General features: G+C 62.9%; 43 protein-coding genes, 1 rRNA gene, 1 pseudogene and 1 riboswitch. Of the genes and pseudogenes, 27 read left to right on the top strand and 18 right to left on the bottom strand.

Going from position 1 to position 44,637, the window contains the following annotated elements; translation table 11 throughout:
• The 3 genes and pseudogenes from VFB05_RS28550 to VFB05_RS28540 all read right to left on the bottom strand — a co-directional run.
• Nucleotides 1-588: pseudogene (locus VFB05_RS28550) on the bottom strand (peptidyl-alpha-hydroxyglycine alpha-amidating lyase family protein); the annotation flags it as partial.
• A 165-nt stretch (nucleotides 589-753) separates the two neighbouring features.
• Nucleotides 754-2,523, bottom strand: a complete 1,770-nt coding sequence (locus tag VFB05_RS28545) for an NAD(P)/FAD-dependent oxidoreductase (protein WP_325018803.1) — start codon at nucleotides 2,521-2,523, stop codon at nucleotides 754-756.
• Nucleotides 2,524-2,733: 210 nt separating this feature from the next.
• Nucleotides 2,734-3,432, bottom strand: coding sequence for a DNA-3-methyladenine glycosylase 2 family protein (locus VFB05_RS28540; protein WP_325018801.1), 699 nt, complete (start codon nucleotides 3,430-3,432; stop codon nucleotides 2,734-2,736).
• A gap of 165 nt (nucleotides 3,433-3,597) precedes the next feature.
• Between VFB05_RS28540 and gluQRS the strand changes: the two genes are divergently transcribed.
• Nucleotides 3,598-4,470, top strand: a complete 873-nt coding sequence (gene gluQRS, locus VFB05_RS28535; RefSeq protein ID WP_325018799.1) for a tRNA glutamyl-Q(34) synthetase GluQRS — start codon at nucleotides 3,598-3,600, stop codon at nucleotides 4,468-4,470.
• A gap of 95 nt (nucleotides 4,471-4,565) precedes the next feature.
• Nucleotides 4,566-5,828 carry an ATP-binding protein gene (locus VFB05_RS28530; RefSeq protein WP_325018797.1) on the top strand — a complete coding sequence of 421 codons (1,263 nt, stop codon included), beginning with the start codon at nucleotides 4,566-4,568 and terminating at the stop codon, nucleotides 5,826-5,828.
• Here the strand turns inward: VFB05_RS28530 and VFB05_RS28525 are convergent.
• Nucleotides 5,755-6,648, bottom strand: coding sequence for a YihY/virulence factor BrkB family protein (locus tag VFB05_RS28525; protein ID WP_325018795.1), 894 nt, complete (start codon nucleotides 6,646-6,648; stop codon nucleotides 5,755-5,757). The genes VFB05_RS28530 and VFB05_RS28525 overlap by 74 nt on opposite strands.
• A 106-nt stretch (nucleotides 6,649-6,754) precedes the next feature.
• Between VFB05_RS28525 and VFB05_RS28520 the strand changes: the two genes are divergently transcribed.
• The 7 genes from VFB05_RS28520 to VFB05_RS28490 all read left to right on the top strand — a co-directional run bounded on the left by VFB05_RS28520 (nucleotide 6,755) and on the right by VFB05_RS28490 (nucleotide 11,676).
• Nucleotides 6,755-6,949 carry a twin transmembrane helix small protein gene (locus tag VFB05_RS28520; protein ID WP_325018792.1) on the top strand — a complete coding sequence of 65 codons (195 nt, stop codon included), beginning with the start codon at nucleotides 6,755-6,757 and terminating at the stop codon, nucleotides 6,947-6,949.
• A 22-nt stretch (nucleotides 6,950-6,971) separates the two neighbouring features.
• Nucleotides 6,972-7,544, top strand: a complete 573-nt coding sequence (locus VFB05_RS28515; protein ID WP_325018790.1) for a cob(I)yrinic acid a,c-diamide adenosyltransferase — start codon at nucleotides 6,972-6,974, stop codon at nucleotides 7,542-7,544.
• A gap of 295 nt (nucleotides 7,545-7,839) precedes the next feature.
• Nucleotides 7,840-8,589 carry an electron transfer flavoprotein subunit beta/FixA family protein gene (locus VFB05_RS28510; protein ID WP_325018788.1) on the top strand — a complete coding sequence of 250 codons (750 nt, stop codon included), beginning with the start codon at nucleotides 7,840-7,842 and terminating at the stop codon, nucleotides 8,587-8,589.
• On the top strand, nucleotides 8,589-9,533 hold the full coding sequence (locus VFB05_RS28505; protein ID WP_325018786.1) for an electron transfer flavoprotein subunit alpha/FixB family protein: 945 nt from the start codon (nucleotides 8,589-8,591) through the stop codon (nucleotides 9,531-9,533). The genes VFB05_RS28510 and VFB05_RS28505 overlap by 1 nt, the downstream gene beginning before the upstream one ends.
• A gap of 42 nt (nucleotides 9,534-9,575) precedes the next feature.
• Nucleotides 9,576-10,457, top strand: coding sequence for a 3-hydroxybutyryl-CoA dehydrogenase (locus VFB05_RS28500; protein WP_325018784.1), 882 nt, complete (start codon nucleotides 9,576-9,578; stop codon nucleotides 10,455-10,457).
• A gap of 67 nt (nucleotides 10,458-10,524) precedes the next feature.
• Nucleotides 10,525-10,716 carry a YjfB family protein gene (locus VFB05_RS28495; RefSeq protein ID WP_325018782.1) on the top strand — a complete coding sequence of 64 codons (192 nt, stop codon included), beginning with the start codon at nucleotides 10,525-10,527 and terminating at the stop codon, nucleotides 10,714-10,716.
• Nucleotides 10,717-10,827: 111 nt separating this feature from the next.
• Nucleotides 10,828-11,676 carry a fumarylacetoacetate hydrolase family protein gene (locus VFB05_RS28490; RefSeq protein WP_325018780.1) on the top strand — a complete coding sequence of 283 codons (849 nt, stop codon included), beginning with the start codon at nucleotides 10,828-10,830 and terminating at the stop codon, nucleotides 11,674-11,676.
• A 19-nt stretch (nucleotides 11,677-11,695) separates the two neighbouring features.
• On the opposite strand, the gene tlpA is transcribed toward VFB05_RS28490, so the two are convergent.
• Nucleotides 11,696-12,376 (bottom strand): thiol:disulfide interchange protein TlpA, encoded by a 681-nt coding sequence (tlpA, locus tag VFB05_RS28485; protein WP_325018778.1) that lies wholly within the window; start codon nucleotides 12,374-12,376, stop codon nucleotides 11,696-11,698.
• Nucleotides 12,377-12,450: 74 nt separating this feature from the next.
• Here tlpA and argH point away from each other — a divergent pair, with 74 nt between their 5' ends.
• From argH to lysA, 3 genes are all read left to right on the top strand, one after another.
• Nucleotides 12,451-13,842: an argininosuccinate lyase gene (gene argH, locus VFB05_RS28480; RefSeq protein ID WP_325018776.1), complete on the top strand. Its 1,392-nt coding sequence runs from the start codon at nucleotides 12,451-12,453 to the stop codon at nucleotides 13,840-13,842.
• A 98-nt stretch (nucleotides 13,843-13,940) separates the two neighbouring features.
• Nucleotides 13,941-14,222: an LPS translocon maturation chaperone LptM gene (gene lptM, locus VFB05_RS28475; RefSeq protein WP_325018774.1), complete on the top strand. Its 282-nt coding sequence runs from the start codon at nucleotides 13,941-13,943 to the stop codon at nucleotides 14,220-14,222.
• Between the two features lie 46 nt (nucleotides 14,223-14,268).
• A complete protein-coding gene (gene lysA, locus VFB05_RS28470; RefSeq protein ID WP_325018772.1) occupies nucleotides 14,269-15,534 on the top strand; it encodes a diaminopimelate decarboxylase in 1,266 nt (421 codons plus the stop codon).
• 121 nt (nucleotides 15,535-15,655) lie between these two features.
• On the opposite strand, the gene VFB05_RS28465 is transcribed toward lysA, so the two are convergent.
• Nucleotides 15,656-16,564, bottom strand: coding sequence for an NAD(P)-dependent oxidoreductase (locus tag VFB05_RS28465; protein ID WP_325018770.1), 909 nt, complete (start codon nucleotides 16,562-16,564; stop codon nucleotides 15,656-15,658).
• 128 nt (nucleotides 16,565-16,692) lie between these two features.
• A complete protein-coding gene (locus tag VFB05_RS28460; RefSeq protein ID WP_325018768.1) occupies nucleotides 16,693-17,073 on the bottom strand; it encodes a carboxymuconolactone decarboxylase family protein in 381 nt (126 codons plus the stop codon).
• Between the two features lie 334 nt (nucleotides 17,074-17,407).
• Here VFB05_RS28460 and VFB05_RS28455 point away from each other — a divergent pair, with 334 nt between their 5' ends.
• Nucleotides 17,408-19,954 (top strand): TIGR02302 family protein, encoded by a 2,547-nt coding sequence (locus tag VFB05_RS28455; RefSeq protein WP_325018766.1) that lies wholly within the window; start codon nucleotides 17,408-17,410, stop codon nucleotides 19,952-19,954.
• Nucleotides 19,955-19,958: 4 nt separating this feature from the next.
• Here the strand turns inward: VFB05_RS28455 and VFB05_RS28450 are convergent, their stop codons facing one another.
• Both VFB05_RS28450 and VFB05_RS28445 read right to left on the bottom strand, forming a co-directional pair.
• Nucleotides 19,959-20,336 (bottom strand): response regulator, encoded by a 378-nt coding sequence (locus VFB05_RS28450; RefSeq protein WP_325018764.1) that lies wholly within the window; start codon nucleotides 20,334-20,336, stop codon nucleotides 19,959-19,961.
• 39 nt (nucleotides 20,337-20,375) lie between these two features.
• Complete coding sequence (locus VFB05_RS28445; protein ID WP_325018762.1) at nucleotides 20,376-21,230, bottom strand: MJ0042-type zinc finger domain-containing protein; 855 nt, start codon at nucleotides 21,228-21,230, stop codon at nucleotides 20,376-20,378.
• Between the two features lie 220 nt (nucleotides 21,231-21,450).
• On the opposite strand from VFB05_RS28445, the gene ftsE reads away from it, so the two are divergent.
• The 4 genes from ftsE (at nucleotide 21,451) to VFB05_RS28425 (ending at nucleotide 24,683) form a co-directional block, all read left to right on the top strand.
• Complete coding sequence (ftsE, locus tag VFB05_RS28440; protein ID WP_325018760.1) at nucleotides 21,451-22,110, top strand: cell division ATP-binding protein FtsE; 660 nt, start codon at nucleotides 21,451-21,453, stop codon at nucleotides 22,108-22,110.
• Nucleotides 22,103-23,074: an ABC transporter permease gene (locus tag VFB05_RS28435; protein ID WP_325018758.1), complete on the top strand. Its 972-nt coding sequence runs from the start codon at nucleotides 22,103-22,105 to the stop codon at nucleotides 23,072-23,074. Before ftsE ends, VFB05_RS28435 begins: the two co-directional genes overlap by 8 nt.
• 109 nt (nucleotides 23,075-23,183) lie before the next feature.
• Nucleotides 23,184-23,897, top strand: coding sequence for a YdcF family protein (locus VFB05_RS28430; protein WP_414643334.1), 714 nt, complete (start codon nucleotides 23,184-23,186; stop codon nucleotides 23,895-23,897).
• Nucleotides 23,898-23,909: 12 nt separating this feature from the next.
• Nucleotides 23,910-24,683 carry a lysophospholipid acyltransferase family protein gene (locus tag VFB05_RS28425; RefSeq protein ID WP_325018754.1) on the top strand — a complete coding sequence of 258 codons (774 nt, stop codon included), beginning with the start codon at nucleotides 23,910-23,912 and terminating at the stop codon, nucleotides 24,681-24,683.
• Nucleotides 24,684-24,749: 66 nt separating this feature from the next.
• On the opposite strand, the gene VFB05_RS28420 is transcribed toward VFB05_RS28425, so the two are convergent.
• Entirely contained in the window at nucleotides 24,750-25,328 is a 579-nt protein-coding gene (locus VFB05_RS28420; RefSeq protein WP_325018752.1) for a gamma-glutamylcyclotransferase, read from the bottom strand.
• Between the two features lie 111 nt (nucleotides 25,329-25,439).
• On the opposite strand from VFB05_RS28420, the gene VFB05_RS28415 reads away from it, so the two are divergent.
• A complete protein-coding gene (locus VFB05_RS28415) occupies nucleotides 25,440-26,639 on the top strand; it encodes a DUF2125 domain-containing protein (RefSeq protein ID WP_325018750.1) in 1,200 nt (399 codons plus the stop codon).
• Nucleotides 26,640-26,734: 95 nt separating this feature from the next.
• Here the strand turns inward: VFB05_RS28415 and VFB05_RS28410 are convergent, their stop codons facing one another.
• The 3 genes from VFB05_RS28410 to VFB05_RS28400 are packed head-to-tail and all read right to left on the bottom strand — an operon-like array spanning nucleotide 26,735 to nucleotide 29,648.
• On the bottom strand, nucleotides 26,735-27,673 hold the full coding sequence (locus tag VFB05_RS28410) for a prephenate/arogenate dehydrogenase family protein (RefSeq protein WP_325018747.1): 939 nt from the start codon (nucleotides 27,671-27,673) through the stop codon (nucleotides 26,735-26,737).
• On the bottom strand, nucleotides 27,670-28,782 hold the full coding sequence (hisC, locus tag VFB05_RS28405) for a histidinol-phosphate transaminase (protein WP_325018745.1): 1,113 nt from the start codon (nucleotides 28,780-28,782) through the stop codon (nucleotides 27,670-27,672). The genes VFB05_RS28410 and hisC overlap by 4 nt, the downstream gene beginning before the upstream one ends.
• 23 nt (nucleotides 28,783-28,805) lie before the next feature.
• Nucleotides 28,806-29,648 carry a chorismate mutase gene (locus VFB05_RS28400; RefSeq protein ID WP_325018743.1) on the bottom strand — a complete coding sequence of 281 codons (843 nt, stop codon included), beginning with the start codon at nucleotides 29,646-29,648 and terminating at the stop codon, nucleotides 28,806-28,808.
• A 137-nt stretch (nucleotides 29,649-29,785) separates the two neighbouring features.
• Nucleotides 29,786-29,865: riboswitch (SAM riboswitch) on the top strand.
• A gap of 86 nt (nucleotides 29,866-29,951) precedes the next feature.
• Between VFB05_RS28400 and metX the strand changes: the two genes are divergently transcribed.
• Nucleotides 29,952-31,154, top strand: a complete 1,203-nt coding sequence (gene metX, locus VFB05_RS28395; RefSeq protein WP_325018740.1) for a homoserine O-acetyltransferase MetX — start codon at nucleotides 29,952-29,954, stop codon at nucleotides 31,152-31,154.
• Nucleotides 31,151-31,819, top strand: a complete 669-nt coding sequence (gene metW / locus VFB05_RS28390) for a methionine biosynthesis protein MetW (RefSeq protein WP_325018738.1) — start codon at nucleotides 31,151-31,153, stop codon at nucleotides 31,817-31,819. Before metX ends, metW begins: the two co-directional genes overlap by 4 nt.
• A gap of 326 nt (nucleotides 31,820-32,145) precedes the next feature.
• Here metW and VFB05_RS28385 read toward each other — a convergent pair whose 3' ends face one another.
• Nucleotides 32,146-32,433: a hypothetical protein gene (locus VFB05_RS28385; protein WP_325018737.1), complete on the bottom strand. Its 288-nt coding sequence runs from the start codon at nucleotides 32,431-32,433 to the stop codon at nucleotides 32,146-32,148.
• A gap of 446 nt (nucleotides 32,434-32,879) precedes the next feature.
• On the opposite strand from VFB05_RS28385, the gene VFB05_RS28380 reads away from it, so the two are divergent.
• The 3 genes from VFB05_RS28380 to VFB05_RS28370 all read left to right on the top strand — a co-directional run bounded on the left by VFB05_RS28380 (nucleotide 32,880) and on the right by VFB05_RS28370 (nucleotide 34,337).
• Nucleotides 32,880-33,323 carry a CBS domain-containing protein gene (locus VFB05_RS28380; RefSeq protein WP_325018734.1) on the top strand — a complete coding sequence of 148 codons (444 nt, stop codon included), beginning with the start codon at nucleotides 32,880-32,882 and terminating at the stop codon, nucleotides 33,321-33,323.
• A gap of 533 nt (nucleotides 33,324-33,856) precedes the next feature.
• The gene (locus VFB05_RS28375) at nucleotides 33,857-34,039 is read left to right on the top strand and encodes a hypothetical protein (RefSeq protein ID WP_325018732.1); all 183 of its coding nucleotides are present in this window, start codon (nucleotides 33,857-33,859) and stop codon (nucleotides 34,037-34,039) included.
• 79 nt (nucleotides 34,040-34,118) lie between these two features.
• Nucleotides 34,119-34,337, top strand: coding sequence for a hypothetical protein (locus VFB05_RS28370; RefSeq protein WP_325018730.1), 219 nt, complete (start codon nucleotides 34,119-34,121; stop codon nucleotides 34,335-34,337).
• Nucleotides 34,338-34,467: 130 nt separating this feature from the next.
• On the opposite strand, the gene VFB05_RS28365 is transcribed toward VFB05_RS28370, so the two are convergent.
• Entirely contained in the window at nucleotides 34,468-35,220 is a 753-nt protein-coding gene (locus VFB05_RS28365; protein ID WP_325018728.1) for an SDR family oxidoreductase, read from the bottom strand.
• 17 nt (nucleotides 35,221-35,237) lie between these two features.
• Complete coding sequence (locus VFB05_RS28360; RefSeq protein ID WP_325018725.1) at nucleotides 35,238-36,104, bottom strand: alpha/beta hydrolase; 867 nt, start codon at nucleotides 36,102-36,104, stop codon at nucleotides 35,238-35,240.
• 255 nt (nucleotides 36,105-36,359) lie between these two features.
• Here VFB05_RS28360 and VFB05_RS28355 point away from each other — a divergent pair, with 255 nt between their 5' ends.
• Entirely contained in the window at nucleotides 36,360-37,004 is a 645-nt protein-coding gene (locus VFB05_RS28355; protein ID WP_325018723.1) for a TIGR02594 family protein, read from the top strand.
• Between the two features lie 176 nt (nucleotides 37,005-37,180).
• Here the strand turns inward: VFB05_RS28355 and VFB05_RS28350 are convergent, their stop codons facing one another.
• Nucleotides 37,181-37,954 (bottom strand): MOSC domain-containing protein, encoded by a 774-nt coding sequence (locus VFB05_RS28350; RefSeq protein WP_325018721.1) that lies wholly within the window; start codon nucleotides 37,952-37,954, stop codon nucleotides 37,181-37,183.
• Nucleotides 37,955-38,196: 242 nt separating this feature from the next.
• Between VFB05_RS28350 and clpB the strand changes: the two genes are divergently transcribed.
• Nucleotides 38,197-40,836 (top strand): ATP-dependent chaperone ClpB, encoded by a 2,640-nt coding sequence (clpB, locus tag VFB05_RS28345; protein ID WP_325018718.1) that lies wholly within the window; start codon nucleotides 38,197-38,199, stop codon nucleotides 40,834-40,836.
• 186 nt (nucleotides 40,837-41,022) lie between these two features.
• Nucleotides 41,023-41,430: a hypothetical protein gene (locus VFB05_RS28340; RefSeq protein ID WP_325018716.1), complete on the top strand. Its 408-nt coding sequence runs from the start codon at nucleotides 41,023-41,025 to the stop codon at nucleotides 41,428-41,430.
• Between the two features lie 18 nt (nucleotides 41,431-41,448).
• Here the strand turns inward: VFB05_RS28340 and VFB05_RS28335 are convergent, their stop codons facing one another.
• Nucleotides 41,449-43,503 carry a M23 family metallopeptidase gene (locus tag VFB05_RS28335; RefSeq protein WP_325018714.1) on the bottom strand — a complete coding sequence of 685 codons (2,055 nt, stop codon included), beginning with the start codon at nucleotides 43,501-43,503 and terminating at the stop codon, nucleotides 41,449-41,451.
• An 887-nt stretch (nucleotides 43,504-44,390) separates the two neighbouring features.
• Between VFB05_RS28335 and VFB05_RS28330 the strand changes: the two genes are divergently transcribed.
• Nucleotides 44,391-44,637 (top strand): 16S ribosomal RNA (locus VFB05_RS28330); the annotation flags it as partial.

Here is a 44,637-nt window from a genome sequence, read left to right as displayed (position 1 = left end):
GAACACCTGCACGCGGTGGTTCTCGCGGTCGGCGACATAGATCCAGCCGTCGGCGTCGGTCGAAATATTGTGGACGATGTTGAACTGGCCGGGGTCGCTGCCCGGTTCGCCCCAGCTTTTGATCAGTCGGCCGTCGGGCGTGTATTTGTGGACGCGGGCATTGCCGTAGCCATCGGAGACGTAGATGTCGCCTTTGGGCGAGAGCGCCGTGTGCGTGCAGCGATGGAACGGCTCACCGCTCATGAATGGCGCGGGCTTCTCCGGGATGCCGATGGTCAGCAGCACCTTGCCGTCGGTGGTGCATTTGCGCACGGTGTGGTCGCCGTCGTCCGTGCAATAGAGATTGTCCTGGGTGTCGATGTGTAATCCATGGGGACGGTGAAAGAGACCTTCGCCCCAGCTCCTGACGAAGTTGCCGGTGGAATCGAAGACGATCATCGGATGAGCGCCCCGATTGAAGACATAGACGCGATCCTTGCTGTCGACGGCCACGGAGGCGACATCTGACAACATCCAGCCGTCCGGCAGCTTTGCCCAGTTTTCCACGACGCGATAGCGATGTTCACCCGAGCCGAGGATGGCTGGCATAGAGTTCTCCGTTTCTTTCCCTCTCCCCCTGCGGGAGAGGGTGGATCGAATGAGCGCAGCTCATTCGAGACGGGTGAGGGGTTTCTTGTTGATCGAAGAAAGGCGCCCCCTCATCCGGCAGCCTTCGGCTGCCACCTTCTCCCGCAAGGGGAGAAGGGAAGAAAGCTAGCTCGATGCTCGCGGCAGAATGCCTTCCTCGATCGCCTTGATCTGCAGCGCGAGATATTTCGAGTTGATGCGGCATTGTGCGAGGCTGCCGGCGATGAACCAGAGGCCATCCTGGCCGGTGCGCGTATACATGTTGCGCAGCTCCTGCCCGTCGCCAAAACCCCAGATTGGACCGGCGCGCGTGGCGATCTCCTCGCCGAACAATTGCTTCACCAGAACTTCCTGCGGCTTGTAGCCGGTCGCGAGCATGATGAGGTCGGCGGCAAGCACATCGCCGTTCTTCATCCGCGCGCCTTCGGAGACGAAAGCGTCAATGTCAGCGAACTGTCGAAGCGCGATCTCGCGCCGTGCGACCAGATCCGAGCAGCCGACGTTGAAATAGTAGCCGCCGCCACGGGTAAGATATTTGAACTGCCAGCCGGTATCATCCTCGCCGTAGTCGAGCTTGAAGCCGACCGCCTTCAGCCCATCGAGCAATTCCTTGTCGAACGCCTTGGATTGCTCGGTGATCATCTGGTGCGACTTTCTCGCAAGCCGCAGCGGCATCGAGGCCGCGATCAGGTCGTTATCCTCCAGCGTGCCTTCGTTATAGGCTGCATAAGCGAGCTGCGCCGAAGGTTCGATATTGGTAATCAGCGTTGGGCTGCGCTGCACCAGCGTTACGTTTGCGCCGCTCGAATAAAGGTCCTGCGCGATGTCGTGACCGCTATTGCCGGTGCCGATCACGATGGTGCGCTTGCCCTTCCAGTTCTCGCCGTCGTCGTAGCGGCTGGAATGCAGCACCGAGCCGGCAAAATTCTTCAGCGTCGGGATGTCCGGGATGTTCGGAATGCCGCTGACGCCGGTCGCCATCACGACATGGCGCGGGTGCATCGTGCGCTTGCTGCCGTCGGAACGCCGAAGCACCACCGACCAGCGGCCGGCCGCCACGTCATAGTCGCCGCTCTCCAGGGCAGTGCCGGTCCAGAAGTTCAGCTCCATGGCGTCGACGTAAGCTTCGAACCAGTTGGCGAGCTTGTCCTTGGGGATATAGACCGGCCAGTTCGGCGGAAACGGCATGTAGGGCAGGTGATTGACCTGCACCTGGTTGTGCAGCGTCAGCGCGTGGTAGCGCTTGCGCCAGTTGTCGCCGATCCGGTTCTCGCGGTCGACGATCAGCGCGTCGATGGAGAGCTGCTTCAGGCGCGCTGCGATCGAAAGCCCGGCCTGTCCGCCGCCGACCACGAGCACGGTCGGCTCGCGATCTTCGTAGGCCAGCGATGCCTGGCGCTGGTCGAGCCAGTTGGGTCCGCGAAAATCGCGCGAATAGGATTGGCCGCGCGGCCGCGCCGAGCCGACCGCCTCCTCAAATCCCTTCAATTCCTCGAGCGCGGTGAGCAGCGTCCACGCCTTCAGGCGATGGCCCTCATCGGCATCCGGAATCAGGCGGACAATGCCGTGGCCGCGGCCGTCATTGGTCTCAAAAGAAAAGATCGCTTCGATTGCCTCGGTGCCCGCGCGCTTGACGCGGCGCGGCGCGGCGCGCGCGGGATCGATCTTGAAGTGGCGCGGCGCCGTGCGACCGGCGAGAACGGGAAGTTCGTCCAAGATCGCTTCGAGGCCGTTCAGCGTTTGCAGATTCCAGCTCAGCGCCAGCACGTCGCGCCAACAGCTGTCGGTATGGAGCAGCGGTCGAAGCACGCGGTCATCGGGATGTTCGAGCGCGCGCTCGAATTCCGTCAGCCAGTTTTCGACTGACGCTGAAATATCCTGGGTTCGATCGAGCATGCGTTGGCCTCGGCTCGGCCGTCTGTGCGGCGTTTCCTCTCGCAAAGGCTATACTGTTTGGGACCAGGTCAAAAGCGGCTTAGCCAATAAGCGACAGAATATGGCCCTGCGTAGCCGGAATACGCCCGTTCACTGTGTCGAGATAATCGAACGGCCGCGGGCCCACGGCCGCCGACTTCGGCAGTTGTGTGCGCGACCTTTGCAGCCCACCTACGATCGTTTGGCAACAGGGACATTGCTTGAAGCTGCGTTCGAGGTTTCGCCTTCCCCGATCACGCCTTCGCGTTTCTTGAGCGCGCGATAGTAGCTCCACCACAAATGCGCCGCCGCGCCACGCATCGGCCGCCAGGGTTCCGCAAGGGGAATCATCTCCTTTGGCGTCGGCCGCGTCTTCAATCCGAGTCCGATCTTCACCGCCTCCTGCACGGCGAGGTCGCCGGCGGGCCACGCATCGCCATGGCCGAGGCAGAATAAAAGATACACGTCGGCGGTCCACGGGCCGATGCCGTGCAGCGAGATCAACGTATGATGCGCGGCGTCGGCGTCCTCGTTGGCGAGCACATCGAGATTGAGGCGTTCGGCCGCGATCTCGCGCGCGAGATTCTTCAAGGTCTTGATTTTCGCCGCTGACAGGCCGAGCCGGCCCAGGCGATCGGCGCGGGCGCGGCGAACCGCGTTGTCGTCGAACGGATCGAACGCTTTCGTGAGACGGGCCCAGATCGCTGAAGCGCTGGCGGTCGAAAGCTGCTGGCCGCAGACGATGTGCGCAAGGCCGACGAAGCCCGGCTCGCGCCGCCGCAGCGCCGGCATGCCGGCAACGGCGAAGACCGGCTGAAGGCGCGGGTCAAGTTTGAGAAGCGCGTGGATTGCGTCTTCGAGATCGGCCTGGCTGTTGAGGTGGAGGGTCATTCTGTTGGTCAACTCGCACGGTTCGTCATGCGCGGGCATAGCCGTTCGAAGAACGGCGTCGCTTCAGCTTGCCTGTGCCCGCGCATCCATCTCATATCGTAAAAAGGTATCCTTTAGGGATGGATTGCCGGGTCAAGCCCGGCAATGACAACGTGCGAGAGATCAATGCCGCCACCCGTTTTCCGTTTTGCGCCGTCTCCGAACGGCTATCTGCATCTCGGTCACGCCTTTTCGGCGCTGCTGAATGCCGATCTGGCGCGCGAGTCCGGCGGCGGCTTCCTGCTGCGCATCGAGGATATCGACCCCGCGCGCTGCCGCCCCGAATTCGAAACCGCGATTGACGAAGACCTCGCCTGGCTCGGCCTGTCCTGGGAGAAGCCGGTCCGCCGCCAGTCGGAACATTTCGCGGAATACCGCGCCGCCCTTGAGGAGCTCACCGCACTCGGGCTTGTCTATCCGTCCTTCGAAAGCCGCACTGAGGTCGCCCGTCTCATCGCCGAGCGCGAGAAGGAGGCGCCATGGCCGCGCGACCCCGATGGCGCACCGCTTTATCCGGGATCGGCGCGTTTGCTTTCGGCAGAGGAGCGGCAGCGATTGTTGAAATCCGGCGCTCCTTTCGCGCTACGGCTCGATATGGCGGCCGCGTGCGCCCGTGTGGGTAAGCTCTGCTGGACCGAGCGCGGTGAAGGTCCCGCAGGCGAGGCAGGAACGATCACGGCCGATCCCGCCGCATGGGGCGACGTCATCATCGCGCGCAAGGAGACGCCGACCAGCTATCACCTCAGTGTGGTGGTCGACGATGCGCTGCAAGGCATCACCGAGGTTGTGCGCGGACAGGACCTATTCTGGGCCACCAGCGTCCACCGGCTGTTGCAGGAGCTGCTCGCCTTGCCGCAGCCCACCTTCCGGCACCATCGCCTTATTCGCGACGCGGCAGGGCAAAAGCTGTCGAAATCGACTGATGCCACCGGCCTTCGCGAATTGAGGGCCAGGGGCGTGACGGCGGCCGAGATTCGCCGCCGGATCGGTCTCGCCTGAACGCTTTACGCACATTGTTAGGGACGAATTCCGCTTCGGCGTGACTCTGTCGCCCCGGGCATGCCATGCTGAGACCAGCCAGGATTGGGGGAATCATGGCAACGAGTTCGCGCCTTCAGCGCAGTGAGCGGCGGTTGAAAAAGACCCGGCCGAAAAAGCGTAAGAGAACTGCGGCAGCCGGCAGGCCGCGCCGGGCCGTTACAAGCGCGGCCAGCAAGAAGGCCGCCCCCGGCATGGTCGAGACGGCGCTCGCTACCTTCGCGCATGAGGTTCGCACGCCGCTAACCGGCATTCTGGCCATCAGCGATCTGCTCGCGACATCCGGCCTCGACGAGCGGGAGCGGCGCTGGGTCGACACCATCAAGGCCGGCGCCGAGCACCTGGCGAGCCTTGCGACGCTATTCGTCGATGCCGCCCGCAGCGGACGCTCCGGTTTTGGCGTCCGCCAGGATTTTTTCGATCTGCGGACGCTCGCCCAAAGCATCGGCGATTCGCTGGCCGGCCGGGCGACCGCCAAGGGCCTGCAGGCGCGGATCGACATCTCCGACAAGCTGCCGAGGTTCGTCACCGGCGATCCCATTCGCCTGCGGGCGGCGCTGGAAAACCTGATCGACAACGCCACCAAGTTCACCGAACACGGCGGCGTCGCCCTGAGCGTGCGGCCGACCGGCGAGGCGAAGGGCAGGATCGCCATCGCCTTTGCTGTGTCCGACAGCGGCATCGGGCTCTCGGTGGCCGAAATCAAGCGGCTGTTCCGTCCGTTCTCGCAGGCCAATGTGAAGATCGCCGCCCGCTTCGGTGGCGCCGGGCTCGGCCTGTCGTCGGTGAAACAGCTCGCCCGCGCGATGGGCGGCGATATCGAGGTCGCGCCGCGACGCGGCGGCGGAGCGACCTTCACGCTGACGGTGATGCTGAGCCGCGCCGAGACCCCGCTGTCGTCCTCCAGCCGGGGCGCCGATCGTGCGCAGCGTCACGCGCGGGGTTTGCGCCTTCTCAGCGTCGAGGACAATCCGTTCGGCCGCGTCGTGCTCAATGCGGTCCTGACCGAGCTCGGCCATCAGGTGGAGTTCATCGGGCGCGGCGAAGATGCCGGCGAGCGCATCATGCAAGGCGGCTTTGATGCGGTCCTGATGGACATGGTGCTGCCGGGCATCGACGGCATCGAAGCGATCCGGCGGATTCGCGCGCTCGCGCCGCCGTTTGGTGGCATTGCCGTCATCGGCGTATCGGGCCGGAGCGACGACGAGGCGGCGGCGCGCGCGGCAGGCGCGGACGCCTTCCTGGTCAAGCCTGTCTCTCCGAGGGCCTTAGCGATTGCGCTGCTTGAAGTGACACGCCCCGCGGCAGCCGCGACTTGATGATCGCCGCGTTGAGCTCGCCGCCATAGACGAAGATCGCCGCGATAAAATAAAGGAACACCAACGCGATGATCACCGAAGCGAGCCCCGCATACATCGTGACATAGTTGTTGGCGAAACGCGCCAGGTATTGTCCGAACACCGTGCCCGATATCAGCGAAGCGACCATGGTAAACACGATGCCGGGCAGGATCTGCAAAAAGCCCCTGCGCCCCGCAGGAAGCCAGGCGTGCAGGACGAACAGCGCGACAACCAGCGCCAGGATGGTGACGCCATAGCGTGCGATGTTGAGGAGCTTCTCGTTGCTTTCGACGATCAGTGGAATGTGACGCCGCGCCGCCTCGACGATCAGCGGCTCGAGCACGATCAGGAAGGCCATCGCAAGCGACGTGAAAACGGCGACCAGCGTATAGCCGATCGACTCCAGCCGCAGCCAGTACCATCGCCGCGGCTCGATCACCGAATAAGCGCGGTTCAGCGCGACGCGCAGCGCTTCGACGCCGTTGGAGGCAAAGTAGACCGCGAGCACCGCGCCAATGGTCAGGATGTCGCCGCGGGTCGTGGTCAGAACGTCGTGGATTTCGCCCGACAGCGTGTCGGCGACCTGCCGCGGCCATACCTGAAGCAGAAGCCCCGCCGCCTGGTCGGCAAGCTCCTTCGAGCCGAAGAAGCCCGCCACCGACGTCAGCACGATCAGGAATGGAAACAGCGCCATCAAGGTTGACAGGGCGATGTGGCTCGCAATCGCCCAGCCGTCATCGGCCAGAAACGTGTAAAAGGCGTCGAGGCTGACGTGAAAGATGTAGCGAATGAGCCGCACCGCGGACCCCAGTGAAGTTAACCAAGCCACCTTCTGATATTATGTCTGCAAAAGCCAGTGCTGCCCGGCGATGGCGCACAGGCGGCGACGATGTTATGTAGGAAAAATGGCTTCGTTTCTTGCTGCTTTTATCGTGCCCATCGCGGTGGCCGCGGTTGCGTTGGTGCTGCTGCTCGGTCTTCTCAACATGATGCGGGGCGGTTCGCCGAACCGTTCGCAGAAATTGATGCGACTACGGGTTTTGCTTCAGTTTGTCGCTATCGTCATCATCATGATCACCGTCTGGGCGATGGGGCGATAGGCCAGCGAGGGAGATTAAAGGCATGGTCGTCCTCAACCGCATCTATACGCGAACCGGCGATGACGGCACCACCGCGCTCGGCAGCGGCGAACGCCGTCCGAAATACGATCTGCGCATCGCTGCCTACGGCACCGTTGATGAGACCAATGCCGCGATCGGCGTTGTCCGGCTGCATCTGGCCGATGCGCCGGAACTCGACGCGATGTTGGGGCTCGTTCAGAACGACTTGTTCGATCTCGGCGCCGATCTTGCCGTGCCACAGCGCGAGGGCAAGGCGGAGCGGCTGCGCGTGGTCGCGAGCCAGGTCGAACGGCTCGAGCGCGATATCGATCGCCTGAACGCCGACCTGAAGCCGTTGAACTCCTTCGTGCTGCCGGGTGGCACGCCGGCCGCCGCTTTCCTGCATCTGGCGCGCACCATTTGCCGCCGGGCGGAACGGATCATGGTGGAACTGGCGGCGCAGCCGGACGAGCCTGTCGGCGACGCGGCCATCCAGTATATGAACCGCCTGTCCGACTTCCTGTTCATTGCCAGCCGCACGGCCAATCACAATGGCGCCGGAGACGTGTTGTGGGTGCCGGGCCAAAACCGGTAATGGTAAGTGGGCGGCCCCTGGCGGCTGGCGGATGTCAAATCCACTTGCACTAGTGCCCACTTTCCGAAGTTCGTGTTACATCGCAGCAACCACGGTTTATGAACTTCGGAAAGTCATGGGCACTAGCAAACTTATGATTCTAGTGCCGCTTTTTCTATTTGACGTTCCTGGATCGCATTCGCCGCTTGTACTTTAGGAACGTCAAATAGGCGGCACTAGCGTTGACCGGGGTGGGCCGGCGCTTTAGGTTCCGCGCCCTAAGCCTGAATACTGATGTTCCAGCGAAAGAGGGTCGATGAAGGTCCTGGTGCCTGTGAAGCGAGTGGTGGATTACAACGTCAAAGTCCGCGTCAAAAGCGATGGAACCGGCGTTGAATTGGCCAACGTGAAGATGTCGATGAATCCGTTCGATGAGATCGCCGTGGAAGAGGCCCTGCGCCTGAAAGAGGCTGGCAAGGCCACCGAAGTGGTGGTGGTTTCGATCGGGCCGGCACAGGCCGCCGAGACCATCCGGACCGGGCTCGCCATGGGCGCCGACCGCGGCATCCTGGTCAAGGCCGAGGGCAATGTCGAACCGCTGGCGGTGGCCAAGATCCTGAAAGCCGTGGCCGACGAGGAGAAGCCGGGGCTTGTGATTCTCGGCAAGCAGGCGATCGACGACGACAGTAACCAGACCGGACAGATGCTCGCAGCCTTGCTCGGCTGGTCGCAGGCGACCTTCGCCTCCAAGCTCGAGGTCGACGGTTCCGATTTCAAGGTGACGCGCGAGGTCGACGGCGGCCTCCAGACCGTGAAACTCAAGGGCCCGGCCATCGTTACCACCGACCTGCGGCTGAACGAGCCGCGCTATGCGAGCCTGCCGAACATCATGAAGGCCAAGAAGAAGCCGATCGCCGACAAGAGCGCGGCGGATTACGGCGTCGACCTGACGCCGCATCTCGAAATTCTCAAGACGTCCGAACCGCCCGGCCGCAAGGGTGGCGTCAAGGTCAAGGACGTCGCCGAACTCGTGTCGAAGCTCAAGACCGAAGCGGGGGTGCTGTAATGACCACGCTTTTGATGGCCGAACACGACAACGCATCGATCAAGGATGCAACCCACAAGGCGCTCACCGCGGCGCTCGCCCTCGGCGGCGACGTGCATGTGCTGGTGGCCGGCGAGAACGCCAAGGCGGCCGCGGATGCAGCAGCGAAGCTCTCCGGCGTCAAGAAGGTCCTGCTCGCCGACAATGCGGCTTATGCGCATGACCTCGCTGAGCCGCTTGCTGCGCTGATCGTGTCGGTTGCGGGGGGCTATGACGCCTTCGTTGCGCCGGCGACCTCGCGCTTCAAGAACGTGATGCCGCGCGTTGCCGCACTGCTCGACGTGATGCAGGTCTCTGAAATCATCAAGGTGGTGTCGCCCGATACGTTCGAGCGGCCGATCTATGCCGGCAACGCCATCCAGACCGTCAAGTCGAAGGACGCCAAGAAGGTCATCACGGTGCGGACCTCGACCTTTGCCGCCACCGGCGATGGCGGCAGCGCTGCCGTGGAGACTGCGGCGGCCGCAGCCGATCCCGCTCTTTCCAGCTTCGTCGGCGAGGAAGTCGCCAAGAGCGACCGTCCTGAACTGACCTCGGCGAAGATCATCGTGTCCGGTGGCCGGGCGATGCAGAGCCGCGAGAATTTTACCAAATATATCGAGCCGCTGGCCGACAAGCTCGGTGCCGCCGTCGGTGCCTCGCGCGCCGCGGTCGATGCCGGCTATGCGCCGAACGACTGGCAGGTGGGCCAGACCGGCAAGGTCGTGGCGCCGGAGCTTTATGTCGCGATCGGCATTTCAGGCGCCATTCAGCATCTCGCCGGTATGAAGGATTCCAAGGTCATCGTGGCGATCAACAAGGACGAGGATGCGCCGATCTTCCAGGTTGCCGATTACGGCCTGGTCGCGGATTTGTATCAGGTGGTTCCCGAGCTGACCGAAGCGATCGGCAAGCTCGGAAAGTAGATGCGATAGCGGCGGGGCGCGCCGCTTGATTGAGATGTCGGGATGGCGGTCATGATAAAAAAAATTGGCGTGATCGGTTCGGGCCAGATGGGCAACGGCATCGCTCACGTCTCGGCATTGGCCGGCTTCGACGTGGTGATGAACGATCTTTCTTCCGACCGCTTGAAGTCGGGCATGGCGACGATCAACGGCAACCTGTCGCGCCAGGTTGCCAAGAAGGCCATCACTGACGACGCCCGCAAGGCGGCGCTGGACCGCATCGTCCCCTCGGAATCCATGGATAGCCTCGCCGACTGCGACCTCGTCATCGAGAGCGCGGTCGAAAAGGAAGACGTCAAGCGCAAGATCTTCCAGGAGGTCTGTACGCTTTTGAAGCCCAGCGCCATCGTCGCTTCCAACACCTCCTCGATTTCGATCACGCGGCTCGCCGCCTCGACCGACCGGCCGGAGCGCTTCATCGGCATTCATTTCATGAATCCGGTGCCGCTCATGGAACTGGTCGAATTGATCCGCGGCATTGCCACGGACGATGCGACCTTCGATACCGCCAGGGAATTCGTCACCAAGCTCGGCAAGCAGGTGGCGGTGTCCGAAGATTTTCCAGCCTTCATCGTCAATCGGATTCTGCTGCCGATGATCAACGAGGCGATCTACACCCTCTATGAGGGCGTCGGAAACGTCGAGGCGATCGATGCGGCGATGAAGCTCGGCGCCCATCATCCGATGGGACCGCTGGAACTCGCCGATTTCATCGGCCTCGATACCTGCCTGTCGATCATGCAAGTCCTTCACGAAGGCCTGGCCGACTCGAAATACCGTCCATGCCCTCTGCTCGTGAAATACGTCGAGGCCGGCTGGCTGGGGCGCAAAACCCAACGCGGCTTCTACGATTATCGCGGCGACAAGCCGGTTCCGACGCGCTGATTCGGTACGATCTCCAGTTTTTGTTAACCCTTGCCAGATAGCGTCCCCTCCGACAGGAGTGACGCGTATGGACGTTGCAAGCTTGGCTTTGAGTCTGATTTCGCTGCAGGCGGGCAATACCCAGCAGCAGATCGCAACCTCCGTCCTGAAATCGAACCTCGACGCCGAGAAAAACTCGGTTCTGACCCTCCTCGGCGGTTCGCCCTCTCTCGCCAATGTCGGCGCGGGCATCGGCGGTAACCTCAACATCTCGGCCTGACGCCTGTCCCAGCGGGCCTGATCCGCTGATTTCTCGGAGCTTGCGGCATTGCCCGCTATCGCCGCATGCGATAGCGAAAGGCCCGCCTCACGCTTTCAGCAGGGACAGCAAATGAAATTCGCAACGTTCAAGATCAACGGCGCCACCAGCTGGGGCCTCATCGAAGGCAACGACGTGGTCGATGTCGGCGCCGCCTTGCGCGGCCGGTTTGCCGATCTGAAAGCGGCCATTGCGGCTGATGCCCTCAAGGAAGCCGCCGGCGCCGCAGCCAAGGCTGCGCGGCATCCGCTCAACAGCATCACCTGGCTGCCGGTGATCCCCAACCCGGACAAGATCCTCTGCATCGGCCTCAACTACGAGACCCATCGCAAGGAGACCGGCCGCGACGAAGTCGCCAATCCCACCGTGTTCGGCCGCTTCGCCAACAGCCAGACCGGGCATCTTGCCAACATCGTCCGGCCGAAAGTGTCGACCGACCTCGACTACGAGGGCGAACTCGCGGTCGTCATCGGCAAGGCTGGCCGTTACATCTCGCGTAAGGATTCGTGGGGCCATATCGCAGGATATGCCTGTTACAACGAGGGCAGCGTGCGCGATTATCAGCGCCACACCCACCAGTTCACGCCGGGCAAGAACTTTCCGGATACTGGCGCCTTTGGCCCATGGATGGTCACCCCCGACGAGGCCGGCGAGCTCGGACCGCTCCGGCTGCAAACCCGGCTCAACGGCGAGGTGGTTCAGGATGCCCTCATCAGCCAGATGATTTTCGATATCCCGCGCCAGATCGAATACTGCTCGGCCTTCACGCGGCTCGAGCCGGGCGACGTGATCGTCACCGGCACGCCAGGCGGCGTCGGCTCCCGCCGCACCCCGCCTTTGTGGATGAAGCCGGGCGATGTGGTCGAGGTCGAGATCGACCGGATTGGCCTGTTGCGCAACACCGTCGTCGACGAGGCGTAAGGACCCCAAACGGGCTCCGTCAGGAGCCTGTTGCGGTCGCAGCCTGGATCAGCTTGACCGCGTCGTCGCTGTCCCATTCGGCGGGGCCTGCGATGGTCGCGATCTCGCAGCCCTTTGCGTCGACCAGCACCGAGGTCGGCATGCCGAGTGCCCGGCCTATCGCTTTAAGATCCTGAAAAACCTTAGCTTTTTCGTCGCTGAAATAGCCGAGATTGGTCAGCTTGGCCTCTTTCAGGAAGTTTTTCGGCTTCTCGGGATCGCGGGTGTCGATATTGATCGCCACCACCTGGAAATCCTTGCCGCCGAGCTTGCCTTGCAGGCGATCCAGCGCCGGCATTTCCCGGCGGCACGGCACGCACCAGGTCGCCCAGAGGTTCACGAGCACTGTGTGCCCCCGCCAGTCCGACAGCTTCTTCGGTTTGCCGTCGGCGTCGTCAAAGGTGAGGTCAGGCAGCTTCAGCGGCGCAGTCGCCATGGTTAGCGCGGCCACCTCGCCATGAGCGAGCGGCGCGATCCTTTGCGAGAGGTTAACCGCCGATGCACAGGCGGAATCGCCTGACGCGTTGCGCTTGAGGCCGCCAAACCCGTATACCCCGGCGAGTCCGATCAAGGCGCCGATCAAGACCGTCCCGATCACATAGGGGATACGGCGTGTGGGCGCCGGGGCAGGCGAGGGGCTTTCAGGCATATCGTTTGTCATTCTACTTCAGATACGGCTATTTGGATGCATTGTTAGGCCCGCCATCGGCGGCGAATGAATATGGTTAGATGGTCATGAGCAACAAGATGTGGGGCGGCCGGTTCACCGAGCGTCCCGACGCGATCATGGAGGAAATCAACGTCTCCATCGACGTCGACCGGCACATGTACGCCCAGGACATCGCCGCGTCCAAGGCCCATGCCGCCATGCTGGCCGCGCAAGGGATTATCACGGCAAACGATGCGAAAAATATCGCGAAGGGTCTAGACACGATTTTGTCAGAGATCGGCAAGGGATCGTTCGATTTCAAGCGCGCGCTCGAAGATATCCATATGAACGTGGAGAGCAGGCTTGCCGAGTTGATCGGGCCTGCCGCCGGGCGGCTGCATACCGCGCGTTCGCGCAATGATCAGGTGGCGACGGATTTTCGGTTGTTCGTCCGCGACACCATCGACGAGACGGATCGCGCGCTGGCTTTGTTCCAGGAGGCGCTGGCGAGCCGCGCGCTGGAGCATGCCGCGACCGTGATGCCGGGCTTCACTCATCTGCAAACCGCCCAGCCCGTCACCTTCGGGCATCATCTGCTCGCTTATGTCGAGATGGCCGCGCGCGATCGCGGCCGGTTTGCCGATGCACGCATGCGCCTCAATGAATCGCCGCTCGGCGCAGCGGCGCTCGCCGGCACATCCTTTCCGATCGATCGGGCGGCAACGGCGAAGGCGCTTGGCTTTGACCGGCCGATGGCCAACTCGCTCGATGCGGTCTCCGACCGCGACTTTGTTATCGAAACCTTGTCGGCGGCGGCGATCTGTTCGATGCACCTGTCGCGCTTTGCCGAGGAGATCGTGATCTGGACCTCACCGCTGGTGGGACTGGTGCGGCTATCGGACAAGTTCACCACCGGCTCGTCGATCATGCCGCAGAAGCGCAACCCCGACGCGGCCGAACTGGTACGTGCGAAGACCGGCCGGGTGATTGGCGCGCTGAACGCGCTTTTGATCGTGATGAAGGGCCTTCCGCTCGCCTATCAAAAGGACATGCAGGAAGACAAGCAGGGCGCGATGGAAGCGTTCGGCGCGCTGTCGCTCGCGATCCGGGCGATGACCGGCATGGTGCTCGATCTGGTGCCGGACGAAGCGCGCATGAAGGTCGCCGCCGGTGAAGGTTACGCCACGGCGACGGACCTCGCAGACTGGCTGGTGCGGACGCTGAAAATGCCATTCCGCGACGCCCATCATGTCACGGGGCGGATTGTCGCAAAGGCGGCAAGCGACGGCGTCGCCCTGCCCGAATTGCCATTGAAGGCAATGCAGGCGATCGAACCCAGGATCACGAAAGACGCGCTTTCGGTCTTGTCGGTCGACGCGTCGGTGAAAAGCCGCACGAGTTTTGGGGGCACCGCGCCGAAGAACGTGGCCGCGCAGGCCAAGTCCTGGCTCAAACGGCTGGAAAAAGAGCGAAAATAGGGCTGAGTTACAATTCTTTACCCGAAATTCAGCCGTGCAAAGTGTGGCCAGAACGGATCAATCTTTGTATGGTGCGGCCCGCATTGGGGATTTTTGACGTGACTCGTGACGACCGCCCAAACACTCGCTGGGCTCTCATCCTGTTGAGCGCTGCCGCGTTGACACTGGGCGGTTGCGGCCGCAAGGGACCGCTTGATCTGCCGCCGACCGCGTCAGGTCAGCTGCCGGCTCAGTCTGCCGCCGTGACGGATCCGAACGCACCGCCGCAGCCCGGCAATCCGAACCTGTTCGACCCGAACAATGGCTCCGGCAACCTGCCGACCGCGGGCAGGGGGCCAAAACGGCCGTTCGCTCTCGACCCGCTTTTGAACAGCAACTAAGTTTTGTACGGCGGATGTGTTCTCCGCCGCTCCGTGGAAAATCATCATGAATCACTTCGATTATCGCAACGGCGTGCTTCACGCCGAGGCGGTTAGTCTGGTGGACCTCGCCGACGCCGTCGGAACGCCGTTCTATTGCTATTCGACTGCGACGCTGGAACGCCACTATCGCGTTTTCAGTGAGGCCTTCACCGGCGAGAAGGCGCTGGTCTGCTACGCGCTGAAGGCGAACTCCAATCAGTCCGTGCTGCGCACGCTGGCAAAGCTCGGCGCCGGCGCCGACGTCGTGTCCGGCGGCGAACTCAAGCGCGCGCTTGCAGCCGGCATTCCGCCCGATCGCGTCGTGTTTTCCGGCGTCGGCAAGACCGAGGCCGAACTGCGCGCTGCGCTCGCCGCCGACATTCTCTGCCTCAATGTGGAGTCCGAGCCGGAACTGGAATTGCTGTCACGCCTCGCAACAGCGCAAGGCAAGACGGCGCGGGTTTCAATCCGCGTCAATCTGGATGTCGATTCCGGCACGCATGCGAAGATCTCGACCGGCAAGTCCGAGAACAAGTTCGGCATTCCGCTGACCCACGCGCGCGAGGTTTATGCGCGCGCGGCCAAGCTGCCGGGCATTCGCGTGACCGGTGTCGACGTGCATATCGGCAGCCAGATCACCGATCTCGTGCCGCTCGAAGCCGCATTCCGCCTGCTTGCCGACTTCGTGCAGACGCTGCGCGCCGATGGCCACACCATTTCGCATGTCGATTTCGGCGGGGGTCTTGGCATTCCCTATCATATGGACGGCGCGGTGCCGCCCTTGCCGTCAGCCTATGCCGCGATGGTCAAGCGGGTGACGCATAATCTCGGCTGCACGCTGTTGTTCGAGCCCGGCCGGATGGTGGTCGGCAATGCCGGCATTCTGGTTTCACGCGTGATCTACGTAAAGCAAGGCGAGGCGAAGAAGTTCGTCATCATCGATGCCGCGATGAACGATCTGATCCGTCCCACTCTGTACGAAGCGCACCACGACATCCTGCCGGTGCGCGCCGCGCCCGCCGGCGCGCCGAAAATTACCGCCGATGTGGTCGGGCCCGTCTGCGAAAGCGGCGACTATCTCGCGCTCGGTCGCAACATGGTCGAGCCGAAGGCAGGCGATCTGCTCGCCATCATGACGGCCGGCGCTTACGGCGCGGTGCAGTCCGGCACCTACAACACGCGCGCGCTGGTGCCGGAAGTGCTCGTGAAAGATGATCAATACGCGGTGGTGCGTCCGCGCCTCGACGTCGACGCGCTGATTGCGATGGATCAGCCGGCGCCGTGGTTATAGCCCTCGTGTCCCGGACGCGTTGCGTCATGAAATGACGCGACGCTGATCCGGGACCCAAGATGCGTGGACCCCGGATCTGCAACGCATCGCCAGCGCTGCGTTGCGTCCGGGGAACGAAAAACTACTTCCCCGCGATCCCGCCCTTGGGGCCGCCAACCACGACGCCGGCCTTTTTCTCGATCGGCTTGATCGCCGCGGTGAAATCTGAATCCGCCCCGATGTCGCGGATCACCACTTCCCACAGCCGCCCGACGGCCTCGGCGACCTCCATCGACAGCCCAAACGATTTCATCTCTTCGAGCGCAAGGCGGACGTCCTTGACCATCAAGCCGGTGGCAAAGCCGTAATCGAAGCTGCGCGGCAGCACCGAGCGCGGAAACTTGTCGCGGCTCGCCGTGTTCATGCCCGAACCCGAATTGATCACGTCGACCATGATCGCGGGATCGAGGCCGGCTTTCACGCCCATCACTACAGCCTCGGACGTCGCCACCATCGCGGTCGCGGACAAGAAGTTGTTGGCGAGCTTCATGGTCTGGCCCGAGCCGGGTTTTTCGCCGATGAAGAACGCCTTGCCGATGACGTCCAGCGCCGGCTTGATCGCTTCGTAGTCAGCGCGCGGGCCTGACACCATGACCGCCAGCGTGCCCTTCTCGGCGCCGCCGACGCCGCCAGACACGGGGCAATCGATCTGGACCAGGTTGCGCTTGGCGAGAATGTCGTGGATGCGCACCGCCATTTGCGATCCGACCGTGGAAAGATCGACAAAACGCTTCACGCGCGTGCCCTCAATCACGCCGTCCTTGCCGGTTGCGACATCAAGCGAGGCCTGGAGCGACGGCAGGCTCGCCATCACAGTCTCGGCGTGATCGGCGACGTCCTTCGGTGACGACATAGCCTTCGCGCCGAGCGCAACGAGCTTGTCCATGACCTCTTTTCGGGAATCGAAAACGAAAAGCTGATGCTTGGCCTCGATCAGTCGTCGCGCCATGGGAAAGCCCATGTTGCCAAGGCCGATAAATCCGATGTCCATGATTTAGATCCTGGGAATATCTGATGACCTCATCCTGAGGAGGCCGCAACGCGGCCGTCTCGAAGGATGAAGTGGTGGCTTGATGGTTCGAGACGGCGCAAGCGCCTCCTCACCATGAGGTAAAGGGATCATGCCTTGTCGAGTTCGGCAAAGACTTCGCGCGCGATGCGGAAACTGTCGACGCCGCAGGGAATGCCGGCATAGATCGCAACCTGCATGAAGACTTCGCGGATTTCGTCACGGCTCACGCCATTGGTGAGCGCACCCTTGATGTGCGCGCGCAACTCATGCGGCCGGTTCAAAATCGAGATCATCGCCAGATTGAGCATGCTGCGGGTCTTGCGCGGCAGTCCGTCGCGGCCCCAGCACGCACCCCAGCAATATTCGGTGACCAGTTCCTGGAAAGGCTTGTTGAACTCGTCGGAATTCTTCAGTGCGTTGGCGACGTAAGCTTCGCCGAGCACGGCTTTCCTGATTTCGAGTCCCTTGTCGTGTGTCGTCTTGTCCATGGCGTTCCCTGATGGTTTTTGGATAGTTCCAAAAATGACGTTACGTGCTTGCTGAGGTACAGTCACGCCTTCGTGTTATGCGTTAGGCTAGTGGCGCCCATTCGAAGTTCCTGCACCACAAGCGGCAAATTCCCTTTAGGAACTTCGAATGGAAAGCGGCACTAGAATCAGATGTTTGCTGATGCCCCTGATTTTCCGAAGTTCGCGAAAGGTAGGTGCTGAGGCAGAACACGAACTTCGGAAAGGGCGCCAGTTGTGGGATACCCCACCTGCGTGGGTGCCTCACGGCCGCCGTTGTGTTAGTCTTGGATGACCGGGCAACCTGGAGAGCTGATTGAGCGGACCCACCCCCGTTTCGCCGGAGCAGGAACGTAACCCTGACGCAGCCTCGCGGCTGCGGATCGCGCAAGCCCTGCGGCGCGCTGAATTCGCGATTGCCTGGGAACGAAGCTGGCCGCATCTGGCGCGGTTTTTGACCGTCGCGGGACTGTTCCTGGTGGCGTCCTGGGCAGGCCTGTGGCTGGCGCTGCCGTTTGCCGCCCGCGCTCTCGGGCTCGTCCTCTTTGCCGTTCTTGCGCTCGCCGCGCTATCGCCCCTGTTCCGCTTCCGCTGGCCAAGCCGCCAGGACACGCTGATCCGGCTTGATCGCGGCACCGGCATCCGCCATCGCCCGGCGACGACGCTGACCGACACGCTAACGACGCAGGATCCCGTCGCGCTGGCGCTGTGGCAGGCCCAGCGCGAACGCACGTTGGCATCGATCAAGCGGATTCGCGCCGGTTTGCCGTCGCCGCGGCTCGCCATTCACGATCCATGGGCGCTTCGTGCGCTGGTCGTCGTGCTGATGGCCGCGACCTATTTCGCGGCGGGCGATGAAAGGAACGTCCGCGTCGCCGCGGCTTTCGACTGGAACGGCGTATTCGCCGCGGACAATGTCAGAGTCGATGCCTGGGTGACGCCACCGATCTATACGGGGCGGCCACCGATCATCCTGTCGGCTGCGAACAAGGAGGCCGCGCTTCCACCTTCAGGGCCGCTTGCGGTGCCCGCCGGCAGCACGCTGATCGTACGCTCGAGCGGCGGCGCGCTTGACGTGGTGGTGGGCGGCGGTCTCGCCGAAGCTGCCGCCGCAGAGCAGGCGCCCAAAGGCACGAGCGAAAAGCATTTCACCATCACCGGCGACGGCACCGCGCATGTGCGCGCACCGTCCGGCCAGCCACAATGGCGCTTCAGTGCCTTGCCCGATCATCCCCCGACCATCGCGCTCGCCAAGGATCCGGAGCGTCAGGCGCGGGGCGCGCTGCAGCTTGCGTACAAGGTCGAGGACGATTACGGCGTCACCGAAGCGCACGCGCAGTTCGCGGCGCGGAACGGCGCGGGTGACGCGCGGCCGCTGTTTGAAGCGCCGCAATTCCCGCTGGTGCTGCCGAATGTCCGCACCCGTAACGGCGTGGGCCAGACCGTCAAGGACCTCAGCGAAGATCCTTACGCCGGCGCCGACGTCAGGCTGACGCTGACGGCCAAGGATCAGGCCGGCAATGAGGGGCATAGCGAGCCCTTCGATATGCGTCTGCCCGAACGTCTGTTCACCAAGCCGTTGGCGCGCGCGCTGATCGAGCAACGTCGCACGCTGGCGCTCGATGCCAACCAGCGTCCCCAGGTCGTCGATGCGCTGGAGGCGCTGCTGATCGCGCCGGAACTGTTCATGCCGGAAGTTGGCCAATATCTCGGCCTGCGCAGTGTGACGCGGGAGCTCGAACAATCGCATTCCGACGAAGCTTTGCGCGGGGTTGTCGCGAGCATGTGGGCGCTCGCGGTGACGATCGAGGATGGCAACATCACCGATGTCGACAAGGCGCTTCGCGCGGCGCAGGACGCGCTCAAGGAAGCGCTGGAGCGCGGCGCCAGTGACGAAGAGATCAAGAAGCTCACCCAGGATCTGCGCGCGGCGCTCGATAATTTTATCCGCCAGCTCGCCGAACAGCTTCGCAACAATCCGCAGGCGCTGGCGCGGCCGCTCGATCCCAACGCCAGGATCATGCGCCAGCAGGACCTCAACAGCATGATCGACCGGCTGGAGCGGCTGTCGCGTTCGGGCGACAAGGACGCGGCGAGGCAATTGCTCGATCAGTTGCAGCAGATGCTGGAAGGCCTTCAGCTCGCGCAGCCCGGCCAGTCCGGTGATGACGAGATGGATAAAGCGCGGAACGAGCTCAGCGACATGATCCGCAAGCAGCAGCAGTTGCGAGACAAGACCTATAAGCAGGGCCAGGATTCGCGGCGTGACCGGCAACGCGGCAAGCAAGGCGATCAGGCCATGGGCGATCTCCAGCAGGACCAGCAGGGTCTGCGCGACCGCCTGAAGAAATTGCAGGATGAATTGGCCAAGCGCGGCATGAGCCCCAATCAGCGCGGCCAGCAGGGGCCGCAAGGCCAACAGGGAGGTCAGGACGGTGATCCGCAGGCCGGTGATGACGGTGACAATCTCGGCACGGCCGACAACGCGATGGGCGATGCCGGCGGCAAGCTCGGCGAGGGTAACGCGGATGGCGCGGTAGATGCGCAGGGCCAGGCGCTGGATGCCCTGCGCAAGGGCGCGCAGGATCTCGAGGCGATGCAACAGCAGCAGGACGGCGATGGTCAGGGCAATGGTCCCGGCAACCGGGTCGGCCGCCAGCAGGGCAATGGCCAGCAAAGCGATCCGTTGGGCCGGCCGTTGAGCAGGAGAGATGCCTCCGACGACCTGTCGGTGAAGGTTCCCGGCGAGATCGACGTGCAGCGCGTGCGCCGGATTCTCGAAGAGCTGCGCCGCCGCGCGTCCGAGTCGCAGCGCCCGCAGATCGAGCTCGATTACCTCGAGCGGCTGCTGAAGGACTATTGAGGGGCTAGTTCGGCTGGCGTGACGCCAGCGCGTCCGCAACGGCGGTGCGGATATCGGCCACCGAAAACGGCTTGCTGATGACGTCGTGCGCGATGGCGCTGAGGCCGGAGGCGCGCTCGCGCTGTTCGGCATAACCGGTCATCAGCAGGATCGTGACTTGCGGAAAATCCCGCGCCGCCGAAAGCGCGAGCGCAATCCCGTCCATCACCGGCATCTGGATATCGGTCAATATCAGATCGAATGAACCGTCGGTGCCGCCCAGGATTTCGAGCGCCTCGGCGCCGTCCGAAGCGGCGGTGATCTCGTGGCCGTCCATCGCGATGGCGCGGGCGACCAGAAGGCGCATCGATTCCTCATCGTCGACGATCAGCACGCGTGACATGGCAACACCGGATTTGTGAATGCGTTTGGTCGGCCAGCTTCAGGCGTGGCCGCCGGTCAGATCTCTTTTGTTAAAAAAGCGAACGTCGATATTGCGGCCTTCCGGCGGCGGCGAGGCGAGGCGAGACTTGAACTGCGCCCGCTCGCCCGGCCGCAGGACGGATTGTTCGAGCACGGCGTTCCAGGCGTAGATTTCGGCGCCTTGCGCATCGCGCACGGAAAATCGTAGCCGTGGGATCTCGACCGGCTTGTTGGATTCGCCCGTGATCGAGCCCTCGATCACCAGCACGGGCTTGCCCTCGACCATTTCCGAGGAGACCTTGACGTCCTTGAACTTGAGGCCGCGCAGATTGACCTCGAGGCCTACCAATTTGTAGAAGGCGGCGGTTTGCGGCAACAGCCGCACCATCTCGACGCGCCAGATCACGATGGCCAGCGCCATTGCCCCCATCGCGGCACAAGCGGTGGCCAGGCTGATCGGAGCCGTGCGGCGCGACGTGGAGCGGCCGGCATTCGGCCTCATGAATCGGCCGAGCCCAAGTTTGCCAAGCAATGGGAAGCGCCGAGGCTGCGAGCCTTCCGCATCCGCCTCGTTTCTCGCGTCCGCCTGCCAGTTGGAGGAACCCTGCCAATCGCCGGCGATCGAGGGGCTTTCGACATGGGGGGCGTCGCCGGAGTCATCCTGTTCGCGAGCCATCGCCTCCCACTCGGCAGCGGCGTCCTGTTCGGCGTTATGCTGGCTTGGTGCCGTCTGATGCGCGAATTCGATCGCATCCTCGGCGCGGGCCAGCCAAACTTCCTTGCAGCGGGAACAGCGCACGGTGCGGCCGGCCTCGCCAAGCTTTGCCGGATCAATGCCATAGGACGTTGAACAATGAGGACAAACGATCTGCATGGGGCCGCTCTCCGCTGGGGACGGGTGCCGACGCCTGTTCCGAGGTTCGCGCCATCTGATCGCCAGTTGACGGGACTTCGCAAAGCGGGGCTCCAGGATGCTACAAGGCGACCGTTAACGAATCGGAAACCATAAACGACGCAAGTTCCCGGCAGCGGGCGAAGCCGGGCTCCGCGGGTTTCCCGGCTTCTTGCCTCGCCTTGATCGAACGGAGCTGAACTTGGTTCGGTTCGAAAATGTTGGATTGCGATACGGGCTCGGCCCGGAGATTTTGCGCGACCTCAGTTTTCTGATTCCCGCCCACTCCTTTCAGTTCCTCACCGGCCCCTCGGGCGCCGGCAAGACCTCGCTGTTGAAACTGTTGTTCCTGTCGCTGCGGCCGACCCGCGGCCTGGTCAATCTGTTCGGCCACGACGTCTCGCTGCTCTCCAAGGATCAGATCGCGGACCTGCGCAAGCGGATCGGGATCGTGTTGCAGGATTTCCGCCTGCTCGATCACATGACCACCTATGAGAATGTGGCCTTGCCGTTTCGGGTGCTCGGCCGGGACGAGTCGAGCTATCGCAAGGAAGTGATCGACCTTTTGAAGTGGGTCGGCCTCGGCGAACGCATGGACGCGCTGCCGCCCATTTTGTCCGGCGGCGAGAAGCAGCGGGCGGCGATCGCGCGCGCTGTCATTTCGCGGCCGCAATTGTTGCTGGCGGATGAGCCGACCGGCAACGTCGATCCGACGCTCGGGCGGCGTTTGCTGCGATTGTTCATCGAATTGAACAAGTCGGGGACTGCGGTTGTCATCGCCACCCATGATATGACCTTGATGGACCAGTACGATGCCAGGCGGCTGGTGCTGCATCAGGGACGATTGCACATCTATGAGTAGGACCGATCATCAGCTTGGACCCCTGGTCGACCTCGGAACCGAGCGTCCGCAGGTGCCGGCGCGGGCGCGCAACTTGTCGCCGATCGTGCCGCGGGGCTCGATTTCCGGCAGCGCGCTGGTCGCGGTCGTTGCGATCATGACCTTCCTGGCCTCGATCACGACCGGCACGGTGCTGCTGGTCAGCGCTTCCGCGGCCGAATGGCAATCGGAAGTCGCAAGCGAAATCACCGTTCAGGTGCGCCCCAGCCCCGGACGCGACCTCGATCGCGACGCCGTGGCCGTCGCGGATGCGGTGCGGGCGCAATCCGGCATCGTCGATGTCAGACAGTTCACGCGCGAGGAGTCCGCCAAGTTGCTCGAACCGTGGCTCGGCAGCGGGTTGTCGCTCGACGACCTGCCGGTGCCGCGCGTGCTTGTCGCCCGTGTCCAGCCGGGATTGGCGATCGATCTCGAAGCGTTGCGCCGGCGCGTGACGCAGGCGGCGACGACCGCGAGCGTCGACGACCACCGCGCCTGGATCGACCGGATGCGTTCGATGACCAGCGCCACGGTGATCGCCGGTCTCGGCATTCTGGTGCTGGTGATCATCGCCACGATCATCTCGGTCTCGTTCGCCACCCGCGGCGCCATGGCCGCGAACCGCCCCATTGTGGAAGTGCTGCATTTTGTCGGCGCCGGCGACCGCTTTATCGCCAACCGCTTCTTGCGGCATTTTCTGCGGCTTGGTCTCGAAGGCGGGATCATCGGGGGCGGCATTGCCATGCTCGTCTTCGGCTTCTCGGAATCGATTGCGAACTGGTTTTCCGGCACCCCGGTCGGGGACCAATTCGCGGCCCTGCTGGGCACGTTTTCGCTGCGTCCTTCCGGCTATCTGATGCTGGCGGTGCAGGCCCTTGTGATCGCCGCGATCACGGCCTGGGCGTCCCGGCGCACGCTGTTTGCAACCCTCAACGACATCGAATGAGCCGGTTGACGACCATTCGGACGCGAAAACTGGTTCCCGTTTTTCCCGATCATGCCTTACACTCGGACTCGAGTGGACGAGGGATCGCCAAGTTGCCATGAACGGGCCGTTGACCAGCCAGCCAGACGCCCTGGCTTCTGCCCCGCCGCGGAAGCGGTGGGGCGTTGCCACCGTGAGCGTTCTTGTTGCGGCCGTTGTCGCGGCCGGGTGCGGCTTCGCCGGCTTTCTTTCGCAATTGCGCGGCACCGAGAGCAGGCCGTCGCGCACCGCCGACGGCATCGTCGTGCTCACCGGCGGGTCGTCTCGCGTCTCCGATGCGATGGAGTTGCTCGCAGGCGGCTATGGCAAGCGGCTGTTGATTTCCGGCGTGCATCCGCTCAGCGGCGCCAGCGACATCTCACGCTCGCTGCCTGACAATCAATCCTTGCTGAACTGCTGTGTCGATCTCGATCGTTCGGCGGTCAATACCCGCAGCAACGCCGCCGAGACGCGGCGCTGGGCGCATGAACGCGGTTTCAAATCGCTGATCGTGGTGACGTCGAACTACCATATGCCGCGCGCGATCGTCGAATTGTCGCACGCGATGCCTGATATCACCCTCATTCCATTCGCGGTGGTCGGCGATAAATGGCGCGAGGAACCCTGGTGGAGCAATAGCGCGACGCTGCGCCTGGTGCTATCGGAGTACGTCAAATACGTCGCCGCCGAGGTGCGGGTGCGTCTGGCGGATATCGGTCTCGACGTCATGCGCGAGGCCAATGACTCGCTGCCTCCTGCCGCGCCGCGCCCGCCGGCGACCGCGCAAGCGAACTCGGCGAACTAATCGGTATCGACGATGACCTCGATTTTCCTGCGCTCGTTGATCTACAACGTGCTGTTCTACGTTCTTCTGGTCGGCTGGCTCATTGCCGCGATTCCGACTTTCGTGATGCGGCGATCGGCGATCATGACCTTGGCCCGGATTTGGTCACGCCAGAACACCTGGCTGCTCCGCGTCGTGTGCAATGTGAAGGTGGAGTTTCGTGGTGTCGAGAAAATCCCGAAAGGCCCGCTGGTCGTTGCCTCCAAGCATCAGTCGATGTGGGAAACATTCGCGCTGCTGCAGGTGCTGGAGCATCCGCTCTATATCCTTAAGCGCGAGCTGACGCGGATTCCGTTTTTTGGCTGGTACCTGATCAAGGCTGAGATGATATCCGTCGACCGCAGCGCCGGAGGCCGAGCGCTTCTGAAGATGGTGCGGCAGGCCAGCGAGGAAGTCCGCAATGGCCGCCAGTTGATCATCTTTCCGGAAGGCACCCGCAGGCCGCCCGGCGCCCCGCCGGATTACAAGCCCGGCGTTGCGCAGCTTTATGCGAGCTGCCGCACGAACTGTTTGCCGGTGGCGCTCAATTCCGGATTGTTCTGGCCGCGCCGAACCTTCATGCGCTATCCGGGCACGCTGGTGGTCGAATTTCTCGACCTGCTGCCGCCGGGTCTTCCACGCGACGAATTCCTGACGCGCATTTCCACCGTCATCGAGGAAGCGACGGCGCGGCTCGTCGAAGCGGGACAGCGCGAGCAGCAGCAATTATTTGGCCGCGTGCCGAATTCGGCCTCCGCCAACGCGTGAAGCCCCAGGTTTTGTTTTGACGCGTTTTCTTCACGCGAACCGGTGCCCACTTCGCTCGAAAACGCTTTAGCGATGCAGCGGCGCTTCGTCGTGCAGCATCGTCGCAAGCTGATGCAGTTGCGGGTCGCGAAACCCTTGCGCCTCGATCGAGCGCACGGTCTCGAGCACATAGTCGCGGTTGTTGCCGGAACGGCCGTGGCCCTGTCGCACGTAGCGTAGCTGGTCTTGCAGCGAAAGCCGTCCGGCATATTGGACATGGCCGCGGTCGACGACGTAAGCCAGCGCGGCGACCCGATCGCGCGGTTCGTTCTCCAGCCAGACCGAGCGCATGACCTCGCGATAGACGTGGGTGGTCTGCTCGCGGCCGCGCAAGTAGCCGATCACCTCATCGCGCTGCCTTGCCGCGACACGAAAGGCAATGCCGCGACAGGCGCCGCCGCGGTCGAGGCCGAGCACGAGACCGGGCTTTTCCGGAGTTCCACGATGGTCGAACGAATAGACGCATAGCGCGCGATGCTCGCCGATCAGCCGCGCGGGCACCTGTTCGAGAAACGCAAATCCCGGCCGCCACATCAGCGAGCCATAGCCGAAGACCCAGAGATCTTCGTCGGAGAGATCAGGCGTGGAGGATTTTTCGTCGGGCATTAACGTTCATGGCTATCAGAACATAATTGTGAAACGAAGCGCAATCCTCAAGGCCATAATCGCCCAAGGTGCCGCTAACATTTGACAAAATTCGCCGCCAATGGTCGGTCTATGGCTGCCATGACCCTTGCTTCCGATACGCCGCGCCGCCGCTCGCGCTGGCCGCTTTTCGCAATGCCGATCCTGCTCCTGATTGCCTCCGCGGCATGGAGCGTGTTCTGGTTCTATGCCGTCTCGCAGGCCGAGGTGAAGGCCGACGCCTGGCGCGCGCAGGAGGCTAAATCCGGGCGAAGCTACGACTGCGCGAAGCAGTCGATCGGCGGTTATCCGTTCCGCCTTGAAGTGCGTTGCGACGGCGCACGCGTCACGCTGACCTCGCAAACGGCCGGTGCAGCTCAGCCCGTCACGATCGGCCTCGGCGAAATCCTTGCTGTCGCGCAGGTCTATGATCCGAAATTGCTGATCGCCGAATTCCACGCTCCCGCAACAATCTCCGAGACGCAGAACGCGCCCGCGATGCAGGTGAACTGGGCGAGCGCGCGCGCCAGCGTCGTCGGATTGCCTGCGATTCCTCAACGCGCCTCGATCGCGTTCGATGACGTCGCGATCGATCGCGTCAATGACAGTTCGGTTCAGGTGCCGGCGGCGCGCGCCAAACATGTCGAACTGCACGGCCGCCTGGCTGCAGGCTCGACGTCAAAGGATCCGGTCATCGAAAGTGTGTTGGAGGTCCAGTCCGGCAGCGTGCAGGACGTCCATCCGCTGCTGGCGCGGCCGTTCACCGCCGATATCCATGCCAAACTGAGCGGCCTCAAGGATCTCGTACCGAAGCCGTGGCCGCAGCGATTTCGCGAGCTTCAGAGCAATGGCGGGCATGTCGAGATCGTGCAGTCGCGGGTTCAGCAAGACGATCTGATCGCTGTCGCCGCCGGCACGCTCGCGCTCAACGCGCAGGGCCGTATCGACGGTGAGCTGCAGATGACGGTGACGGGACTCGATAAGATCATCCCGGCGCTCGGCATCGAAAAAATGCTGGATGAGGGTGTGCCGCAGGCGACGCTCGATCGCGTCGCGCCGGGCGTGAAATCACAGGACGTCACCAATCTGCTCGGGGCGCTCGACAGGGCCATTCCCGGACTCGGCAAGGTGGTCAGGCAGAACGCCAATGCCGGTGTCGCGGCCGGCATCAATGCCCTCGGCACGCCTGCGACGCTGGAAGGCAAGCCGGCGCGCAGCTTCCCGCTGCGCTTTGCCGATGGCGCGGTCTATCTCGGCCCGCTGAAAGTCGGCCAGGTCCCGCCGCTGTTTTGATTCCGTTTCAGGCGAAACTCGTCCATACGCGGGCTTGACCCGCGTATCCATCTTCTTTGCAAGATGGATTGCCGGATCACATCCGGCAATGACAGCTAGGACTTCTTCGTCAGCTGCTCGTGTGGACGACCGAAATCGGCCGCCGCCGAATCCTGTCCGATCTCGACGATGCCGCGGCGGATCGCGCGGGTGCGGGCGAAGTGATCGAACAGCGCTTCGCCGTCGCCGCGGCGGATCGCACGGGTGAGTTTCGAAAGATCCTCGTTGAAGGTGCCGAGCATCTCCAGCACCGCATCCTTGTTGGTCAGGAACACGTCGCGCCACATGGTCGGATCGGATGCGGCGATGCGCGTGAAGTCGCGAAAGCCGCCGGCGGAGAACTTCAGCACTTCGGATTGCGTGACGCCTTCAAGCTCATCCGCCGTGCCTACGATTGTATAAGCGATCAGATGCGGCAAATGGCTGGTGATGGCGAGCACCATGTCATGATGCTCGGGCGTCATGATCTCGACCTTGGCGCCGATCGCGGCCCAGAACGCGCGCAGCTTCTCGACCGCCTCGGGCGCCGTGCCCTCGGGCGGGGTGAGTATGCACCAGCGGTTGATGAAGAGTTCGGCAAAGCCCGAATCGGGCCCGGAATTTTCGGTGCCCGCGACGGGATGCGCCGGCACGAAATGGGCGCTCGCGGGCAAATGCGGCGCCATGTCCTTCACGATAGCCGCCTTGACCGAGCCGACGTCGGAGACGATCGCCCCTCGCTTGAGATGAGGCGCGATCTCCGCTGCGACAGGGCCGCAGGCGCCGACAGGGATGCAGAGGATGACGAGGTCGGCATCTCTGACGGCTTCGGCATTGGTCTCGACGACGCGGTCGACGATGCCGAGCTCCATGACGCGCGCGCGGGTTTTCTCCGAGCGCGCGGTGGTGACGATTTCCTTTGCGAGGCCCTGCGCACGCGCGGCGCGCGCAATTGAGCCGCCGATCAGGCCAAAACCGATCAGCGCGATGCGATCGAAGCTTGCAGCCGTGTTCACTTCGACCCCAATGAATTCGACGTCATGAAATCACGCAAGCCGTCGACCACCAGCCGATTGGCTTCCTCGGTGCCGATCGTCAGCCGCAGCGCATGTGGCAGCTTGTAATTCTTCAACGCCCGCAGCACGAGGCCGCGCTTGGTGAGGAAGGCGTCCGCGTCTTCCGCCGTCTTGCCCTTGTCCAGCGGGAAATGGATCAGCACGAAATTGGCCACGCTCGGCGTGACCTTGAGGCCAAGCTTGTTGATTTCGTCCGTCAGCCAGTTGCGCCATTTCTCGGTGTGGGTCTTCGACATCTGCTGGTGCGCAGTGTCTTCGAGCGCGGCGATTGCCGCCAGCATCGCCGGCGTCGAGACGTTGAACGGCCCGCGGATACGGTTGCAGGCATCGATGATGTGGGCGGGTCCGAACATCCATCCCACGCGAAGCGCGGCAAGGCCGTGGATTTTCGAAAACGTGTGGGTCATCACGGTGTTTTCCGTGGTCGCCACGAGTTCAATACCCATCTCGTAGTCGTTGCGCGAGACATAGTCCGCGTAGGCCGCGTCCACCACCAGCAGCACATTGTCCGGCAGTCCGGCGCGCAGCCGCTTCACCTCGTCGAACGGCAGGTAAGTGCCGGTCGGGTTGTTCGGATTGGCGAGCCAGACCAGCTTGGTCTTCGGCGTGACGAGCTTGAGGATCGCATCGACATCGGCTGTGAACTCGGCCTCGGGCGCAATCACGTTGATGGCGCCGTTCGCCTTGGTTGCGATCGGATAGACCAGAAAGCTGTGGGTGGTCGAAATCGCCTCGTCGCCCTGGCCGAGATAAGTGTGCGCCAGCAGGTTGAGGACTTCGTCGGAGCCCGCGCCGCAGATGATGCGGTCGGGATCGAGCCCGAAGGCGCGCCCGATTGCCTCGCGCAAAATGTGTGACGTGCCTTCCGGATAGTCCTCCAGATGCGCGGCGGCGTTCCTGTAGGCTTCGATCGCCTTCGGCGAGGGGCCGAACGGCGTCTCATTGGCGGACAGTTTGAACACCTTGCGGCCCGGCTCCGCCTTCGGGCTCTTGCCGGGCGTATAGGGCGCAATATCGAGAATGCCGGGATTCGGCACGGGTCGGGACATCTTGGGCTCCGGGGTAACGGGGGCTATTTAGCCTGCCCGTTGGGGACGGTATAGCGCGTTGCGTGGCTGCCGACGAGAGCCGATGAGCGCACCGAGGCGCCGGCCGCGATCAGGGCCGACTTGATCTTTTCGAGGTGGCCGGCGGCCACCGACACCAGCAGCGCCGCGCCGTCAAACGCCGTATCGGGCACGGCGACGATTTCTGCGAGCGGCGACAGCGCGCGGGCGATTTCGGCATTCCAGCCGGAGACGCGCACGCTCCATGTCTCGACCTCGGTCACCATCGCGCTGTCGGCAACGCGCGACACCACAAACACGGGCAACGCCGCGGGATGATCGGCGCGCTCGACGAACGGCAACCGCGCGATGATCTTGGGCGCATCGTGTGGTTCGAGCGCGATCCACCATGGCGAATGGCTTGATGTTGCCGACACCAGCGCCAGATCGCCCTTGGATTTGGCGACCGCCTCGACCGCGGCCGACGCGTTGAAATGCGAGACGTAGGGCACGGTGAAGCCGAAATGAAACCGCGCCGAATCCCGCATCAGGGATTCGCCGACGGAGATATCGGCGTGCACCGAGAACGGCGCTTGTACGTAAGTGAACGTCGAGATGATGACGCGCCAGATGCTCTCGACGGTGTCGAGCGGCAGGATGCCGCGATGGCGCTGCACCAGGCGACGCATCATGTCGGCTTCGCGCGCGGGCCGGAAGGCGGAGCCGACCTCCTGGGTCTGCTTCACCTGGATCAGGCGATCGATGATGTCGCCCCGCTGCATCAGCAGGCTGTGCACCTGCGCATCGATCGAATCGATCTCCTGGCGCAGTTCGGCCAATGACGGCGGTGAGGGGGGCGGCTTGGACATTTGGCAATCCGGCGAAGTCTCGTTTCCGTTCTCTCTCATGGCTTGCGGCAGCGCAAGAGCACGTCCGGGCCACGGGGCCGGGAGGGTCTATTAACCACGGCCTTGCCTTGACGGTGAGAGGCCAAGCGACTAATTTTATGACGTTCCGTGGTCATTTGAGCCGGCCGGCTTGCAGCCACGTTAAAAAACTCGCTAAACAGGCCGGGGACAGATTGATCCCGGCCGAACTTTCCGTTCAGGCCGGATTTTTTATGGCCTGATTTCCGGGTGGCCTGACAAGCCTCCCGAGGGATCGGTATCAAGATGGTCAAGGTAGTTCAGTCCGTAGCAAGTCCCGCGATCCACGCCGACGAACGGCTGCAGGAGGCGGATCATCCGAGCTCCAAGGTTGCGCAGTTCGGCGCCGACCAGCCGTTACGGCTCGATTGTGGCGTCGATCTCGCGCCGTTCCAGATCGCCTATCAGACCTATGGCGAGCTGAACGCCGCGCGCTCCAACGCCATTCTGGTCTGCCATGCGCTGACCGGCGATCAGCACGTCTTCAACACCCATCCGGTGACCGGCAAGCCCGGCTGGTGGGAGACCATGGTCGGCCCAGGCCGCCCGCTGGATACGGATCGCTATTTCATCATCTGCTCGAACGTGATCGGTGCGTGCATGGGATCGACCGGGCCGGCCTCGATCAATCCCGCGACTGGCAAGCCGTGGGGGCTCGATTTTCCCGTCGTGACCATTCCGGACATGGTGCGCGCGCAAGCGATGTTGCTGGATCGCCTCGGCATCGACACGCTGTTCTGCGTGGTCGGCGGCTCCATGGGCGGCATGCAGGCGCTGCAATGGACGGCAGCGTTTCCGAACCGCGTGTTCTCGACGCTGGCGATTGCCTGTTCGACGCGGCACTCGGCGCAGAACATCGCCTTCCACGAGCTTGGCCGTCAGGCGGTGATGGCCGATCCCGAATGGCACAACGGCCGCTACTTCGAAGAAGGCACCCAGCCGCATCGCGGCCTCGGTGTGGCCCGCATGGCCGCGCACATCACCTATCTGTCGGACGCAGCCCTTCACCGCAAATTCGGCCGCAGGATGCAGGATCGCGACCTGCCGACGTTCTCGTTCGACGCGGATTTCCAGGTTGAAAGCTATCTGCGCTACCAGGGCTCGTCGTTCGTCGAGCGCTTCGACGCCAACAGCTATCTCTATCTGACGCGGGCGATGGATTACTTCGACATCGCCGCCGATCACGATGGCGTGCTGGCGCGGGCGTTTCGCGGCATCCAGACCCGCTTCTGCGTGGTGTCGTTCACGAGCGACTGGCTGTTTCCGACCTCGGAGTCGCGCGCGCTCGTGCATGCGCTCAATGCCTCGAGCGCCCGGGTATCGTTTGCCGAAATCGAGACCGACCGCGGGCATGACGCCTTCCTGCTCGACGTGCCGGAGTTCTTCGAAATCTCGCGCGCGTTCCTGCAATCGGCAGGGAAAGCGCGTGGGCTCAAGGACGGCGCATGAGCGTGCAGCAGCAGGTTCTTCCCTTAAGCCCCGCCCTGACGCGCGACGGCGCGGGCGAGCGCGCCGACCATCTACTGGTCGCGGAAATGGTCGCGCCCGGCTCGAAGGTGCTCGACGTCGGCTGTGGCGACGGCGATCTGTTGCAGCTCCTTGAAAGCCGCGGGATCGACGGCCGCGGCATTGAGCTGTCGCGCGAGGGCGTCAATCGCTGCGTCGCCAAGGGGCTCGCGGTGGTGCAGGGCGACGCCGACACCGACCTTGTCAACTATCCCGACGACGCCTTCGACTATGTGATCCTGTCGCAGACCTTGCAGGCGACGCGGCAGCCGAAGGTGGTGCTGGAAAATCTGCTGCGGATCGGCCAGCGCGCCATCGTGTCGTTTCCGAATTTCGGCTTCTGGCGGATGCGCTTGCAGCTTCTGATCGGCGGCCACATGCCGCGCACGGAGAACCTTCCCGCCACCTGGTACGACACGCCGAACATTCATTTCTGCACCATCAAGGATTTCGTGCAGCTCTGCGACGAGATTTCGGTCAAGATGGAGCGCGCGGTCGCGCTCGATCTTTACGGCCGGCCGCTGCGGCTCAACGCGCCCTGGTGGTTCTGGAACATGTTTGGCGAGCAGGGCGTGTTTCTGCTCAGCCGCGGCGGAAAGGGGAGATAGGTTTCGCCGTCATTGCGAGCGAAGCGAAGCAATCCAGAGTGTAATTTGGAGGCTGGATTGCTTCGTCGCTGTCGCTCCTCGCAATGACGATCAAACCACGGATCACGCCCACCCAGCGGTTGAGCCTCACGACTGCGCCGGATCCGCAGTCCTCATGATGTGACGATGTTTGGCTCACTAAGTCGTCCCGGCGAACCGCGGCCGCCGCCAAGGTTGGCCCATCGCCCCATTGTTCGCCTCGCGCTTATTCTGGCCCATCGGGCCAAAGCGGAAATTGGCCACGGGGACTGTGCAACAGGATCGATCGAGAAGGTGCTCAAAGCCGACTACTTGATTTTAGCCAGGCACTCCTTCAGCTTCTCAAGCTCCGAACGAACCTGCGAATCCAGGACGCTTTGTAGTGCGGCCATGCCCCTGCTGGAAAACTCCGCAGAAGCCTTTCTGTCCAGATTTTGCTGCCAATCCCGGATTGCCACTTTCGTGGCCCTTTGGGCCGTCGACACTGCCTTGGCGTACGTCTGTATGCAGGCGTCAGCCTCGGAGCACGATTTGCATTCCTGAGCGGCGACCGGACTTGAAACAAGCAGGCCCAGCGTCGCAATGAGGATCTTCATCGATCTTCCTCCCTCCGCTTAGGTCTCAATAGCGCGCCACAATCGTGGCGCGAGTTCGGGCAACGCAAATTTCTCGATGGCTGTGGTTACAAAGTGGACAGCTATGCTGACCTATTTGCGAAGTCCCGAGAGCTGCTTGTTTCGACGGGCAATGACGCTTATGCCACCATCGACCACACGCACGTCCCAGCGATTGAGCCCCGCGACTGCGCCGGACCCGCAGTCCCTGATGTGACGACGTTTGGCTCACGAAGTCGTCCCGGCGAACCGCGGCTGCCATTCATTAGTTCTCGTGTCGAATAGCCACTCACCGTTGTCCCGGCCGAGCGAGCGTTTGCGAGCGCGAGCCGGGAGCCCGGCGCGGTGCTGACAAGGCAAGATGTTTCGACTAACCTTCAATGCGGACCATCAAGGCGAGCAGGAACAAGGCGCACGACAGGTGATCGATGAGCACAGTTAAAAGCGCGCTGGCCCACAAGTCTGGCGACCTGATCCATGTTCGTTCCGGCGACATGGTCGTCGAAGCGCTGCGCCAGATGCGCGACAACCGGGTCCGGTCGGTGCTGGTCATCGACGACGACGTGCTGGTCGGTATCGTGACCCAGGGTGACTGCGCCATCAAAGTGCTGCTGCCCGGGCTCGATGCGAAGCAGACGCCGGTCGGCCAGGTGATGACGCGCAACCCGGTGACGGTCGGACCGGACGGTCGGCTGCAAGGCTGCATGACGATGATGGCTGCGCGCGGCTTTCGCCATCTGCCGGTGCTGGACGCGGGCAAGGTCGTGGGCGTGATCTCGATCGGAGACGTCGTCAAGGACATCATCCGGGATTTGGAGCACAACGTGGACGACCTGATGGGCTACATCATGAAGGACGGCCCCGGAGGCTGACAGACGCTTGCTCTGATTCACATGTCAAACAGCCACGAAAAATCCCGGAAGCAATCCAGCGCCAGAGAGACTGAAGACTGGATTGCTTCTTCGCTTCGCTCCTCGCAATGAGGTCGGGACGCGACCCTGCACCCCCGCGACACGTTGCGCCCGAGTTGTTGATCCGTCCTTCGCCCAAAGAGGGCGTGGGGAATGCCGGATGCCCAAGCGCACCCGCAGCCTCGCGTGGGAAAGATAAAAACCACACGAGCAAGTCACCACGGTCGCGCCGGTTTCACCCGGCATTCCCGCACGCGAATGGTTTTAACGGCTTCCTTCGTGCTCTCCCCGGAGACCGGCCTTGTTGCCTCCGTCGCCTGCAAGATCGCTCTTAAGGCTTGATATCGGCATCGGGATATCGGGACCACACGACTTCGCCGTCCGCAAATGTGTCGCTCGTCGTCTCGGCACAACCGCGTCCACCGCATCCCGCGCCAACGTTTAGTGACGATCGCGAAACGCCCCTCGTTTGAGGGCGCGGGACGGCGGCGCTTATGGATTTGATTTGGGTGAAGCGTGAAGCGATTTATTTTTTCGGTGAGGACTGGACAGGTAGCATCAGTTTGATCTGGTTCCAAAAATTAGCCGATTGGCGCAAGCTTGGAAGAGCAGAAGTTCCCTCTGCCGCATTCCTGCTCTGGTGCGCAGGCGCCAGAGCAGGAATCAATTGTGACTGATGGGCAGGCTCTTTGATCTGGATCATGACTAGGGCTTTCTGGTGCCGCATAGTGGCATCAGGAAAGAGGGAGGCAGCACATGTCCTCGAGCTCAAGCCGTCACAAGAAATGCCCTCAATGCGGTTCCGAGTTGGTCGGCCTCGAATGGGATGAGCGCGTCAACTCGCGGGAAGTCCAGGACCTTTGGCATTGCTGGAACTGTCAGAAAGAATTTATCACCGTCGAACTTTCTGACGAGAAGCCGCCCGCGACCGCCGAGATCACCAAGCCATTCTTCACGAGTCTGCTCATGGAATGACCGCTTGTGGCGTGCCGAGGCGTTCTCAGTGAGGTGATCGCGGATCGCGTACGCCCCAGCGACCGCTTCCGCCAGTGAAGCGCTCGACCATTGCGTTGAACGAGCGCCTCCCTGATCGAATCTCATGTGGTCAATGAAAAATCCGCCCCGCGTCGATGACGACCGTCTGGCCGGTCATCGTCTCCGTGCGGCACATGGTGACCACCATGTCGGCGCAGTCGTCCTTGTCGGCCGGCTTCTTCAGCAGCGATGTCGCTGCGGAGCGCTCGATCTGTTCGGACTTGAGATTTGCGGTCGCGCGCGTGCCGTCGAGAAGACCCGGCGCCACGCAGTTGACCAGCGTCTCCGGCGCCAGCGCCACCGCCATGCAACGCGTCAGATGGATCAGTCCCGCTTTTGACACGGCATAGGCGATGGAAGAGCCGGTCGGGTAGAGCCCTGCCACTGACGCGATGTTGACGATGCGGCCGCGCCCCTGAGCCTTCATGACAGGAGCTGCCGCTTTGGTCAGAAGCATCGGCCCGGTCAGGTTGGTGGACATGATTTTTTCCCACACTTCCGGCGTCAGGCCGTCGAGATCCCCGAAGGGGATCGCGAAATTGTACGCGGCGTCATTGACCAGAATATCCAGCCGGCCGAAGGCCTGCCTGACCTCGCCGACAAGCCGGTTCACGGCCGCGCCGTCGGTGATGTCGCAGGCGAAGGCTTGAGCCTTGATGTGGTATTGCGACGCCAGTTCGCCGGCGACGCCTTCCGCTTGCTCGCGGCTGCGCGCGTACATGATCGCGACATGCGCGCCCTCCTGCGCGAGCGCGTGGCAAATGCGTTGTCCGAGCCCGCCGTTGCCGCCGGTCACCAGTGCGACCGCATCTTTCAGTTCCATTGCTTCTCTCCTGCAAGCTAATGCGGCAACACGGACCGCGGATCGCGTACGCCCCAGCGACCCGCTTCCACCAGCGCGATGAAGCGCTCGACCGACCCGTTGAATAGCGACGGCTCTTCCAGATTGAGCACGTGGCCCGACTTCGGAAAGAACGTCAGGCCCGATGCAGGAAGCTGTTTCTTTAAAAACAGGCTCGGCTCGACACAGGCATCGTCCTCGTCGCCGCAGATGATCAGCGCCGGCGTGGTCGCGCGGCTGATCTCCTCGGCCAATGTGTAGATCGAGGGCCGGCCGCCCTGGAAGCCGCGCATGGTATTGGCCGAGCCCCTGGAATCGTGCCGGGCAAGCGCGGCATAGAAGTCCGCGTGCCCGCGCGGGTCCTTCACCAGGAATGGAATGCGGCCCGGCGCCTCGCGCGTCACCTTGGCGACTTCAATCGAGCCGATCCTGTCGAACTGATCCGCGGTCTCGCGGCATGTCTTGCGGAAGGTGTCGAGGTTTTCGATGCTCGATCCCGAGCCGACGCCGGCGAGCGTCATCGACAGCATGCGCTCCGGCGCATTGAGCGCGACTTGCAGCGAGGAGTAGGAGCCCATCGAGAGGCCAACAAAATGCGCTTTCGCGATGTTGAGATGATCGAGCACCGCGAGCGCATCGGTATAGAAATGCCTGTAGCTGTAGTCCTCCGCTGACGCCGGCACGTCGGACGGCGTATAGCCGCGCGCCGAATAGGCGATGCAGCGGTGACCGCGCGAGAAGTAGCGCATCTGCGGCTCCCAGTTGGTGTGGTCGGCCGCAAATTCATGCAGGAAGAGAATCGGCGTGCCGCTGCCGGCTTCCTCGAAATGGAGCTTCACCTTGTCGTTGGCGACAGCGTACGGCATTCGTTCCTTCTCCCATTGTTCTTGCGTGCGCCTTGGCACGGACACATTCGAAAAATCGCAGTTAATGCTCACGGCTGCAATGAGGCAAGGGCACTTCTTTTCGTCACGGAATATGCGCGGAATGACCTTCGAATCGGACGCGGGCGGCCGCATCTCGCCTCGCTCTCGTCACACCGCGATTTTTTTAAGCGCTCGGGATGCCGGCGACCTTGGTGGCCGGTGGGGAAAGGGGGTTGCAAAAAGGATCAATCAAGAATGCTTCAATTCTCTCACGTTCGTCGGTCGCTTGTCGCGATTGCACTGTGTTCGACAGCTTTCGCTGCCTCTGTTACGCCGGCTGCGGCACGTTCACACCATGCCACACGGCGACTGGCCCACGCTTACGAGACCGGCCATCACGCGCGCCGCCACTTCGCTTATCACCGCATCCGCCACCTGGCGCGCCGGTCGCGCTGGGATCACAGCATCGCCTATCAACGATTGCACAAGGTCGCCAACAGCTATGCCAGCGTCGGGCCGGATGAGGTCTCGGGTCACGCGGCGATGTCAGGCGGCTCATCTGATCTGGTCAGCGAAGCGCGCCGCTACCTCGGCGGCAACCCGACCGGCCGCGCCAGCCTGTGGTGCGCCCGCTTCATGAATTTGGTGCTCGCGCGCACCGGCCATCGCGGCACGGGCTCGGATATGGCGGCCTCGTTCGCAAGCTATGGCCACCACGTGTCTGGACCGCAGGTCGGCGCGATTGCGGTGATGGGCCGGCGCGGCGGCGGCCATGTCGGCATCATCACGGGCATCGATGCTCACGGCAATCCGATCATGATCTCCGGCAACAACGGCAACCGGGTGAAGGAAGCGCCGATCTCGCGCGGCCGGATTTATGCGTATGTGATGCCGAATTGAGATCTTGCCCTCTCCCCTTGCGGGAGGGGGTGGTTTCGAGCGTTGGCGAGAAACCGGGTGAGGGGTCTCGTTCGGTTGATGACAACCCCTCACCCGCCTCGCTCAGGCGCGCAATTGCGCTGCCGAGCTCGGCACCCTCTCCTGCAAGGGGAGAGGGACGAGAGAGCGCGCTTGCGCTAAACGAATTGCGCCTGTTCCTCCGCCACCTCGTCGCCAACGCGGAGCGTGCCGGGCCGGATCACCTCGGCATAGATGCCGCAGTCCATGTGGCCGAGCCTGCGTTGCAGCGTGTTCGGGATTTCGAGGTCGCGCGCGGCTGTCTCGGGATCGACGTTGACGGCCGCGCAACGCTTGATCCGCTTGACGACCTTCAGACGAACATCGCCGATCGCAAGCGTCCGGTCCATCAGTTCGAACTCATGCCAGGCCGGCCATCCCGTGACGTACATGTTGGCGCGAAAGCGAAGGGGATGCACGGCCCAGTCGACCAAACTACCGACGGCAGCAACACTGGCGAGGTTGATGATCGAGACGACCTTGCGTGCGACGTCGGAAAAGCTGTGGCCCTCGCTGGAGAGGACTTTCGGTGGACCCTTGAGGTCATCGGCAAAATTCGCCGTGAAGAATTGTTCGATCGCGGCGCGGCCCTCTGCGGTTTCGAGGTCGCCGCGCGCCACCACCGCGCTGTCCCTGAGGATGGTCAACAGGTTCGTGTCATCGTCGAAGTGGGTCCGAAGTCCGGCCAGGCGCTCATTGCGCATCAGCATCAGGAAATAGGCCTTGGGCAGCCAACCGGGCGCCGCGGGATCGAATCCGGAGGGGCCATTTTCGATGGCATAGCGACGGTCGGCCGGAAGCGTCTGGCCGACATCGAGCCTGACCTCGGTTAACGGCTCTGCGGACAGGCCCTTGACGGGATAGCGGTAAAGGTTGGCGATTTGCGCGGGCATGGGCATTTTACTTAAGGGATTCCGGGTTCTCTTGCTACCGCACACGAATTTGTGAAAACGCCTCTTCCGTTTCCGGAACCCGCTTCCCACATTTGTTTCAAGCCGATGCGATCGATCTATCCTGTATCGGTGACGGCCGCGCCCCGGTTGAGGAACGTCAATGCGGCGCGCGGAAACCCCATGAAGATGCCCTTTTTTCCATGCCTTCTAGGGTGGTGCGGGCAGGCTGAGGGAAGTGACCGATGAATATCGAAAAATATACCGAGCGCGCGAGGGGTTTCGTCCAGTCCGCGCAATCACTGGCCATGCGCGAGGGGCATCAGCAGTTTTCCTCGCTGCATATGCTGAAAGTTCTGCTGGACGACAATGAGGGCCTCGCCAGCGGTCTGATCGACCGCGCCGGCGGCAATTCCCGCGCGATCCTGAAAGCGACCGAGGACGCGCTTGGCAAACTCCCGAAAGTTTCAGGCAGCGGCGCCGGACAGGTTTATCTGGCGCCCGATTTGGCGCGCGCCTTCGATGCGTCCGAGAAGGCCGCCGAGAAGGCCGGCGACAGCTTTGTCACAGTCGAGCGGCTGCTCTTAGGCCTTGCACTGACCAAGGACGGTGAGGCCGGCGCCATCCTGCGCAAGGGCAACGTGACGCCGCAAAACCTCAATGCCGCGATCGAAAGCTTGCGCAAGGGCCGCACCGCGGACAGCGCGACGGCCGAGAACGCCTATGACGCGCTGAAGAAATACGCGCGCGACCTGACGCAGGCGGCGCGAGACGGCAAGCTCGACCCCGTGATCGGGCGCGACGAGGAAATCCGCCGCACGATCCAGGTGCTTTCCCGTCGCACCAAGAATAATCCCGTCCTGATCGGTGAGCCCGGCGTCGGCAAGACCGCGATCGTCGAGGGCCTGGCGCTGCGCATTCTCAACGGCGACGTGCCGGAGAGCCTGAAGGACAAAAAGCTATTGTCGCTCGACATGGGCGCGCTGATTGCGGGCGCCAAGTATCGCGGCGAGTTCGAGGAGCGGCTGAAGGCCGTTCTGTCCGAGGTCACCTCGGCCGAAGGCTCGATCATCCTATTCATCGACGAGATGCACACCCTGATCGGCGCCGGCAAGGCCGACGGTGCGATGGATGCGTCCAATCTCCTGAAACCTGCGCTGGCGCGGGGCGAATTGCATTGCATCGGCGCGACCACGCTCGACGAGTATCAGAAGCACGTCGAGAAGGACGCAGCTTTGGCGCGGCGCTTCCAGCCGATCTTCGTTGCCGAGCCCTCGGTCGAGGACACGATCTCGATCCTGCGCGGGCTGAAGGACAAGTACGAGCAGCATCACGGCGTGCGGATCACCGATTCCGCGCTGGTTGCCGCCACCACGCTGTCGAACCGCTACATCACCGACCGCTTCCTGCCCGACAAGGCCATCGACCTGATGGACGAAGCGGCGGCGCGGCTGAAGATGCAGGTCGATTCCAAGCCGGAAGAGCTGGATTCGATGGACCGCGAAATCATCCGCCTCAAGATCGAGCAGGAGGCGCTGAAGAAGGAAAGCGATGCCGGCTCCAAGAGCCGGTTGAAGGCGCTGGAGAAGGAGCTTGCCGAGCTTGAAGAAAAATCGGCGGCGCTGACCGCGCGATGGAGCGCGGAGAAGAACAAGCTGTCGAACGCGCAGAAGCTCAAAAGCGAACTCGACGGCTTGCGGATCGAACTCGCCAACGCACAGCGGCGCGGCGAATTCCAGCGCGCGGGCGAACTGGCCTATGGCCGGATTCCCGAGCTCGAGAAGAAGCTCGACGAGATCGAGGCCAACGAGAATGCCGGCGAGATGATGGAAGAGGCGGTCACCGCCAACCACATCGCGCAGGTCGTCTCGCGCTGGACCGGCGTTCCCGTCGACAAGATGCTGGAAGGCGAAAAGGACAAGCTCCTGAAGATGGAGGCGAGCCTTGGCCAGCGCGTAGTTGGCCAGGCTGAGGCCGTGCATGCGGTCGCGACCGCTGTTCGCCGATCGCGTGCGGGCTTGCAGGATCCGAACCGTCCGATGGGTTCGTTCATGTTCTTGGGCCCGACCGGCGTCGGCAAGACGGAGCTGACCAAGGCGATCGCCGAATATCTCTTCAACGACGAGACCGCGATGGTGCGCCTCGACATGTCCGAATACATGGAGAAGCATTCGGTATCGCGGCTGATCGGCGCGCCTCCCGGCTATGTCGGTTACGACGAGGGCGGGGCGCTCACGGAAGCCGTGCGGCGGCGGCCCTATCAGGTCGTGCTGTTCGACGAGATCGAAAAGGCGCATCCGGATGTCTTCAACGTGCTGTTGCAGGTGCTCGATGACGGCCGACTCACTGATGGACAGGGCCGCACGGTCGACTTCCGCAACACGCTGATCATCATGACCTCGAATCTTGGTTCTGAATTCCTGGTCAGCCAGCCGGAAGGCGAGGATACGTCAGCCGTGCGCGAGCTCGTGATGGGCACGGTGCGTGCGCATTTCAGGCCCGAATTCCTCAACCGCGTCGACGAGATCATCCTGTTCCATCGCCTGCAGAAGAGCGAGATGGGGCGGATCGTCGAGATCCAGTTCGCGCGGCTGTCGAAGCTTCTGGAGGAGCGCAAGATCACGCTCACGCTCGATGCCAAGGCTCGGGACTGGCTCGCCGAAAAGGGATGGGATCCCGCCTACGGCGCGCGTCCTCTCAAGCGGGTGATCCAGCGCAATGTGCAGGACCCGCTCGCCGAGATGATCCTCGCCGGCGAAATTCACGACGGCGATCGCGTGATGATTTCGGCGGAAGGCAATGTGCTCACCTTCAACGGCAAGGCACGGCAAACCGCGGAGATCGCGCAGTTCGAAGTGCCGGTGTCCAAGCGCAAGCTGAACTGAAGAAGCCGAACTGAAAAACTGAACTGATGAAACCCCGGAACGCCTTGGCGTCCGGGGTTTTTCATCTGTTCCTTCCTGTCAGCATCGTAATGAAACCGCACTTGGGCGGGGCTGTTGTCGTCATGACATTCGCCCGCCAAATGCGCGGGGCTTTTGGCGGACCCCATTCAACGCAAAGGAGCCGTCATGAACAGGGAACCTGCCTCCCATAACAAACCCGTGTTCGAGGAACTGCATCCGCGCGTCTTTGGCTTCGCCGCGTGCCTCGTCGCCTGGTTCGTGGTCAGCGCCTGGGTGCTGTTCGATCGCGGCGGCTACGTTGGCCTGCCGCTCGCATTTGTCACCGTGCTGCTGTCGATCGCCGTCGCGCTGCCGTGGATATTGTCGCAGACATGGCGAAAGCACCGGACGCCTTACGAGGTGCATCCGTCAACAACGACGTTTCGCGATTGGAAAGCAGGGGAGTTCTCGGTCTGGGGCGCGAAGCTTCACGGTTCGCACGCGGCCATCGATGTTCTGCTGCCGCTGATGGCGGTCGCCTTCGGCCTGACCGCAATCGGCATCGTGTTCGCGGTGGTGAGCGCGACGACGTAAGCCGGGAGCGAAGAGAGATCAGCGATTGGTGAGCTGGACGGGCCCGCCGCTTGCGTCCGAGATGCGGGCGCCGCGCCCGCTCATCATCTGATCCAGACGGTCGCGTTCTTTCTCGAAGCTTGTGAGCATCGTGCCTTCCAGCGACCGGCCGCGCGGCAGCTTCACGCGCATCGGGTCGACGAAGCGGCCGTTGACGAGGATTTCGTAGTGGACGTGGGCGCCGGTCGATTGTCCGGTCGAACCGACGAAGCCGATGACCTGGCCCTGCCGCACCCGCTTGCCGACCTCGAGACCCTTGGCGAAGGCCGACATGTGTCCGTAGGCGGTCTCGTAGCCGTTGTTGTGCTTGAGCTTGACGTACTTGCCGTAGCCGCCTTCCCAGCCGGCGGTTTCGACCACGCCGTTGCCCGAGGCGAAGATCGGCGTGCCGTATGCGGTCGCCCAGTCGACGCCGGTGTGCATCTTCACATAACCGAGGATGGGGTGGCGGCGGCTGCCGAAGCCCGATCGCATGATGGCATTGTTGACGGGCTTGCGGACCAGGAACTTCTTCGCGCTCTTGCCGGTCTCGTCGTAGAAATCGACCACCGCATCGTCGGGCGTCTGGAAGCGGTAGTATTTCTTGGTCTCGCCGCCGACCGTCAGCGCGGCGAACAGGACTTCGGGTTTTTCGCTGTTGCTGGCGGTGCCTTCGTCCTCGCCCGCGAAGAACACGTCGAAGGAATCTCCGGGCTGCACCTTGCGCTGGAAGTCGACGTCGTAGGAGTAGATGCGGATCATGTCCTCGATGACGTTCGCGGGCACTTTGTTGCGCAGCGCAGTCTCGTAAATGCTTTGATAAAGGCGCACGCCGGTGCCGTCATCATCGTCATCGTCGTCTTTGCTGGTGTCGGCGGTCTCAGCGACGGTGTTGATGCTGGAGACGTCGACGGGAACGTATTTGCCGAGATCGGAGAGGGCTGCGACGGCTTCGACGGTGGAATCGTTGGCCACCATCACGCGGTAGGGCTGAAGCCTGAGGCCGGGGCCTGCCGGCGCCATCAGGATGCGGACTTTCTGGCCTTCCTTGAGGCCGCCGTCGCGGCCGCGCGGGCCGAGCGTCGAGGCGATCGCCTTGGCCTCTTCCGGCGTCGCGCCCTGATCGCGCAGGATCGAGGCGACGCTGTCGCCTTTCTTGACGACATGGACGCGTTCGCCGACCGGGTTGCCGCCGGTGATCTGCTCTTTGGTCTTCGGCAGCAGCGTCACATTCTCGGGCACGACGCGCGTCTCGAACCCCGCATAGGGGTCGGCCACGTTGCCTTCGGTCGCGTAGGCGAGCTTGAGGCCGCCCTGCGTGCCCGAGACGTCAGCGGTAGCGTTGGCGAGCGAGGCGTATTTCACGCCCCCGGCGCCGTTGCCACGCCAGTTCGACGCGTCGCGGACCCGCAGCATGATCTCGTCGAGCGTGATGTTCGCAGCGATCTTGGCCTTGGGCAGGATCGGCGCGAGATCCTTGGTGACAAAGGACACTTCGGCGTCGGGTTCGACGGCGTCGGGATTGTTCGGGTCTTCGGAGGCCGCCGGCGCCGACGTGCCGACATCGGCGAGCATGCGCTGGGCATTGAACGGCGGGATCTTCGCGGACAAGTCGCTCGTCGTCATCGACAGGTTGCCGGAGATGCGGATGAACGGCCGCACCCGCATCACATCGCGGTTGCCGACCCGCGTGACGGTAGAGACCCGCACCACGTTGCGCGCAGCGCTCGCTTCGCTCGGCGGCGGCAGGCGATCGCTCTTGTGCAGGGTGCCGCGGTCGTTGGCGTTGAATGCCCCGCGCAGCGCGCCCTCGACCCGTTCCGGCAGTTTGGCGAACGTCATTTCACCGTCGAGCGAGGCAAAAACGGCGCCGCCGATCAGGGCTGCGCCGCAAAGACCCGTCAGAATAGTGCCGCTAAACCACTGGACCGAGATGCGGCGGCGGTCGATTACCGCGGCCTCAGTGCCGTCAACCGAAAGCGGGGGCTCGTGACCGAGGTCGATGACCCCGGCATCACGCCCGTATCCGCCCCCGCGTGACGTCCTGTGGCTCAAACCACCATCCCCCCAACTTGCATCAGCATCGACGTGGCCTTACGCCGTTCCTCAACCCGCACCCCAAGGAACAGGGAACGGAAGCGCGGCGTGCCGCACCGATATTCGCGACCGAAGGCCGAAACGCGGCCGAAATCACGAATGTGAATAGTGTGCAAATCTCTTCGAAAGTATGCGTCCGCGTGGGAGAGGCGACAGGCTCATGGGTGATCTTCGCCTTTCCCGAGGTCTTCAGCCGCCCGCGGCCCCCACTGGCATCAGGCGATTCAGCACCTATGTATGCCAGAACGGCGCAGGATTGTGGCTCAAGTACGGCGTTTGGCCCCGAAAAATCGGGGCTTTCGGGAGCTGCAAGATTCTCGATGCGATGCGACGATTTTCTGACATCAGGCGTTGACAACGTCGATTAGGCGGGACTATAACCCGCCCCACTGAGCGCGGCGCTGCATTGGCCCTCGGCCAAGGCATGGTGTCGTGCCTGTAAGCTCCTCACTGAGATGAGTGAATCAACAGCCGGTGGAAACCGGTTGTCATTTGCCGTCGAGTGGGATGTTCGAAAGGCTTCCTTGGAAGGTTTCGGACTTGAGCGATCCTCCCTCAACAAGGGAGTGGGGTTTTCGGACCCCGGGCTGTTTGACAAGTGAAGATGAAGAAAGAGAAACGTGGACGGCGGAGTCCTTGCGGATCTCGAAGCGAATGAAGGCTTGCTTTCATTCATCGGGATCGGACGAAAGACTTCGGCGGTACACGTTTTAAAGGTTACACCATCGCTGCCCGCGATGTGAATCGCAGGCGGCTGTCGGCTTCGGCCGACTGTTGGCTTCGGCTGACAAAGAATGGTGGGACCTCGTCAAACGTTGTGATCAGCCGGTTCAAAGTTCCAAGTCCAACTTGAGAGTTTGATCCTGGCTCAGAGCGAACGCTGGCGGCAGGCTTAACACATGCAAGTCGAGCGGGCGTAGCAATACGTCAGCGGCAGACGGGTGAGTAACGCGTGGGAACGTACCTTTTGGTTCGGAACAACACAGGGAAACTTGTGCTAATACCGGATAAGCCCTTACGGGGAAAGATTTATCGCCGAAAGATCGGCCCGCGTCTGATTAGCTAGTTGGTGAGGTAATGGCTCACCAAGGC

Origin of the sequence: Bradyrhizobium sp., from assembly GCF_035652035.1 — a bacterium.
Taxonomy (GTDB): Bacteria; Pseudomonadota; Alphaproteobacteria; order Rhizobiales; family Xanthobacteraceae; genus Bradyrhizobium.
Note: the sequence above shows the minus strand (reverse complement) of the source record. Positions and strands in the feature narration are given on the sequence as shown.

Excerpts from the sequence above, each read along its gene's own strand:
- VFB05_RS28545 (WP_325018803.1), bottom strand. The coding sequence starts at position 2,523 with ATGCTCGATCGAACCCAGGATATTTCAGCGTCAGTCGAAAACTGGCTG.
- VFB05_RS28540 (WP_325018801.1), bottom strand. The coding sequence starts at position 3,432 with ATGACCCTCCACCTCAACAGCCAGGCCGATCTCGAAGACGCAATCCAC.
- gluQRS (WP_325018799.1), top strand. The coding sequence starts at position 3,598 with ATGCCGCCACCCGTTTTCCGTTTTGCGCCGTCTCCGAACGGCTATCTG.
- VFB05_RS28530 (WP_325018797.1), top strand. The coding sequence starts at position 4,566 with ATGGCAACGAGTTCGCGCCTTCAGCGCAGTGAGCGGCGGTTGAAAAAG.
- VFB05_RS28520 (WP_325018792.1), top strand. The coding sequence starts at position 6,755 with ATGGCTTCGTTTCTTGCTGCTTTTATCGTGCCCATCGCGGTGGCCGCG.
- VFB05_RS28515 (WP_325018790.1), top strand. The coding sequence starts at position 6,972 with ATGGTCGTCCTCAACCGCATCTATACGCGAACCGGCGATGACGGCACC.
- VFB05_RS28510 (WP_325018788.1), top strand. The coding sequence starts at position 7,840 with ATGAAGGTCCTGGTGCCTGTGAAGCGAGTGGTGGATTACAACGTCAAA.
- VFB05_RS28505 (WP_325018786.1), top strand. The coding sequence starts at position 8,589 with ATGACCACGCTTTTGATGGCCGAACACGACAACGCATCGATCAAGGAT.
- VFB05_RS28500 (WP_325018784.1), top strand. The coding sequence starts at position 9,576 with ATGGCGGTCATGATAAAAAAAATTGGCGTGATCGGTTCGGGCCAGATG.
- VFB05_RS28495 (WP_325018782.1), top strand. The coding sequence starts at position 10,525 with ATGGACGTTGCAAGCTTGGCTTTGAGTCTGATTTCGCTGCAGGCGGGC.
- VFB05_RS28490 (WP_325018780.1), top strand. The coding sequence starts at position 10,828 with ATGAAATTCGCAACGTTCAAGATCAACGGCGCCACCAGCTGGGGCCTC.
- tlpA (WP_325018778.1), bottom strand. The coding sequence starts at position 12,376 with ATGACAAACGATATGCCTGAAAGCCCCTCGCCTGCCCCGGCGCCCACA.
- argH (WP_325018776.1), top strand. The coding sequence starts at position 12,451 with ATGAGCAACAAGATGTGGGGCGGCCGGTTCACCGAGCGTCCCGACGCG.
- lysA (WP_325018772.1), top strand. The coding sequence starts at position 14,269 with ATGAATCACTTCGATTATCGCAACGGCGTGCTTCACGCCGAGGCGGTT.
- VFB05_RS28465 (WP_325018770.1), bottom strand. The coding sequence starts at position 16,564 with ATGGACATCGGATTTATCGGCCTTGGCAACATGGGCTTTCCCATGGCG.
- VFB05_RS28460 (WP_325018768.1), bottom strand. The coding sequence starts at position 17,073 with ATGGACAAGACGACACACGACAAGGGACTCGAAATCAGGAAAGCCGTG.
- VFB05_RS28450 (WP_325018764.1), bottom strand. The coding sequence starts at position 20,336 with ATGTCACGCGTGCTGATCGTCGACGATGAGGAATCGATGCGCCTTCTG.
- VFB05_RS28445 (WP_325018762.1), bottom strand. The coding sequence starts at position 21,230 with ATGCAGATCGTTTGTCCTCATTGTTCAACGTCCTATGGCATTGATCCG.
- VFB05_RS28435 (WP_325018758.1), top strand. The coding sequence starts at position 22,103 with ATGAGTAGGACCGATCATCAGCTTGGACCCCTGGTCGACCTCGGAACC.
- VFB05_RS28425 (WP_325018754.1), top strand. The coding sequence starts at position 23,910 with ATGACCTCGATTTTCCTGCGCTCGTTGATCTACAACGTGCTGTTCTAC.
- VFB05_RS28420 (WP_325018752.1), bottom strand. The coding sequence starts at position 25,328 with ATGCCCGACGAAAAATCCTCCACGCCTGATCTCTCCGACGAAGATCTC.
- VFB05_RS28415 (WP_325018750.1), top strand. The coding sequence starts at position 25,440 with ATGGCTGCCATGACCCTTGCTTCCGATACGCCGCGCCGCCGCTCGCGC.
- hisC (WP_325018745.1), bottom strand. The coding sequence starts at position 28,782 with ATGTCCCGACCCGTGCCGAATCCCGGCATTCTCGATATTGCGCCCTAT.
- VFB05_RS28400 (WP_325018743.1), bottom strand. The coding sequence starts at position 29,648 with ATGTCCAAGCCGCCCCCCTCACCGCCGTCATTGGCCGAACTGCGCCAG.
- metX (WP_325018740.1), top strand. The coding sequence starts at position 29,952 with ATGGTCAAGGTAGTTCAGTCCGTAGCAAGTCCCGCGATCCACGCCGAC.
- metW (WP_325018738.1), top strand. The coding sequence starts at position 31,151 with ATGAGCGTGCAGCAGCAGGTTCTTCCCTTAAGCCCCGCCCTGACGCGC.
- VFB05_RS28385 (WP_325018737.1), bottom strand. The coding sequence starts at position 32,433 with ATGAAGATCCTCATTGCGACGCTGGGCCTGCTTGTTTCAAGTCCGGTC.
- VFB05_RS28380 (WP_325018734.1), top strand. The coding sequence starts at position 32,880 with ATGAGCACAGTTAAAAGCGCGCTGGCCCACAAGTCTGGCGACCTGATC.
- VFB05_RS28375 (WP_325018732.1), top strand. The coding sequence starts at position 33,857 with ATGGATTTGATTTGGGTGAAGCGTGAAGCGATTTATTTTTTCGGTGAG.
- VFB05_RS28370 (WP_325018730.1), top strand. The coding sequence starts at position 34,119 with ATGTCCTCGAGCTCAAGCCGTCACAAGAAATGCCCTCAATGCGGTTCC.
- VFB05_RS28365 (WP_325018728.1), bottom strand. The coding sequence starts at position 35,220 with ATGGAACTGAAAGATGCGGTCGCACTGGTGACCGGCGGCAACGGCGGG.
- VFB05_RS28360 (WP_325018725.1), bottom strand. The coding sequence starts at position 36,104 with ATGCCGTACGCTGTCGCCAACGACAAGGTGAAGCTCCATTTCGAGGAA.
- VFB05_RS28355 (WP_325018723.1), top strand. The coding sequence starts at position 36,360 with ATGCTTCAATTCTCTCACGTTCGTCGGTCGCTTGTCGCGATTGCACTG.
- VFB05_RS28350 (WP_325018721.1), bottom strand. The coding sequence starts at position 37,954 with ATGCCCGCGCAAATCGCCAACCTTTACCGCTATCCCGTCAAGGGCCTG.
- clpB (WP_325018718.1), top strand. The coding sequence starts at position 38,197 with ATGAATATCGAAAAATATACCGAGCGCGCGAGGGGTTTCGTCCAGTCC.
- VFB05_RS28340 (WP_325018716.1), top strand. The coding sequence starts at position 41,023 with ATGAACAGGGAACCTGCCTCCCATAACAAACCCGTGTTCGAGGAACTG.